We start from the raw sequence: 57,671 nt of genomic DNA on the forward strand, positions 1-57,671 counted from the left end.
TGGGTGGCGACGCCGCCGAGGCCATCGCTGACCTGGACGCTGAACATTTCGTTATGGCTCTCGCCGGCCTGCAACGATTGCACGGCACTGGCGACGCCATTGGTGCCGTTGGCCAAGGTGTAAGTCCACTGACCGCTGCCGTCGACGGCGATCGAGCCGTAGGTTCCAGTTGCCGAGCCATTGATCGACCAGGTGGCGGTGGCATTGTGATCGATGTCGGTCGAGCTGAATTGGCCACTGACGCTGAGGGTGGTGTCTTCCTGCACGGTGCCGACATCGTTGCCCGACGCGAAGCTGAGCACCGGCGCGTCGTTGCTGCCGGTGACAGTGACGGTCACTTGCTGGGTGTCGACGCCACCCAGGCCATCGCTGACCTGCACGCTGAACACTTCGTTATGGCTCTCGCCGGCCTGCAACGATTGCACCGCACTGGCAACGCCATCGGTGCCGTTGGCCAGGGTGTACGTCCACTTACCGGCGCCGTCGACGGCGATCGAGCCATAGGTGCCGGTATTGGACCCGGCAATGCTCCAAGTGGCGGTGGCATTGTGATCGATGTCGCTCGAGCTGAATTGGCCACTGACGCTGAGGGTGGTGTCCTCCTGCACGTTGCCGGCATCGCTGCCCGACGCGAAGCTCAGCACCGGTGCGTCGTTGCTGCCGGTGACGGTGACAGTCACCTGTTGGGTGTCGACGCCACCCAGGCCATCGCTGACCTGGATGGTGAACACTTCGTTATGAGTCTCGCCGACCTTCAGCGATTGCACCGCACTGGCAACGCCATCGGTGCCGTTGGCCAGGGTGTACGTCCACTTACCGGCGCCGTCGACGGCGATCGAGCCGTAGGTGCCGGTATTGGACCCGGCAATACTCCAGGTCGCCGTGGCCGCATGGTCGATGTCGGTCGAGCTGAACTGGCCGCTGACGCTGAGGCTGGTGTCTTCCTGCACCGCGCCGGCATCGTTGCCGGTGGCGAAACTGAGCACCGGCGCATCGTTGCTGCCGGTAATGGTGATGGTCACGGTCTGCATCGCCGAAGCAGCGTTAGCTGTACCGCTGTTGTCGGTGGCGATCACCTTGTACGAAAAGGTGATGGTTTCACCTGCGCCGAGGAAATCGAGGTTCTGGCTGGTGCTGTAGTCCCAACTGTTGTGATCGACCGAGAAGCCGGCGACCAGTGCCGAAGCCACGCCCGCATCGAGCGTGCCGCCGCTCCAGGCGATGTTGCCGTTGGAGGTGTGCGACACAGTTACCACGTCGATGTTGTCCACATCGGCAAAGCTCAGTGCGCCGCTGTCGCTCAGTGTGGCCGTACCGTTGCCTTCGCTCATGGCGCCGGTGGTGTCGGCAATCGCCAGCGTCGGCCGATCGTTGGTGCCGGTGATGGTAATGGTCACGGTCTGTACCGTGCCGTCACCGATCGCCACGTTATAAGTCTGGGTGAGGGTCTGGCCTTCGCCCAGGAACTGCACGGCGGCGTTGTCTACCGTGAAGTGCCAGCCCAGCGAGCCGCTGCCCGTACCGGTGCTGTCATGCAGTGGATCTGTGGTGAAGCTGCCCAGATAGCCGGAAGCGCCCGGTGTGACGGTGACGCTGTGGGTGTCGATCAGGTCGGCGTCGGTGAAGGTGATGCTGCCGTTGGCGGCGTAGTCGCCACTGTCTTCCTTGGCATCGCCTGTCTGCGCGCCGCTGGTAATGTGCACCTGGTCGTTGGTACCGGTGATGGTGATGATCACATTTTGCGTTGTCGACGAACCATGCCCATCGTTGAGGGTGACCACATAGGTTTCGGTAGCTGTCTGACCTTGGGCCAGGTACTGGGCTGCCGCATTGTTCACGGTGTAAGTCCAGTTAACGGTGCCGTTGGCCGCATTGGCCGCTTCAACCACAGAGGCCAGGCTGAAGTTGCCCAGCGCTGTGGTATTGCCTCCCGCCGCCACGAATGAGGCGGTATGCGTGTCGCTCAAATCGACATCGCTAAACGCAATCGTGCCCGTCGTGCTCAGCGAATCGGTTGTGCTCGGCGTTGTGGGCGCATCTTCGGTGACCGTGCCGGCCTGCACGCCGATGTTCATCGTCACGCTGTCATTCATGCCGGCAAATTGCACTTGTGCAGTAGCCCAGCTGAGGGTGCCATTGCCGAGACGAATCGCATACGTAAAGCTGTCTGTCAGGGACGCTCCGGCAGCAAGCGACTGAAGTTGCGTCTTGAACGCGGTCGACAATGTAGCGGCGTCGTAGCCGACCTTGCCATCAGAAGTAATCCAGATCTTTGCCCCATTGAGGCTGCTATCGCTACTCGTCGCCTCGATTCTGCTCGTGTCCTGGACCAGGAGGTCGGCCGGGGCATAAACCTTGGTGGCAGTAGAGAGACTGGTCCCATCATCAAGTGACCAGAGTGTCTTTGCGTTACCGCCCAGGTCATTGGACATGACGTCCAGGTACACGACCCCCAGCAGGTCTTCGGTGATGCTCGCGCTGCTCGTGCCAATGACACCTGTGGTGAAAATGTCGTCCTGCGCCTGCGGCGTATTGGAAAACGAAGTAACGGTGCCGCCGCTGGTCGTGGTGGTGGTAGCCATGTCTTTCTCCCGAGAATGCTTTTTTTATTGGAATCGCCAGGGACTGCTAACAGGACGAAGTCCCGTGCTTGCGCCGCTCAGAGTGTTCAGGAGCGGTACGGGGCGGCTACCGGACATCGTCGACCGTCTGGGCTAGACGGGACAGGCGCTGCCGGCAGAGGGGTGCTGGTCTCGCGGGGGTGAAGAAACTCGCCGTACTTGAGGAGCGAATCGCAGGAGCGGTCGGGCGAACGTGGGCCCAAGCCTGAGGCTGCGCTGCGCGTGGCGCGCAGTATCCTGAGAGCACCCATAGGGAAGGGACTCCTGAAGTAATGGCTGGATGAGGCCGTATTTTGGTACAGCACTGATTCAGGGATACGGCCTTTCCTGATATCAGTTTGATAGGTGTTTAGTTGTGGGGTCAGGCTTTGTAAAGGTGTTAAGCGCAGGTAACAGTACGATGTGCCAATATTCCGACAGGTGGATGTTTTGGTGTCAATATTATGTCGATTTGTTTTTGGCGAAGTGCCCGCCGGCACTCAATAGTGGTGTGCCTCAAATGAGCTGAAACCCTTATGCAGCAAGGGCTGGCTGCGTAATTCCAGTGCAAGGACACTCTAGAGTTGCAGCGTCTGCGGTTAGAAAAGCCCGTCAGAGCATTCCTCTGGCGTTTTTTTTCTTGCTCGAACCACCTGACGACTTACGTGGAAAGTCAGTCATTGCTGTGTATTACTTCTGACTCCACTCAAGGAGCCAAGCAATGCGACACAGAGGTGCACAGTTCTGGTTATGGACCGACCCCCGATTACCTCACCACATCCATGAAGAAGTGCTCGGTGACGGGACGCAAGTGGAAGTGCGGGCACGACTGAGTCGTGAGGGGATCACCCAGGTGTTCATCGGTGTTTACGATAACCACGGGATCATGCTGTGTGAGGAGTTTCACGACAGGGGTAGTGATGAGACTTTATGCGCGGCGTTGAAGTGGGGCGCGCTGCGAGCGGGGGAGATTGTAGCGGGCACGCAGGCGTTCGTTGCACCTCATCGGGTGCAACTGACGCTAGGCACGGTCATCACCGATGAGTCGGTACTGGCGCTGCGGCGGATGGAAATGAACGAACGTGAGCGTTTCAAGCTCAGCTGCGAAGATGCGTGGTCGGAATACCTGGCCGCCAAAGCGGCCATGCTCAACCTCATGCGCGCGCCCAAAGTCGATCCCAGGGTCTGGGCGGACCACAAGGAGCGACTGAAGCAGGCGATTGACCGGCGCGTCTGTGTACAACGCGCCTATTTACGCTGAGCTATTCAGAACCTGATGCCCGGTGCTGTCGCAGGGTCTCGATGGTCGCGATCAGGTCATCGTAGGACACCGGTTTTCCAATGTACTGGTCAAAGCCCGATTGACGAGCCTTTTTAATATCGCTGATAGCGCCATAGCCAGTCAGGGCAATGGCCGGCACATCCTTGATGTGCGGCAACTGACGTAATGCTTGCATCAGTTCATGGCCGTTCATGACCGGCATGCCCAAATCCGAAATGATCAGGTCGAAGTGGCTGTTGGTTGCCGCGTCCAGAGCATCCCATGGACGATCGAAGGCAACGACTTCGGCGTCCTCCATTTCCAGCAGCATTTTCAGGGTTTCCAATACCTCGGCAGAGTCGTCGACCAGCAGAATCGTCAGGCCGCTCAGTTTTCCTGATACCTCGTCGGTTGGCGTTGTGGCTTGAGTTTTACCTTCACTACTGGCCAGCGGCAAATAGACAGTGAAGGTACAGCCTTCCCCAGCCCCCGGCGAACTCACTTCAACCGTGCCATGTTGGGCCTCGGTCAATTGGCGCACCAGTGACAAACCGATGCCCAGCCCTTCGCGCTGGTGGTTGGCGTGCTGTGTTTCAGCCTGGCCAAACAGGTCGAATACGTGTTCGAGGTTCTCGACCGCGATGCCGGTGCCATTGTCCTTGACTTCCAGCCGCGCCATGTCCCCAGCCTGGCTGGCGATCAATTGCACGCGGCCGTCGGGCGGGGTGAATTTCAGTGCGTTGTTCACCAGGTTCCAGATGATCTGCTCCAGGCGCGTCGGATCGGCGCGCACCATCAGCGGCTCCGAAGGTACATGCAGCTCGACGGTGGTGCTGTGCTGGTCATTGAGGACGACGGTGTAAATATCGCGCAGCACACTGGCCAGATCCACGGCGATCGGTTTGAGCTTGAGCTTGCCGGTGCGCACACGGGCGACATCCAGCAGGTCGTCGATGATCCGCGCCTGGCTGCTGACAGCATCGCAGATGGTGTTGACGGCTTTGGCGGCCGGCGCCACCGACTTGGTCACCGGCAAGCGCCGCAACAGTTCTGCGTTGAGCTGGATCAGGTTCAGAGGATGCTTGAGTTCGTGGGACATGACCGCGAAGAACTCATCCTTGAGGTAATTGGTGTTCAGCGTCTCGGCCAGTTGTTGGCTCTGCTCTTCATGCTGGCGTTTGTGGCCGGTCAGATCCCGGGCGATTTTCACGTAGCCGTGAAGGTTGTCACCGTTGAGCTGGGTCACCTCGCCGCTGCAATAGAAACGGCTGCCATCCTTGCGTAGATGCCAGCGTTCATCTTCGGAACGGCCATGGGTGCGAGCCCCCAGCAGTTCGGTTTCAGGCACGCCGGAGGCGCGGTCTTCGGCGGAAAAAATGAAGTCGTAGTAAGCGCCTTCGGCCTCGGTCTTGCTGTAACCGAAGATCAGCTCGGCGCCTTTGTTCCAGGTGGTGATCACGCCTTGTTCATCAAGGGTGATAATCGCGTAGTCGCGGGTGCTTTCGGCCACCAGACGCATGCGTTCTTCGCCCAGGCGAAGTTCTTCTTCGGCCGCGCGGCGTTTGGTGATGTCAATGAACGTCAGCACGGTGCCGTCGATACGGTCTTCGCTGGAGCGATAGGGCAGCAGGCGGGCGATGTACCAGTGCTTGTCGGTGCTGCTGACTTCACGTTCGATCATGTTCAATGATTCGAACACCGATGCCGCGTCACTCGCCAGGTTGTCGTAGTGCAGGCGATGCGTGATGTCGAGCAGGGAGCGGCCGGTATCCACCGGCAACATGCTGAAAATGTCGGTGGCGCGCGGGGTGAACCACTTGATTCGCATGCTGCGGTCGACAAACACCGTGGCAATGTCGGTGGAGGCGATCAGGTTGGTCAGGTAGTCGTTGATCTTGTCGGTTTCTTCGACTTTGGTTTTCAGCTCGTAGTTGACCGTCAGCAGCTCTTCGTTGATCGATTGCAGCTCTTCCTTGCTGGTTTCCAGCTCTTCGGTGGCCGAGCGCAGTTCTTCGTTGATCGCCTGCATTTCTTCGTTGGAAGCTTTCAGTTCTTCACTGGAAATTTCCGATTGTTCAATGGTGTCCTGCAAGTGCAGTTTGGTGCGTTGCAGTTCACGCTCAAGATTGGACAGCACCTGGCTTTCGGTTTGCAGCAGGGGCGTGGCCGTCGCTTGCGCAGGATCGACTTCGATTTCCTCGAAAATCACCAGGATGAACTCGCCGTCCGACTCTTCATCCTTGTAAGGCTGCGCCTCCAGGTTGACCTTGTAACGCCGCTCTTCGTGCTTGACCGGCACCTCGCGGGATTTTACCGCCAGGCCACTCTGCTGGACCTGGAACAGTGTGGTGCGGATTTCCAGGCGCAGCTCCGGAAGGATCAGCGTCAGCAGGTTGCGTGACAGCTCACCGCCCACATGCCGCAGGAAACGCCCGGCACTTTCGCTCATGTGCAGGATATCGGCGTTGGTATCGACGATCATGCTCGGTGGGGCGTAGCGTTCGAGGGCGCGCTGGTGGATGTCGGCGAAAGACAGTTTGCGCTGCACGACGTTTTGCGGCGCCTGCCGGGAAATATTGGAGCGCACATAACCACCGCGCGGCACGGTCGGCGTACGTCGGCTACTGGCGGTGCCGGTTTTAGCACGGAAGATCCGGTTGCGTTTGTCCACCGGCGTAAACAGCTCATGACAAGCGTCTGCGCTTTCGGAAGACCCCAGGAACAGAAAACCGCCGGGGCGCAAGGCGAAGTGGAACATCTGCAGGATTTCGCGTTGTACTTCGCGATCCAGATAGATCAACAGGTTCCGGCACACGATCAGATCGATTTGCGAGAAGGGTGGGTCGGACAGCAGGCTGTGTTTGGCGAACAGCACCTTCTCGCGGATTTCCTTGCGAATCCGATAGTGCTCATCTTCCTTGATGAAGTAGTGCCGCAGCCGCGTCGGCGGTACATCCGTCACGATGGCTTGCGGGTACAGACCGGCCCGGCCAAAGCTGATGGCGCGCTCGTCGATGTCGGTGGCGAAAATTTGCAACGAGGCCTTGCTGTCCTCCAGTTGCAGCTGATCGTTCACCAACATCGCCAGGCTGTAGGCTTCTTCGCCGGTGGAGCAGCCAGCCGACCAGATCCGGATTTCTTCTTTCTCAGGCTGGGCCGACACCGCGGCACCGACCAGCTGCGGCACGATATCGCGCTCCAGCGCTTCGAAGGCTTCACGATCACGGAAAAAATTGGTCACGCCGATCAGCATGTCCCCCAGCAGCGCCTTGGTTTCTTCGGGATTGCTTAGCAGGTAGCGGTAATAAGCTCCCAGGTCTGGCTGGGCCGTGACCTGCATCCGGCGTTCGATCCGCCGCAATACTGTCGCGCGTTTATAGTGCTTGAAGTCATGACCGGTGCCGGTGCGCAACAGGATCAGGATGTCGTGCAGCATTTGTTCGGCGAGTGCTGCGTCACGCTCGGACACCGAGGCGAAGGATTGCAGTTCCGGATCGTTGGCGGCAGGCAAGCTGATTTCCCGGGAGTTGTGCCACAGGTCCAGCAGCTTTTGCGGCATTTCTACTACGGGCAACACCAGATCGACCATGCCGGTCTCGATGGCCGCCCGGGGCATACCGTCGAATTCGGCGTCTTCCGGCACCTGGGCCAGGGTAATGCCGCCCTGTTCCTTGATGCGTGACAGGCCGACCGCGCCGTCGGAACCGCTGCCCGAAAGCACCAGGCAGAAGGCGCGCTCGCGGTGCACCTGAGCCAGATCGCGGAAGAACAGATCGATCGAGGCGTGGCGCCCCAGTTGTGGGTCGTTTTCAACAACCTCAAGGTTATTGCCATTCATCAGCAGTCGCCGCGCCGGCGGGATGACATAGACCCGGTTTTTCTCTATCGGTACGGTTTCGGTGACCTGCAGAACCGGCATCCGGGTCGATTCCTGGATGATCTTGTCTGCGACGCTTTGGTGGTCGGGTGACAGGTGCAAAATGATCACAAATGCCATGCCGTTGTCTTGAGGCATGTTCTCGAAAAACAGCTTGATAGATTGCAGCCCGCCCGCCGACGCGCCAATACCCACCACCGGAAAGTCCAGGGTGCTGGGGGTCAGGGCCTTTCGCTCGAGAGCCATGGCCGAGTGCTTGGGGGTGGTGGTCATTTCCTGGCCTTTACCGGCGATTTAGAACGTATTGAGTTCAAGCGGACAATAATTAGCGTGCTCCAATAAATCAGGATAATCCCGTTTTTCAATAACGCCTTCAAATATTTAGCGCGTCCATGTGCAGCCGTATGATCTTTTGGCAGTAAAACGAGCGATTGCACCTCCGTTGCTTCAAGGGAACGCGACTACTTGCCGATAACGCGACAAGCCGTTGTGATTTCATCGCTGGTGGCCGGTAAAGCTCATCACGTGATTGTGCGAAATTGCTTGATAGCCAATGGCCTCTCGCTATCATCTGCGCGCCCGAAAGGCCGCGAAGCTGAACTCGCAGCCATTGCCTTTAGGTTGTTCTTCCTTAAATTGCCTGGAAATCTTCGATGCTGTCGTATCACCAAAAAAGCTTTTTGATCGTCGATGATTTCTCGGATTTCCGCAGTTCCGTCAGGTCCATGCTGCGGGAGCTGGGCGTCAAGGACGTCGACACCGCCGATACCGGTGAGCAGGCGCTGCGCATGTGCTCGCAGAAGTCCTACGACTTCATCCTGCAGGATTTCCACCTGGGCGATGGCAAGAAAAACGGTCAGCAGGTACTCGAAGATCTGATGATCGAGAAGCTGATCAGCCATGAAAGTGTGTTTGTCATGGTCACCGCCGAAACCAGCCAGGCCATGGTGCTTAGCGCACTGGAGCATGAGCCCGACGCTTACCTGACCAAACCGTTCAACCGCTCTGGCCTGGCCCAGCGCCTGGAGCGACTGGAACAGCGCAAGACCTTGCTCAAACCGATCCTGCAAGCGCTTGACCGGGGCAAACCGGTTGAAGTGCTCAATGCCTGCATCGCCCTGTGCAAACAGGACATTCGATATTCGCCGCTGTGCCTGCGTTATCGCGCCGATGCGTTGCGCGACTTGAACCAGAACGAAGCGCTGGAGCGTCTTTACGACAGCATCATTGCCGATCGGCCTTTGCCCTGGGCGTTTGCCGGATTGGGCCAATTGCTGTTCAAGCGCGGGCAGGTCAGCCAGGCCAAGGGCATTTACGAAAAAGCCTTGAAAGTCTTCCCGATGATGCCGGCCCTCTACGATGGCATGGCCGATGTGCTGGTCGCCGAAGGCGACACCAAAGCGGCGCAGAAAGTGTTGGAAGAGGCAATTCGCCTGTCGCCGCTGGCGGTGCGCCGGCAAGCGTTGCTGGGCAAGTTGGCAATGGCCAACGAAGATTTTGACACCGCCTCCAAAGCCTACCGCCAGGCCGTGAACCAAGGGGCGCAGTCACGCTTCAAGGATGCGGAAAGCAACCTCGGCCTGGCCCATGCCTTGATCAGCAAAGGTGCGGAAAAGGGCCTGGACACTCGAACCCGCCTGGAAATCAACACGACGCTGAGTGCCGTGGCGAAGGAGAATCCTTCCGACCCAGGCCTGCAGATTCGTGCGCGTCTGATGAAGGCCACCAGCCTGCTGCTCAACGATGCCGAGACCGCCGAGAAGCTCACCGAGCAAGCGATGATGCGCCTCGATGGCATGGAACAGTTCATGAGCGCCGAAGCGGCGCTGCTGGTGGCCAAGCAGTTGCAAATGCTGGGGCAGGCGAGTGCCGGTGCTTCGATGTTGAAAAACTGTGCGGAAATCTACGGCGACGATCCGACCGTGATGAAGGGTATCGCCAAGCTGACCGACGACCCGACCATCCTCAACTCGGGCAACGCCGCCGCCGACCTCAACCGTCAGGGCGTGCGGGTGTACAAGACCGGCAATCTGGTGGAAGCCCGGGAAGTGTTCCGCAAAGCCCTGGCGCTGCAACCGAAGAACATCAGTATTGCCCTGAACATGGCGCAGTCGCTGCTGCATGGCACCGACACCAGCGTGCCGTCGGCTGAGCTGGAAGAGTGCCGGGCCTGCCTGAAAACGGTCGGCCTGATGCCCGATACCGATGCGCGTTATCCGCGCTACCAGAAACTGAAAATCAAGGCGTTCGGCGAATGATCGACAGCGAACCGTCACTCGACTTCTCCACGGTGATTGCCTCCACCGTGCACGACATGAAGAACTCTCTGGCGATGCTGATGCAGGCCCACAGTCAATGGCTGGCGCGCTTGCCTGATCCCGAGCGGCAGACCCCGGAGCAGGGCGTCATCGACTTCGAGTTCGCCCACCTCAATGGCATGCTGGTGCAGTTGCTGGGGCTGTACAAGCTGGGCGTCAACCAGATGCCGTTGCAGCCGGCCTACCATGAGCTGGATGACTTCATTGAGGCGCAACTGGCGGCTCATCAAGAAGTGTTCGCCAGCCGCGGCATTATCGCGACCTATGAAGTGGACCCGTTGAGCCCGCTGGGTTTCTTCGATCGGGAGCTGATTGCCTCGGTGCTCGCCAACAGCATCAACAACGCCATCCGTTACGCCCGGCATGCCTTGTTGATCAGCGTCAGCGATGAGGCCGGGCAACTGGTGCTGACCATCAACGACGATGGCGAGGGTTATCCACCCGAGATGATCAAGCGTCAGGCCGACTATGTGCAGGGTATCAACCACAGCAGTGGCAGTACCGGCCTGGGCCTGTACTTCGCCGGGCGGATTGCCGCCTTGCACCAGCGCAATGGCGTGGGCGGACGCACCGAAATCAGTAACGGCGGCCCATTGGGTGGCGGCGTGTTCAGTCTCTATCTCCCCTGAACGACACGTTCCTCACAGGATTGCGCCTTTTTGTTTGACGCTGCTTGATATTCTGAACAGCTGGAGCCTATTTTGTACGGGTCGCCGTTCGCGGCTCGTATAACAACAAGGATTGCGTCATGACAACCGATGGCCATCGTTCACTCGCGCAGCGATTGACGGGCATTGATGAGATTGAATGTATTACGCCGGACCTGAACGGCGTACCCCGCGGCAAGGTGATGACCGCCGAAGGATTTCTTGAGGGGCGGCGTTTGCAGATGGCGCGGGGAGTGCTGCTGCAATGCATCATGGGCGGCTATCCGCCGGCGCATTTTTACGGCAGCGATGATGGTGACCTGGCGCTGGTGCCTGATCCGGCGCAGATTCACCGCTTGCCTTGGAGTTCGCACCCTCGGGCACTGGCCATATGCGATGCGCAGGAACTGACTGGCGAGAGCTCGCACCTGTCGACTCGCGGCCAACTCAAGGCGGTGATCGCTCGCTACGCCGCCCTCGGTTTGGCGCCAGTCGTGGCGACCGAGCTGGAATTCTTTGTGTTCGCACCCAACCCTGACCCGACGCAACCCTTCCAGCCGCCAGTGGGCCTGGACGGTCGTCGTGAGGACGGTCATTCGGCATTCAGCATCAGCTCCAATAACGGCTTGCGGCCGTTCTTCACTGAAGTCTACGCAGGCATGGCGGCGCTGGGCTTACCGCGCGATACCTTCATGCACGAGATGGGCGTCAGCCAGTTCGAGATCAACCTGCTGCACGGCGATCCGCTGCTGCTGGCCGACCAGACCTTGCTGTTCAAGCATCTGCTCAAGGAAGTGGCGCTCAAGCATGGCCTGACCGTGGTCTGCATGGCCAAGCCGTTGGCTCACACGCCGGGCAGTTCGATGCATATTCACCAGAGCGTCGTCGAGATCGGCACCGGGCGTAACGTGTTCAGCGACGAGGCTGGCGAGCCGACCGCGACCTTCCGTCATTTCATCGGTGGTCAGCAAGCTGGCCTTGCGGATTTCACCGCGCTGTTTGCGCCGAACGTGAACTCTTATCAGCGCCTGTGCCATCCTTTTGCATCGCCCAATAATGCCTGCTGGTCCCACGACAACCGCGCGGCCGGCCTGCGCATTCCAGCCAGTTCACCGGTCGCTCGTCGGGTCGAAAACCGCTTGCCGGGGGCTGATGCCAACCCGTATCTGGCGATCGCCGCGAGCCTGGCGTCGGGGCTGTATGGCATCGAAAACAAACTGGAACCGAGCGAAGCGGCCCGGGGCGAGTTCGTGGTGCCGGATAATCTTGCGTTGCCGTGTACCTTGCATGCCGCACTTGAACGTCTGAAACGTAGCCAATTGGCGAAGGAACTGTTCGGCAAGGAGTTCATCGAAGGCTACATCGCTTCGAAGACCCTGGAGTTGACCAGCTTCCTCGATGAAATTACTCCCTGGGAACGGCGTGTTCTAGCAGCCCAGGCCTGACGACCTGTCGCCATCGGGCTATCGTTGTCGATAGCCCGATACTCACTGCAAGGAGCCGCTCGGAACGCCAATGCGCCAAATCCTGAAATCCTTTCGAGGACTTTATTTCGCCTCGCTGATGATGTTGATCGGCTCGGGCCTGTTGAGTACTTACCTGGCCCTGCGCCTGGCGGCCGATAAGGTCGACAGCCTGTGGGTCGGCGCATTGATGGCGGCCAACTATTTCGGCCTGGTGCTGGGCGGCAAGATCGGCCATCGGCTGATTGCCCGGGTCGGGCATATTCGAGCTTATTCAGCCTGCGCCGGGATCGTCGGCGCGGCGGTGCTGGGCCATGGCCTGGTCGATTGGCTGCCCGCGTGGCTGTTCCTGCGGGTGATTGTTGGCCTGGGCATGATGTGCCAGTACATGGTGATCGAAAGCTGGCTCAATGAGCAGGCAGAAGCCAAGCAGCGTGGCGTGGTGTTCAGCGGCTACATGATCGCTTCGTACCTGGGGCTGGTGTTGGGGCAGCTGATTTTGGTCATGCACCCGGGCCTGGGCCTGGAACTGCTGATGCTGGTCGCACTGTGTTTTGCCCTGTGTCTGGTGCCGGTGGCCCTGACCCGGCGGATTCACCCGGCACCTTTGCACCCGGCGCCGATGGAGCCGCGCTTCTTCATCAAACGCGTGCCGCAGTCACTGAGCACGGTGTTGGGGGCGGGATTGATCGTCGGTTCGTTCTACGGCCTGGCGCCTCTGTATGCCTCCCAGCAAGGATTGTCCACCGAGCAGGTCGGTCTGTTCATGGGCACTTGCATTTTTGCAGGCCTGGTGGTGCAGTGGCCGTTGGGATGGCTATCGGATCGTTATGACCGGGCGGTATTGATCCGCAGTTTTGCGTTTAGCCTGGCACTGGCAGCATTGCCGCTGGCGATCATGCCGCAGGTGCAACTGGAGGTGCTGTTCATCGCCGGGTTCCTCTGCTCGTTGGTGCAGTTCTGTCTGTACCCGCTGGCGGTGGCGTTCTCCAACGACCACGTCGAGGGTGATCGCCGGGTGTCGCTGACGGCCATGTTGCTGGTGACTTACGGTGTCGGCGCGAGTGTCGGACCATTGGTGGCCGGGGTATTGATGAAGCTGTTCGGCAGCCAGATGCTTTATGCCTTTTTCAGTTTTTTTGCCTTGGTGCTGGTGTGGCGAATCCGCCCGAAAGCAGTCACCAATCTGCATCAGGTGGACGATGCTCCGCTGCATCACGTGGCCATGCCGGACAGCATGACGAGTTCGCCACTGGTGGCTTGCCTTGACCCGCGCGTCGATGAGCAGGTGGTGCAGGATCAGATGCAGAATCCGGTCAACCCGGAGGCTGATGTCAATCCGGATACCGAGCCCGAACCAGAACCAGAACCTGAACCAGTTTCGGATACAGAAGACCCGGACGCAGGTCGCGAGCAAAGTTTTACCGAAGCGCGGCCGTGATCAAGGCATAAAAAAACGGGCAGTCACCGTAAGGGACTGCCCGTTTTTTATTGGCGGGGCGTATCAGAAATCGTCTTTATCGAAGCGCCGCGCTTCACGTTGCAGCTGATAGACGAACCGCTCGACTTGCCGCTGTACCAGGCCGCTCATGTTGTGAAAACGCACGCCGGCGAAGGTAGTGTTGATCTTTTCTTCAAAGTGCAGGTAACGCAGTTCGACCGGTGCCGTCATGCTGCCAAAGGGCAGGGCGGCGATGAAGCGGTCGTAGACCTGACCCAATTGCAGCCTGGCGGTGATGTCGCCGTCGAAGCGCAATTTGCAGCCAGTGGCGGAGATGTCCAGCAGTTTGCCACCGATAGGCGACTTGAGTTTCTCACCGCCCAGCTCGACATTGACCAGTTGTGCCAGCTTCAACGCAGCGCGGAAAGCATTGCGGCGCTGGTGGTAAACCACCTCATCGGGCAGCGCGCCACGGTAGCAGCGGCCATCACCGGACTCGTCGATAGTCAGCGGGCCATTGCTTTCCCAGGCGATGCGCACGCCGTCGTGGAAGCCTTCGACCTTGAACGGTTCGCCGGCCAGCAGAAAGCGTTCGCCGTCGCGCGGGATCATTTCGTCCAGGGCGATCATCTTGCTGTCACGGTCGACGTCCACCAGATAACTCTGGAAGCGCTGGCTGCGCTCGTGAAACGTGATGATCAGCGGGTCATGGCTGTCTTGCAGCTGACGCAGGTTGCCGGAGATTTCCAGGGGCGTGGTGAGCACCTTGGGTGGCTGCGGAGCATCTTCCGCGCTTAAGGCATTGGACACGAGGTATCAATCTCCAGACAAATATGACTACTGGCCGGCATTCTGCCAGCATGTTTCGCGTCTTGATAGGGCGTGCTCATTGAAAGGCTTAAGCCTGACTGAGCGGGCGTGGCTTGGCGAGCTTGGAGGTTGATCCGCGGGCATCGTAGAGCGCTGGCGGCTCGCCGCCGGTGAGGATTTTCAGCTGGTTGGCCGTGGCGGCCTGCTGCACCAGAATCGACTGGCCATTATTGGCATTGGCGGCCTGGCACTGGGCCAGGAGGTCGGTCAGCACGTCGCTCTGTCCCAGCAACCGTTCGCCAATGCTCGACTGGCTGGCGAGTTGCTCCAGGCCCTGGCGGTTGGTTGGCAGGTTGAGGCTGGCGAGGATTTCACTGCGCTTGCGGCCATGCTGTTCGAGCAGAATGATCAATGCCTGTTTATGCGCCAGAATTTCTTCGAGCAGTGGCATGTCGCGACCGTGCAAGGCGAGGGACTCGGTTTGCAGTAGCTCCAGCAGCTGTTGCGCCGGGGCAAAGTCGTCGATGATCAGTTGCAGTAAATGAGTGTCGTGCATGGCTGGCCTTGGGTTTTAAGCGTCCAAAAGCCTGGCGCGGGCCGTGGCCTAGCGCTGGGCTTCGAAGTTGAGCAGTTTGCTGGCTACACGGTTGCTGTCGACTTTATAGCTGCCATCGGCAATCGCTGCTTTCAACTCGGCCACGCGGGCGTTGTCGACGGCAGGCTGATCGCGCAGCTTGTCAGTGACCTTCTGCAACTGTTGAGCCTCATTGCTGAGGTGTACCGATTCCCCGCTTTTGGTGGTACTGGCCTGTTCGGCCGGGGTATTCAGCGGCGTGGATTGGCCGGCTTCGGCGGTTTCCTTAGCGGTGCTGGTACGCGTACTGCCCGTAAGTGACGAGGAGCTGTTTAAACGACTGAAATCGATGACCATGACAAAAAACCTCTGGATATTTGGACGCTTGCCATGTTTTCGGCGATTCCCCGAAAAACTTTAGGCCCATTTATCAATGAGCTTGCATGCGCCAGCGCATGCCCTGCATGCGGCACAGTTTAGGCAACCGCCAGGCGGTGCGCCATCACTTCACAAACACAGAGCCCTTACATGGCCACTTCCACCTGGCCGGGCGCGGTGACTTGCGCCTTGATGACCCGCTGGGAGTTAAGGTTCTTCACGCGAATCTGTTCGCTCAGGCCGCCGTTGGACAGCGCTTCACCCGGCATGCGCACACTGAGCGTACCACTGCGGGCGGTAATCACCACCTGGTCGCCCTTGCGAACCACTTCCGCCTGTTCGAGATGCACCAGCGTAATGATCTGATCGGCGACCATTGGTCGGGTAAGTTTTTGCCCGATCGCCTGATCGACGGAAGTCAGAAACCCTTGGTTTATCAGGCTGATATCACGCTCGCGCAGGGTTACGTCCTGAGGTTCGATAATCCCTGTGCGCTTGAGCGGACGAGTGGTCGTCACAATGTCGCGAAACAGCTTCACTTGAGCGGGCACGAAGACCGTCCAGGGCGAGGCGCCATCGCAGCGAACCTTGACCGTGACCCGTCCCAGAGGCCTTGCCGGGCTCTCGAGGGTGGCTGTCAATTCCTTGTCGCACATAGGCATGCGCAGGCGCGGATCGAGCTGGTTGACCTGGATTTCGTAGCGACCTTGCGTTTGACTGGTGGCCAGATAGTCCTCTACGGTGAATTCAAGAAAGCCCTGGGTGACGCCGATAAGCATGTCAGGCAAGGTAACCGTATCAGCAAGGGCAGGGCTGCCAGCGTTGAACAGGCAAGCGGCCGACATCGCGCAGAGCAATCTGCGGCAGGTTGATGTCAGGTGTCGGAAAAATGTCGGTTCTGTGTTCATAAGAGTTAAAAAGCAAGCGCCGTGCCGTTTCGTGATGAATGTGCGTCGCAACACACTTAGCGTTGGTGTAGGAGTCTGGGCATGGCTGGTGTAATGGATTCGGTGAACCAGCGCACGCAACTGGTAGGGCAGAATCGCCTTGAGCTGTTGTTGTTCCGTCTCGACGGCCAGCAGCTGTATGGGATCAACGTGTTCAAGGTTCGCGAGGTGCTGCAATGCCCCAAGCTGACCCTGATGCCCAAGTCCAGTCCTGTCGTGTGCGGTGTGGCGAATATTCGGGGGGCAACCATTCCGATCCTGGATCTGGCGATGGCGACCGGTGCCGGTCGGTTGCTGGACCAGAGCAATCCCTTCGTGATCATCACGGAGTACAACACCAAGACCCAGGGTTTCCTGGTTCGGTCGGTGGAGCGCATCGTCAACATGAACTGGGAGGAGATTCATCCGCCACCCAAGGGCACGGGGCGCGATCACTACCTGACGGCTGTGACTCGGGTCGACAACCAGTTAGTCGAAATCATCGACGTCGAGAAGGTGCTGGCGGAAGTGGCGCCGACGCCGGAAGCGATTTCGGTGGGCGTGGTCGATGTTGAAACCCAGCACAAGGCGCTCTCTTTGCGCGTATTGACGGTCGACGACTCGTCGGTGGCGCGCAAGCAGGTGACCCGTTGCCTGCAAACGATCGGTGTCGAAGTGGTGGCGTTGAACGACGGTCGGCAAGCGCTGGATTACCTGCGCAAGCTGGTCGACGAGGGAAAGAAGCCGGAAGAAGAGTTCCTGATGATGATCTCCGACATCGAGATGCCGGAGATGGACGGGTACACCCTGACGGCCGAGATCCGCAGCGACCCGCGCATGCAAAAGCTCCATATCATCCTGCATACTTCGTTGTCGGGTGTGTTCAATCAGGCGATGGTCAAGAAGGTCGGTGCCGATGACTTCCTGGCCAAGTTCCGTCCTGATGACCTGGCATCCCGGGTAGTCGACCGGATCAAAGCAGCAGATAACAGCTAGAGGCCTTCTGCCCCTGGCGGTCAACACGATTTAAGAGGCGGTATCTTTGTCTACGGGTAATTTGGATTTCGAACAGTTCCGGGTATTCCTGGAAAAAGCCTGTGGCATTTTGCTCGGTGAAAACAAGCAATATCTGGTCTCGAGCCGTCTCAACAAACTGATGGAACAGCAGGGCATCAAATCGTTGGGTGAGCTGGTTCAGCGCATCCAGACCCAGCCGCGCAGCGGTTTGCGCGAGATGGTGGTGGATGCCATGACCACCAACGAAACCCTGTGGTTTCGTGACACCTATCCGTTTGAAGTCTTGAAGAACAAGGTATTGCCTGAAGCGATCAAGGCCAGCCCCGGTCAGCGCCTGCGGATCTGGTCGGCGGCGTGTTCGTCGGGTCAGGAACCGTATTCGCTGTCGATGTCCATCGATGAGTTCGAACGGGTCAACATGGGCCAGTTGAAGATGGGCGTGCAGATCGTTGCCACCGACCTGTCCGGCAGCATGCTGACCAACTGCAAGACCGGTGAATACGACAGCCTGGCCATCGGTCGCGGTCTGTCGCCCGAGCGCCTTCAGCGTTACTTCGACCCCAAGGGGCCGGGGCGCTGGGCCATCAAGGCACCAATCAAGAGTCGGGTGGAGTTTCGCTCGTTCAACTTGCTGGACAGCTACGCGAGCCTGGGCAAGTTCGACATCGTGTTCTGCCGCAACGTGCTGATCTACTTCTCCGCCGAGGTGAAGAAAGACATCCTGTTGCGCATTCACAGCACGCTCAAGCCGGGCGGTTATCTGTTCCTTGGCGCGTCCGAAGCGCTGAACGGTTTGCCGGACCATTACCAGATGGTCCAGTGCAGCCCGGGGATCATTTACCAGGCGAAGTGATTCGTTGACGGCATAAAAAACGGGAGTCCTGAGAGGGCCTCCCGTTTTTTTGTGCCTGCCAAATTCCTTCGGCTTCACCTCAATCCCGTGTGGTAACGAACTGTGGCGAGGGGGGCTTGTCGGAACGCCGCATCGCCCCGTTGGGCTGCGAAGCAGACCTGAAATCTCTGATGTAGCAAAAATCCTGTGAGTGCTACGCACTCAAACGGGGGCAAGCCCCCTCGCCACAGTTCGCTCCCACAGGGTCAGTTGTTGTTCTGGCGATCGGCGATAAGCGGCAGAAAAGCGGCAGGCGGCGGAAATCGGTTGCCGCTTTTCTGGCATTGCCGCCTCACCACTGCCCGCAAAGCCCCGGTTTACGGGGTTTTTTGAATTGGCACGCCGCTTGCTATGTTCACGTTACGAAAAATCAGGTCACCCGAAGGTTTCCCGACATGAGCATCAGCTTCGATAAAGCGCTCGGTATCCACGAACAAGCCCTGGGCTTCCGCGCTCAGCGTGCCGAAGTCCTGGCCAACAACATCGCCAACGCCGACACCCCGAACTACAAGGCTCGGGATCTGGACTTCTCGAAAGTGCTCGCCGAGCAGAACGAGAAAACCAAAAACGGCAAGTTCGCCTTGAGCATGACCAACAGCCGTCACATCGAAGCTGAAGGCCTGGGCAATGGCGACGAGTCGCTGATGTATCGCACGCCGATGCAACCGTCGATCGACCAGAACACCGTGGACGCCCAACTGGAACAGTCGAACTACGCGGAAAACGCGGTCAACTTCCAGGCCAGCTTCACCCTGCTCAACAGTAAATTCAAAGGGCTGGTGTCAGCCCTGCGCGGAGAGTAATTCATGTCCCTGTCCAGTGTTTTCAACATTGCCGGTAGCGGCATGAGTGCCCAGACCACTCGCCTGAACACCGTTGCCAGTAACATCGCCAACGCCGAGACCGTTTCGTCGAGCATCGACCAGACCTACCGCGCCCGTCACCCGGTGTTCGCCACCATGTTCCAGGGCGGCCAGAGCGGCGGCAGCGATTCGCTGTTTCAGAACCAGGACGCGGCCGGTCAAGGCGTGCAAGTGCTGGGTGTGGTCGAAGACCAGAGCAACCTTGAAGCGCGCTACGAGCCGAACCATCCGGCCGCTGATGCCAAGGGCTACGTCTACTACCCGAACGTCAACGTCGTCGAAGAAATGGCCGACATGATTTCCGCAAGCCGTTCGTTCCAGACCAACGCAGAAATGATGAACACCGCCAAAACCATGATGCAGAAGGTCCTGACCCTCGGTCAGTGATAAGGGGCGACTTTCGATGAGTGTTACCGATACCACTAGCGGCGTAAGCATCAAGGATGTCCTGGCCAACTCTTCGGTCAAGACCACGACCACCAGTGATGGTCTTTCCGCGGCGACCAGCAGTGCCACCGGCAGCAAGGCATTGGGCAAGGATGCGTTCCTGCAACTGCTGGTCACCCAGCTGAAAAACCAGAACCCGCTCGATCCTCAGGACAACAGCGCGTTCGTAGCCCAGTTGGCGCAGTTCAGTAGTCTGGAAGGCATCACCACGCTGAACGACACCGTCAGCGGTATTGCCGGCAACTACAACTCCTCGCAAGCCTTGCAGGCTTCTTCGCTGGTGGGCCGCTCGGTCATCGCGCAGACCGACAAAGCGGTGGTTGATACCTCCAAGAGCCTCAACGGTACCGTCGTGGTCCCGACATCGGTTTCCGCAGCCACCGTCAAGATCACCAACTCGGCAGGCACGGTCATCCGCACCCTCGACCTGGGCAGTCAAAGCGCCGGCAATGCCAGCTTCATTTGGGACGGCAAGGATAGTTCGGGAGCGGTGGCACCGGCGGGTACTTACACCTTCGGCGCCACGACCACCATCGATGGCACGAACACCTCACTGATTACTTACCTGCCGGCAACGGTCAACAGCGTGACCATCAGCCAGACCGGCGGTGAGTTGATGCTGAACCTGGCAGGCCTGGGCAGCGTTGCCCTGTCCAAAGTGCAAACCATTGGTCTATAGAGCCGACTAACACGGCACAAAGGAGTGGAATATGTCTTTCAATATCGGCCTTAGCGGTCTCTATGCAGCCAACAAACAACTGGACGTGACCGGCAACAACATCGCCAACGTCGCGACCACCGGTTTCAAATCGTCCCGTGCAGAATTCGAAGACGTGTACTCGGCCACTCGCCTGGGTACCGGCAGCAAAACCATCGGCAACGGCGTACGCCTGGCCAACGTTTCCCAGCAGTTCAGCCAGGGTGATGTGAACAACACCGGCAACGTGCTGGACATGGGTATTCAGGGCAACGGCTTCTTCATCCTCAGCGACAACGGTTCCCTGAGCTACACCCGTGCCGGTGCGTTCAAGACCGACGCTCAAAACTTTGTGGTCGATAACAACGGCAACCGACTGCAGGGTTATGGCGTCGATGCCAACGGCAAGATTGTCAACGGTGTATTGACTGACTTGAAGATCGATACGTCGAGCCTGAAGCCGAATCCGACGACCCGAATTGATCAAACCCTTAACCTCAACTCGTCGGAATTATCGCCGACCGTGGCTACGTTCAGCCCTACGGATACCAACAGCTATAACAAGACCATTTCCACCAAGGTCTATGACAGCCAGGGCAACGAACACACCATGGATCAGTACTACGTGAAGACGGGTACTAACACCTGGAAAATGTATACCTACATGGATGGCCGTACTCCATCCGATCCGGCTAACAACACACTGACTCCGCTGACTGCCGACATCGTTTTCAACTCGGACGGCACGGTCAAGACCCTGACCGGCAGTACCGGTTTTGCTAACGTCGGTGGCACGCTGACCATGACGGGATGGAAACCTGGGGCAATCACAAACGCCAATACAACACCTGTTACCTGGGGCTTGAACGGGGCTGATGCTGCGGCCGCCGGTATTGCGGTGTCCATGACTAAGGTCTCTTCCTATAACTCGCCAACCGCCCGTACAGCCCAATACCAGGACGGCTACGCCACCGGCCAGATCTCCAGCCTGACTATTGACGCCAGCGGTGTTATGACCGCCAACTTCAGCAACCAGCAAACCAAGGCTATCGGCCAGGTGGCGGTGGCCAGCTTCGCCAACGAGCAAGGCCTGCAGCCAATTGGCGGCACACGTTGGAAAGAGACCTTCGCTTCCGGCGTGGCCGGTGTCGATGCGCCGAAAACCGGTACCCTGGGCTCGGTAGTTTCCAATTCGCTGGAAGAGTCCAACGTCAACCTGACCAACGAACTGGTTGATTTGATCAAGGCGCAGAGCAACTACCAGGCGAACGCGAAGACCATCTCCACCCAGAGCACCATCATGCAGACCATCATTCAGATGACCTGATGTGATTCGATAGCTCTAAAAAACCGATGCCGCAAGGCGTCGGTTTTTTTATGCCCGATAGAAAAGCGGTCGAGCAGGTTTCTACCGTTCGTCGGGTCTGTCTGGTGCGGAACTTGCACTCTCGGCGAGCGCGGGTCGTTACGCGTCAAGTTTCTTTCGGCCTGCGTCATAAAGCCAGAACACGCGTTCGGCGACATGGAAGCCATGCAAAACCCTAGGGATGGAACACCAGTGAAAAGTCATAAAGCCGTCAGTGCGCCTGTCGTGGCGCTGCAACTGAAATCGGTATTGCGTCAGGGTTTGATCGGCGCAGCAGTGTTTTCCGGGGTGATCAATATTCTGGCGCTGATCGGCCCGGTGTTCATGCTGGAAGTCTATGACCGGGTCATTCCCAGCCAAAGCATACCGACGCTGGTCGCCCTGGGGCTGCTGGTGCTTGGTGTCTACGCGTTGTCCGGTCTGTTGGACATCGTACGTTCCCGGGTCATGGTCAGAATCGCTTCGTCCCTCGATCTGGCGTTATCGTCCAGAGTCTTCAGCGTCATTTCCGGCGCCTCGTTGAAAACGCCGATTACCGGGGATGCCTTGAAACCGGCGCAAGAGCTGGATCAGATCCGTGGCTTCATCGGTGGGCCAGGGTTAGTGGCTTTCTTCGATTTGCCGTGGATGCCGGTCTATCTGGCCGTCTGCTTCTATATCCACCCGTCGTTCGGCTGGTTGACCACTGCGCTGGTGATTGTCCTGATCGCCTTGACGATCATGACCGACCGACAAACCCGCAAGTTGATGCAGGCCTCGGCCGAAGCGTTGAACAAACGCAATCATCACGGCCAACAGTCCCACCAGAACGCCGAAGCGCTGGCAGCCATGGGCATGGTCGACAATGCGTCGACCATTTGGCAAAACCACCACAGCACGTACACGACCTTGCAGAGACGCTCGGTGGACATTGGCAGTTTTTTTGGCGGTATCTCGAAAAACCTGCGCCTGGCCGTGCAGTCGGGATCGCTGGCCCTCGGTGCTTATCTGGTGATCAAAGGTGACCTGAGTGGCGGGACGATGGTCGCCGCTTCAATCATCGTCGCCCGTACGCTGGCGCCCGCCGAGCAAGTCATCGCCACCTGGCGCAGCTTGCTGGGCGCGCACATCGCCTGGAAGAAACTGCTGGAAGTCTTCAGCCTGTTTCCCGATCAGCAGAGCAAGACTGAACTGCCGGCGGCTCATCGTAATTTGCAGGTGGAAGGGATTTTCGCCGCGCCTCCTGGTGGCCAGCGGCTGACGCTGCAAAACGTCAATTTCACCGTGGCGGCTGGCACGGCTGTCGGCGTGGTGGGGCCGAGTGCCTCGGGCAAGTCTTCATTAGCCCGCGTTCTGGTGAATGCCTGGCGCCCCGCGCGCGGACATGTGCGGCTCGATGGCGCGCCCCTCGATCTGTTGACGGACCAGGCTCGAGGCAAGTTGATTGGTTACCTTCCACAAAGCGTGGGCCTGTTCACCGGCACTGTCGCCCAGAACATCGCACGGCTGGACCCATCGGCAGCGGACAGTGCGATTGTTGCCGCCGCCCAACTGGCGGGTGTTCACGAGTTGATTCTGCAATTACCCCAGGGCTACGAAACCCAGGTCGGTGAGGGCGGCGTCAATCTGTCCGCCGGCCAGCGGCAACGCGTTGCCCTGGCACGAGCGTTGTTCGGCGACCCATTTCTGGTGGTGCTCGACGAGCCCAATTCCAACCTCGATGCCGAAGGCGAGCATGCGCTGGCCAGGGCGATCCTGGCGGTCAAGGCACGAGGCGGCATTGTTGTGGTCATCGCCCATCGCACCAACATCCTGTCAGTGATCGATCAAGTGCTGATTCTGGAAAACGGCGCCCAGGTTGCCTTCGGGCCTAAAGAATCCGTGCTGAGAAAACCCGCGCCACCGGCCTCCCGGCCCACAACCAATGTCGTGGAAATGGGAGTGTCCAACTGATGCATAACGATCAAGAAAGTACCTTGAGCCATTCGCTGTCCCGCCACTTGCGCCTGGGTGTGATCTCGCTGGTGGTATTGCTCGGCGGCGGTCTGACCTGGGCGATCTGCACCAACCTGTCCGGTGCGGTGATTGCCACCGGCACCCTCGCAGTGGAAGGCAGCGTCAAAAAGATCCAGCACCCCACCGGCGGTGTAGTCGCCGAGTTACTGGTCAAGGAAGGCCAGCAGGTAGCGGCGGGAGATGTCTTGCTGCGCCTCGATGCCACCTTGCAAGCGGCCAGTCAGGCCATCGTGAGCAAGTCGTTGAATCAAGCGTGGGCACGCCAGGCGCGCCTGGAAGCCGAACGCGACAATGTCAGTGAAGTGGCAGTGCCGAAAGAACTGCTCGCACGCATGAGTACCGATCAGGCGCGCGTGGTCATGGCCAGCGAACAGCAATTGTTCCTGGACCGGCGTGCGTCCCGCGAAGGACAGAAGAAGCAATTGCGCGAACGGGTTCAGCAACTCAACGAAACCATCGTCGGCCACGACATCCAGCAGAAAACCAAGTCCGAAGAAATCGAACTGATCGACAAGGAATATCAAGCGGTCAAAAAGCTCTTCGACAAAGGCCTGATGACTCTGGATCGGGTTAATGCCCTGGCTCGTGGCATCGCCCGACTGCGCGGTGAACGCGGACAACTGATGGCCTCCATTGCAGAAGCGCGGGGCAAGATCGCCGAAACCGAGCTGCAGCGGCTTCAAGTCGATCAGACCTTTCGCAGTGAAGTCTCAGAGGAATTGCGCGACTTACTCGCACGCCAGGGCGAGCTGATCGAGCGTGAAATCAGCGCCAATGATCAGCTCAAGCGAATCGACATCACCTCGCCCATTGCCGGGCGGGTACAGCAATTGGCCGTGCACACCGTGGGCGGGGTGATTTCCCCGGCTGAAGGCTTGATGCAGATCGTGCCGGCTGATGATGAGTTGTTGGTGGAGGCGAAGATCAATGCGCAGGACATCGATCAGGTGTCTCTCGGTCAGGACGCTACGTTGCGCCTGAGTGCTTTCAATCGCAGCACCACTCCCGAGTTGAGCGGCACCGTGGTTCGCCTCTCGGCGGATCTGATTCAGGACGAACGCACGGGTGTTGGCTTCTACCGCGCGGGCATCAGAATTCCTCAGAGCGAACTGACAAAGCTTCAAGGGCTGGCCCTGGTGCCGGGCATGCCGGTGGAGTCGATGATCAAAACCGGCTCCAGAAGCGTCATTTCTTATTTGCTCAAACCAATCAGTGATCACGCCCAGCGTGCGTTCAGAGAGGGGTAAGGCCCCCGAATTACCTGGCGTTTTTTCAGAGTAGTTTTCCAACACACACAAGGAAGATGTAATGGCGGTAATTTACGGGACCAATGCTGCAGATACGCTGTTGGGTACTGCTGGCGATGATCAAATACGCGGTTTGGCAGGCGACGATATTTTGAACGGTGGAGATGGTAACGATCTCCTCATCGGCGGTGCGGGGGCCGACCAACTGGTGGGTGGCGCGGGCATCGACACCGCCAGTTACGAAGACGACAATTCGGGGGCGGGTGTCACCGTCAACCTGAAAACCGGTGTCCATACCGGCCTGGCCATGGGCGACACATTCAATGGCATCGAAGTGATCCGTGGTACGACCTACAGCGACAACTTTGTCAGTGGCGCCGCGGCCGATACCTTTGATGGCGCCAATGGCTACGACACCGTGAGCTACGCCAGCTCTGCCCAGGCGATCAACGTGACGATGGCAAATGGCGCAGGCACCGGTACAGGCGGCGATGCCCAAGGTGACGTGTTCAGCAACATGGAGGTGATCACCGGCTCGGCCTACGATGATGTCCTTACCGTGACCGCCGGCAACATCACCTTCAATGGCGGCGCCGGCAACGACGTCTACATCATCAACAGTACCGGCTCGTTGGGAATCGTTGAGTTGGCAGGCGGTGGCGACGACGAGATTCGTACCAATCAGGCCAGCATGGGAATGAGCGCCGAAGTCGAGCGCCTGACCTACACCGGTACGGCCAGCTTCACCGGTCGTGGCAACGCCGGGGACAACATCATCACCGGTGGAGCGGGCAATGACCTGCTGATCGGTGGTGCAGGCGCTGACCAACTGATTGGTGGCGCAGGCATCGACACCGCCAGTTACGAAGATGACAACTCGGGTGTAGGTGTGACGGTCAACCTGAAAACCGGTGTCCACACCGGTCTGGCCAAGGGCGACACCTTCAACGGCATCGAAGTGATCCGTGGCACAACCTACAGCGACAACTTTGTCGGTGGCACCGCTGCCGATACCTTTGACGGTGCCAATGGCTACGACACCCTGAGCTATGCCACTTCCACTCAAGCGGTCAACCTGACTGTGGCTGGCACCGCGGGCACCGGCGTGGGCGGTGATGCTCAAGGTGATGCGTTCAGCAACATCGAAGTGATCACCGGCTCGGCCTACGATGACGTCTTCACCCTGACCACTGGTAACGTGACCTTTAACGGTGGCGCCGGCAATGACGTCTACATTATCAACGGTACCGGGTCGATGGGGGTTGGTGAGCTGGCCGGCGGCGGTGACGACGAGATTCGTACCAATCAGGCCAGCATGGGAATGAGCGCCGAAGTCGAGCGCCTGACCTACACCGGTACGGCCAACTTCACCGGTCGTGGCAACGCCGGGGACAACATCATCACCGGTGGAGCGGGCAATGACCTGCTGATCGGTGGTGCAGGTGCTGATCAACTGATTGGTGGCGCAGGTATCGACACCGTCAGTTATGAGGACATCGTCTCGGGTGTAGGTGTGACGGTCAACCTGAAAACCGGCGTTCACACCGGTATTGCCGCTGGCGATACCTTCAGTGGCATCGAAGTGATCCGTGGTTCGAGCTACAGCGATAACTTTGTCGCTGGCACCGCTGCCGATACCTTTGACGGTGCCAATGGCTACGACACCCTGAGCTATGCCACCTCCGCCCAAGCGGTCAACCTGACTGTGGCTGGCACCGCGGGCACCGGCGTGGGCGGCGATGCTCAAGGTGATGCATTCAGCAATATCGAGGGGATCACCGGCTCGGCCTACGATGATGTCTTCACCCTGACCACTGGTAGCGTGACCTTTAACGGTGGTGCCGGCAACGACGTCTACATCATCAACGGTACCGGGTCGATGGGGGTTGGTGAGCTGGCCGGCGGCGGTGACGACGAGATTCGTACCAATCAGGCCAGTATGGGAATGAGCGCCGAAGTCGAGCGCCTGACCTACACCGGCACGGCCAACTTCACCGGGCGTGGCAACGCCGGGGACAACATTATCACTGGCGGTGTGGGCAACGATTTGTTCATCGGTGGCGCGGGTGCCGACCAGTTCATAGGCGGTGCCGGGACCGACATCGTTAGTTACGAGGACAGCATTACCTCCGGTGTCACGGTCAATCTGAAAACCGGAGTGCACACTGGTGTTGCCACGGGCGATTCTTTCTCCAGCATTGAAGTTATCCGCGGCAGTCAGAATGGCGATACGTTTTTCAGCGGTGTCGAGGCTAACAGTTTCGATGGCGGGACGATCGGTGGAGGTATCGACACGGTCGATTACTCGTTGTCGGCACAGGCCGTCAACATCACCCTGACCACCACTGGCGTGGGCAGTGGGCAGGGCGGTGACGCTCAGGGTGATACTTACATCAACATAGAGAAAATCGTCGGTTCGGCCCAGGACGATGTCTTTACCACTGGTGCCGGTACGTTCACGTTGCAGGGTGGGGCGGGCAATGATCTCTATGTCATCAACGGCCCGGCCTATCAAACGGTGATCGAGACTGCCGGTGGCGGTGACGATGAGGTTCGTACCTCCCTGGCCAGTATGACGTTGAGCGCAGAGGTCGAGCGCCTGACCTACACCGGCACTGGCAACTTCACCGGTACCGGTAATGCCAGTAACAACATCATCACTGCTGGCGCCGGCAATGACCTGCTTTTGGGAGGCGCCGGAGCAGATATCTTCATCGGTGGCGCAGGGACCGACATCGTAAGCTATGACGACGCCACCGCAGGTGTCACCGTTAACCTTAAAACCGGCGTTCATACCGGCATTGCCACCGGCGATACTTTCGACGGTATCGAAGTCATTCGCGGCTCTAAATACAGCGATACCTTTGGCGCCAGTGCAGGCGTTGACAAGTTCGAGGGTGGTAATACCAGTGCCGACAACATGGACGTCGTTGACTACTCCTTGTCCTCTGCGGCCATCAATCTGACCTTGAGTTCCGGGGCGGGCACCGGGATCGGCGGCGATGCCGAGGGCGACAGTTTCTCGGGCATCGAGAAGGTCATCGGTTCGGCCTATGACGACGTGTTCAACTCCACCACCATTGGCAATTTCAACCTGCAGGGTGGGGCCGGCAACGATCTCTACATCGTCAACAACAGCGCTACGGCGGTAATCATCGAAGCGGTCGATGGTGGTGACGATGAAGTGCGCACCAATATCGCCAGCATGAGCCTGAACAATAATGTCGAGCGCCTGACCTACACCGGTACCGGCAACTTTACTGGTCGCGGTAACGCCTCGGACAACATCATCACTGCTGGTGTGGGCAACGATACCCTGCTGGGCGGTGGAGGTGCCGACCGTTTCTTCGGCGGTAGCGGCACTGACACTGTCAGCTATGACGACAGTACTGTCGGCGTGACGCTCAACTTCAAGACCGGTGTGCACAGCGGTATTGCAGCAGGTGATATCTACACCGACATCGAAGTGATTCGCGGCTCGCAGTATGGCGATACGTTCATGAGCGGTGCCGCGGCGGACAAATTCGACGGCGGCGCAGGCACTGCGATCGACGTGGCGGATTACTCGCAATCCGATCAAGGTGTGACCCTGACACTTGGTGCCTCCGGTGTCGGAACGGGCACCGGGAGCGGCGGCGATGCCGAGGGCGACAGCTTTTCGGGTATCGAGAAGGTCGTCGGTTCGTCCAACAATGACGTCTTCATTACCAATAGCAACTCGGCCGGCTTCACCGTGCAGGGCGGCTTGGGGGATGACGTCTACGTTGTCAACAACGCCAACTACGGGGCTATCGTCGAACTGGCAGGTGGCGGCAATGACGAAGTGCGCACCAACCAGGGTTACTACCTGCTCAATGCTGGAGTCGAGAATTTGACTTACACCGGCACCGGCAGTTTCCAGGCGAGGGGTAATGCACTGGACAACGTCATCACCGGCGGGGCCGGCAACGACATCCTGATGGGCGGCGATGGCGGTGACACCTTCATTGGTGGAGATGGCATTGATACTGTCAGCTACAACGACATCGGGCCGGTCGGCGTGACGGTCAACCTCAAGACTGGCGAGCATACGGCTATCGCCAAGGGCGATACATTCGACAGCATCGAGAAGATCGTCGGGTCGGGCAGGGACGATACCTTTATGGGTAACGAGCAGGCCAATAACTTCGATGGTGCTTTTGGCCGAGATACCGTCAGTTTTGCCTTTGAAAATTCGGCCATCACGCTGGACCTTACCCAGCCTTTGACCGGGGCTGCGGCAGGGGACACCTACACCAATATCGAGAACTGGGAAGGGACTGCGTTCAACGACACATTGATTGGTGGTGCCGGTGTCGAGACGTTTATCGGTGGCAAGGGTGCTGACTTTATCGATGGCGGGGCGGGGGCTTCCGACGCGGCCTGGTACATCGGCAGCACGGCGGCGGTACAAATCGACATGCTCGCAGGCACGGTGAGCGGCGGCGATGCGACCGGTGATGTGCTGGTCAACATCGAAGGCCTGCATGGTTCGGCTTTCGATGACACCTTGACCGGCAACGCCGTTCAAAACGAGCTCTATGGCGGTGAGGGCAATGACCTGGTCTATGGCGGCGACGGCAATGACTCCATTTATGGTGGCAAGTACGAGCCCTATGCCTTCAATGGCCCAGACCGCAGCGGCCCTGCTGAAGCGGATCGGTTGTTTGGCGGCAATGGCGATGACAGCATGTTCGGCGCCAACAACGATGCTGGCAGCATCCTGCACGGTGATGCCGGTAACGACACCATCACGGTTTACGCCGGCATCGCTTATGGTGACGACGGCAGTGACTCGCTGGTGGGCATGGGCCCTGAATACCAACTGCATGGTGGCGCCGGTTCGGACACCTTGATTCTGGTCGGCGGTGGCTATGCTTACGGCGGAGAGGGCAGCGATACCTACAAAGTGCAATCCTCCACCAGCGTGATGATCAAGGACGACGGCAGTTCGAGCGGTGATGTCGTCCAGCTCCAGAACATCCAGTCCTATGCGGATGTAATGATCAAGACCGACGGTACCAATGCTTACATCTTCAATGCCGTGGAGTGGAATGCCGGCAACCAGAACAACGCGGTGATTCTTGCCGACTGGTATGCAGGCTCCAATACCATTGAGTCCTTCCAGACTGCCAACGGAGATGTGTTCACTGTCCCTGTCTAAGCCTGGAAACTATCGCGGCTGCCACTGACACCTGGTGGTTGCGGGTGTAAAACGGTTGTAAAACACAAAAAACGGCAAAACCTGCGCTTCAGGTTTTGCCGTTTTTTTTTGCCGTGGCTTTTCTCCAGATCAAAAGATCGCTGCTTTTTCTGGGGGCAAAAGAAAACCCCCGACCAGCCAGAGGCTCATCGGGGGTTTCAGGTAAGCGCCCTGGAGCGCCTACCGGCTCAGCTTATTGGCAAGCTTCGCAATCCGGCTCGTCGATGGCGCAAGCCTTCGGCACTGGAGCTGGACCGGCTGGGGCTGCCAGGACCGAGTCGTCACCGTGGTTGCCGCCGCTGGAAACAGCGTTCAGCTTACCGGTGTTGATGGTCGACTTCTCGGTGCTGGTCGCGGCCAGGGCACGGAGGTAGTAAGTGGTTTTCAGACCACGGTACCAGGCCATGCGGTAGGTCACGTCCAGTTTTTTGCCCGAAGCGCCGGCGATGTACAGGTTCAGCGACTGAGCCTGGTCGATCCACTTCTGACGACGGCTGGCGGCGTCGACGATCCACTTGGTGTCCACTTCGAAGGCCGTCGCGTAGAGCTCTTTGAGTTCTTGCGGGATGCGCTCGATCTGCTGCACCGAACCGTCGTAGTACTTCAGGTCGTTGATCATGACCGAGTCCCACAGACCGCGAGCCTTCAGGTCGCGAACCAGGTACGGGTTGATCACGGTGAATTCGCCCGACAGGTTCGATTTCACATAGAGGTTCTGGTAGGTCGGTTCGATCGACTGCGACACGCCGGTGATGTTGGCGATGGTTGCGGTCGGTGCGATGGCCATGATGTTGGAGTTACGAATGCCTTTCTGCACACGGGCGCGAACCGGTGCCCAGTCCAGGGTTTCGTTCAGGTCAACGTCGATGTACTTCTGGCCGCGCTGCTCGATCAGGATCTGTTGCGAATCCAGCGGCAGGATACCTTTGGACCACAGCGAACCCTGGAACGTCTCGTAGGCGCCACGTTCGTCAGCCAGGTCGCAGGAAGCCTGGATCGCGTAGTAGCTGACCGCTTCCATCGACTTGTCGGCGAATTCGACGGCAGCGTCGGAACCGTAAGGGATGTGCTGCAGGTACAGAGCGTCCTGGAAGCCCATGATGCCCAGACCGACCGGACGGTGCTTGAAGTTGGAGTTCTTCGCTTGCGGCACCGAGTAGTAGTTGATGTCGATCACGTTATCGAGCATGCGCACGGCGGTGTTCACGGTGCGTTGCAGCTTGGCGGTGTCCAGCTTGCCGTCGACGATGTGGTTCGGCAGGTTGATCGAGCCCAGGTTGCAAACGGCGATCTCGTCCTTGTTGGTGTTCAAGGTGATCTCGGTGCACAGGTTCGAGCTGTGGACCACGCCCACGTGCTGCTGCGGGCTGCGCAGGTTGCACGGGTCTTTGAAGGTCAGCCATGGGTGGCCGGTTTCAAACAGCATGGACAGCATTTTGCGCCACAGGTCTTTGGCCTGGATGGTCTTGAACAGCTTGACCTTGCCCGGGTACTCGGTCAGGGCTTCGTAGTACTCGTAACGCTCTTCGAAGGCCTTGCCGGTCAGGTCGTGCAGATCCGGAACTTCGGACGGCGAGAACAGGGTCCACTTGCCGTCATCGAAGACACGCTTCATGAACAGGTCAGGGATCCAGTTGGCGGTGTTCATGTCGTGGGTACGACGACGGTCATCACCGGTGTTCTTACGCAGTTCGATGAACTCTTCGATGTCCATGTGCCAGGTTTCCAGGTAGGCACAGACAGCGCCTTTGCGCTTGCCACCCTGGTTAACGGCGACGGCGGTGTCGTTCACCACTTTCAGGAACGGCACGACGCCCTGGGATTTGCCGTTGGTGCCCTTGATGTACGAACCCAGCGCCCGAACCGGGGTCCAGTCGTTGCCCAGGCCGCCGGCGAATTTCGACAACATGGCGTTGTCGTGGATCGCGTGGTAGATGCCCGACAGGTCATCCGGCACGGTGGTCAGGTAGCAGCTCGACAGCTGTGGACGCAGGGTACCGGCGTTGAACAGGGTCGGCGTCGAGGACATGTAGTCGAAGGACGACAACAGGTTGTAGAACTCGATCGCACGGTCTTCTTTCTGCTTCTCTTCGATCGCCAGGCCCATGGCCACGCGCATGAAGAAAATCTGTGGCAGTTCGAAGCGGATACCGTCCTTGTGGATGAAGTAACGGTCGTACAGGGTCTGCAGGCCCAGGTAGGTGAACTGCTGATCGCGCTCGTGGTTGATCGCCTTGCCGAGTTTTTCCAGGTCGAAGGACGCCAGAACCGGGTTCAGCAATTCGAATTCGATACCTTTGGCGATGTACGCAGGCAGTGCCTTGGCATACAGGTCGACCATTTCGTGGTGGGTCGCGCTGTCGGCGACACCGAGGAAGCCCAGGCCTTCGGCACGCAGGGTGTCCATCAGCAGGCGGGCGGTCACGAACGAGTAGTTCGGCTCACGCTCGACCAGCGTACGGGCGGTCATCACCAGAGCGGTGTTGACGTCGGTCAGGGCCACGCCGTCGTACAGGTTTTTCAGGGTTTCGCGCTGGATCAGCTCGCCGTCGACTTCTTCCAGGCCTTCGCACGCTTCGGTAACGATGGTGTTCAGACGACCCATGTCCAGTGGCGCGAGGCTGCCATCGGCGCGGGTGATGCGGATCGATGGGTGAGCGTTGACGGCTTCTTCGGCAGGGGAGTGCGCTGCGCGCTCTTTGGCGCGGGAGTCACGGTAGATCACATAGTCGCGGGCGACTTTCTGCTCGCCGGCACGCATCAGGGCCAGTTCGACCTGGTCCTGGATTTCTTCGATGTGGATGGTGCCGCCCGAAGGCATGCGACGCTTGAAAGTCGCGGTGACTTGTTCGGTCAGGCGGGCAACGGTGTCGTGTATTCGCGACGAAGCGGCAGCGGTGCCGCCCTCAACTGCGAGAAACGCTTTGGTGATGGCGACGGTGATCTTGTCATCGGTGTAAGGGACGACAGTGCCGTTACGCTTGATCACGCGCAGTTGGCCAGGCGCGGTGGCGGACAGATCCGAATTCGAATCGGTGGCCTGCGGCAAGGTGCCCTGCGGGTTCTCGCGAGTTGTGTCGGTTTGCATGGGGGGGTATCTCCACATTCTCTATGTTTGTTTGGGCACCATCACGGTGCCCACCGTTCTGTCCTGAAGCACTACAACCGGCGGGGGCCGGGCATACCAACTTCGGGACAGATCAGGAAGGGGCTATCGGGCGCCGCTTCCATGCCGAAGTCTTTGGTGTCACGCCTTGGGCCTGAAACCGAATTCCGTTTTGGGCGGCAGTAAATGACTGCAACACCCGTACCGTTATCGCCGTTTCGGGCTTAAAAACAGTAGCCATCCGCACGCGCGGTTTGGTCTTTCGAAAATACGTTTGGTTCAACCGGAAAGAGGCAATAAAAGCGCTTGAAATCGGTGTCCGGTTTGTGTTTGGTTTTTGGCGTAAAACCCTACATGTAGGGTTTTTTTTGCGCCGAGGTACAAGATAATGCGTTTTGGAGGGTGTTGCAACGTACTACCTGTGGATAAACCTGTGCGTAAATTGTGTGTGAAAGAGGGAACAGGCGTGTAGGCCGCGACCTAGCTGGAGCCGACCATTTTTCACTGATTTTCAGCGACAGAAAACAGTCATCCGGATTTTTAAGGGCGCGAACCCTATCACAAAAAACCGTTGTGTCCGAACGCATTTACCGGCTTGTGTTCCAGACGTGTGGCGTTTATACAATCGGCCCATGCAGATGCATTCTTATCCTCCCCAATCATTACAAAAAGACGGGTGGATCCTTCCTTATTGATGGTGTTGGCAAGAGAGGTCATCGTGGAGCAAGAAGCCTGGCAGGTATTGATTGTCGAGGACGACCAGCGTCTGGCCGAACTGACCCGCGATTACCTGGAAGCCAATGGCCTGCGCGTATCGATCGAGGGTAATGGCGCCCTGGCCGCAGCACGCATCATCAAGGAGAAGCCAGACCTGGTGATTCTCGACCTGATGCTCCCCGGCGAAGACGGCTTGAGCATTTGCCGGAAGATTCGCGACCGCTATGACGGGCCGATCCTGATGCTCACCGCGCGCACCGATGACACCGATCAGATTCTTGGCCTGGACTTGGGCGCCGACGACTACGTCTGCAAACCGGTGCGTCCACGTTTATTGCTCGCGCGTATTCAAGCCCTGCTGCGCCGCAGCGAAGCCCCGGAGGTGGCCCCGGAAAAACTCCGGCGCCTGCAGTTCGGCCCGCTAGTGGTGGACAACGCATTGCGCGAAGCCTGGCTGCATGACAAAGGCATCGAATTGACCAGCGCCGAGTTCGATCTGCTCTGGCTGCTGGTGGCCAACGCCGGGCGAATCCTGTCCCGCGAAGAAATATTCACCGCGCTGCGCGGTATCGGTTATGACGGCCAGGACCGCTCCATCGACGTGCGCATCTCGCGCATCCGCCCCAAGATCGGCGATGACCCGGAGCATCCGCGGCTGATCAAGACCGTCCGCAGCAAAGGCTATTTGTTCGTGCCGGAAGCCTGCACCCTGTGAACTCGATCTTCCTGCGTATTTATGGCGGCATGTGCGCGGCGCTGATTCTGGTGGCGGTGCTCGGTGTGCTGGCCTTGCACCTGCTTAATCAGGTACGCAGCGAGCAGTACCGCGAGCGCCTGGCCCACGGCACGTTCTCACTGATGGCCGATAACCTGCAACCGATGAACGAAACCGAGCGCCATCGGGCGTTGCTGTTGTGGGAGCGCTTGCTCGGGATTCCACTGGCGCTGAAGACGTTCCCCCAGACTGACCTCGACCTGACCCAGCGTACCCGTGTACTGCGCGGTCAGGCACTGGTGGAGCAGACCGGCCCGCACGCGGCGAAGGTTTATCGTCTGGTCAGCGACAAGGAACAACTGGTGCTCACCGGTGAAGTCCAGCAGATCAGCGAGCAACTGGCGCGGGCGACCATTTACCTGCTGGCCGATGAACTGGTGCGCTACCCGGTGGCCGAGCAGCCCAAGCGTCTGGAGCAGTTAAAGGAAGATAAGGGCTTCGGCTTCGATCTGCGGCTGGTGACGGTCGATGAAGCCGACATGGACGAAGACCAGAGCCGCCGCGTGTCAGAAGGCGACACGGTGATGGCGTTGGGCAAGGGCGGCGATTCGATCCGGGTGTTTGCCGGTATGGTCGGTACACCGTGGGTGCTGGAAATCGGTCCGCTGTATCAGATGAATCCTTACCCGCCCGAGTGGCTGGTGCTGATCGCGGCGCTTGGCTTGAGCCTGATTGGTTTGATTGTCTATCTGTTGGTGCGGCAACTGGAGCGTCGTTTGCGCGGTCTGGAAGCCGCCGCCACACGCATTGCCAAGGGCAGCCTGGAAACCCGCGTACCAGCACGCGGCGCCGACTCGGTGGGGCGGCTGGCCTCGGCGTTCAACGGCATGGCCGAGCACTTGCAGCAATTGTTGGCGATTCAGCGAGAACTGGTGCGTGCCGTGTCCCATGAATTGCGCACACCGGTGGCGCGCCTGCGTTTTGGCCTGGAGATGATCGGCTCGGCCACCACGCCTGAGGCGCTGGAGAAATACCGCGAAGGGATGGATCACGACATCGAAGACCTCGATCGACTGGTCGACGAGATGCTCACTTATGCGCGGCTGGAACAGGGCTCGCCGGCGCTGAATTTCCAGCGGATCGATCTGGATGCGTTGGTCAATCAGGTGATCGAGGAGTTGGCACCGTTGCGCGCCGAGGTCACGGTACAGCGCGGCTTGTGCCTGTCGGCCGCCGATTGCGACGGCGCCTGGGTTGAGGCCGAGCCGCGTTACCTGCACCGGGCGTTGCAGAATCTGGTGAGCAACGCCATGCGCCATGCCCATTCACGGGTGACCGTCAGCTATCAGGTGGGTCAGCAGCGCTGTCGGGTGGATGTCGAGGATGACGGGCCGGGCGTGCCGGAAACGGCATGGGAGAAAATCTTCACCCCGTTCCTGCGCCTCGACGACAGCCGCACCCGCGCCTCGGGTGGGCATGGGCTGGGGTTGTCGATTGTGCGGCGGATCATCCATTGGCACGACGGGCGAGCGCTGATCAGCAAGAGCAAAAGCCTGGGCGGGGCGTGTTTCAGTTTGAGCTGGCCGAGGAATCAGGAGCGGCGTTGAGGTTGGGCACATGACAGGGGGCTTCAGGCCTTGATACTGACCAGACTCAACAACTGCCCATCCATCACCGCAAACTGCGCGTCCAGTTCGGTGCCGCTGCACCACTCACTGGACAGGTCGGTTAGCAACCGCAACCGCACTTCACCGCCCTCGCTCCACTCCAGCACTTCGGCGTGTTCGAAATAGAAGCGCTTTTGGACGATCGGGTAGAGCGCCTTGAACAGGCTTTCCTTCACCGAAAACGTCAGCGTCACCACCATCGCCAACTGATCGCGAGCCCCGGCGGCCATGCGCCGCAACTCAGGCCCGGTGAGAATCTCTCCGGCCAGGCGTTCGGCCCGTTCTGCGTCGAGCAGATTTTCCAGGTCCATTCCCAAGCCGCGCCAATGGGCCTTGTTCGCGACAATCGCCGCGGCCCGGCCGGTGCTGTGGGTGATCGAACCGGTGATATGCGCTGGCCACACCGGTGCGCGGTCTTCACCAATGGCCGGAATGAAGCTCAGCCCTTCCAGCTGTTGCAACGCGGCCCGAGCGCAAATCCGCCCGGCGAGAAACTCGGCCTGACGCTTGGCCACCGAACGCTGGATGCTCGCGGGCGGCTCGATGGCGCTGCGCTGGAAATCATCGCTGGCCAATTGCTTGGTATCGAAGTGAGTGCCCAGCAGGACCGTATCGGGCAGCACAAACGGCAGCGGCCAATGGGCGTCGAGCGGGGTGCAGCAGGCGGGTAGGGCGGGGACGGGATTCATGACGGGCATTTTGCCGTTTAGCTCAATGGCTGGGTAGTGGCAGCAGGGCTTTTGTGGCGAGGGGGCTTGCCCCCGTTCGGCTGCGAAGCAGTCGTAAACCCGGTCAACGTGGTGTGTCTGTCGACATGCGATTGCAGGTTTTGGGGCTGCTTCGCAGCCCAACGGGGGCAAGCCCCCTCGCCACAGAGGTCTATCTGATCAGCCAAAGATCTTCTTGAAAAACGCCTGCATGTCCGCCCACGATTTCTCATCGGCGGCCTTGTTGTAACCAATGTCCGGCCCGCCATGATCGCCGTGGCTCAGACGATCCGCATCAGGGTTGCTGAAGCCATGCTTGGCGCCTTCGAGGCTGACAAATTTATAATCGGCACCGGCCTTGTCCATTTCCGCCTTGAACGCCGCCACATTATCCGCCGTGACCATGCTGTCCTGCGCGCCATGCTCCACCAGGATTTTCGCTTTCACACTGCCAGGCGCCGCCGGCGTATTGGTCGCCAGTGCACCGTGGAAACTCACCACGCCCGCCAGCGGCAAACCCTGCCGCGCGGCATCCAGCACCACCTTGCCGCCGAAGCAATAACCGATACCCGCCAGTTTGGCCGGATCGGTCTGTGGCTGTTTCTTCAGCAAATCGAGCCCGGCCTGAAACCGCGCGCTGGCTGCTGCGCTGTCCTTCGTCGCGGCTTGCATGAACGCCATGGCGTCCTTGGGGTGTTCGGTGTTCTTGCCGTCGCCATACATGTCGATCGCCAGCGCGCTGTAGCCCAGACCGGCCAGATCGCGGGCGCGACGCTTGGCGTAGTCGTTGAGCCCCCACCATTCATGTACCACCACCACACCCGGGCGCGGGCCTTTGATAGCGTCATCGTAGGCGTAATAACCGATCAGTTTTGTGCCATCGGCACTTTGATAGGGAATTTCCTGGGTCTTGATGGCGGCCTGGCTGAGCCCGCTCACGGCCAGCAATACAAGGGCGAGCAACACACGCATGGCTGAATCTCCTTATAAACAAACGTCAAGATAGCGTAGTCGATTTGATTCAGCTCAGGTTCAGAGTGCGTTCAGGGGCTGTACAGGGTGAGGTCAGTAACCTTGCCCCGTACCCAAAAAGCACATAGCGCATGAGGAAGTTCCCCAATGACTACTTTGAAAAAACTGCTCCTGGCTTTCACCGTGATGGGCGCCAGTGTTGCCGCCCACGCCGACACCACCAATTTTGCCGGCCTGACCTTTGGCCAGACCAGCGACAAGGTTAAAAAATCCAGTGCCCTGAACGACAACCTCAACCACCCGAACGCCGACGGTGTGATCGGCAAGGACAACACCTGGGGTTTGCGTGTGGGCCAGCAAGACAGCCAGGGTCGCTACTACGCCACTTACGACAACGTGTCGGGCTCGCATAATGGCATTAAACTGCGTCAGGAAAACCTGCTGGGCAGCTACGATCTGTTTTACCCAGTGGGTGGCAGCACCAAACTGTTCGGCGGTGCCACGGCCGGTTTGACCAAAATGACCCAGGAATCGCCAGGCTTCAGCCGCGACAGCGACATCGGTTACGCCATTGGCGGCCAGGTCGGCGTGTTGCAGCAAGTTACGCAAAACACCTCGGTCGAGCTGGGTTACCGTTACCTGCGTAGCAACGCCAGCACCGAGATGAGCGAGCGCGGCGGCAGCAAACAGGGTTCGCTGGACTTGACCAGCAGCGCCCAGACGTACTTGTCCGCCAACTACGCTTTCTAAACAGCGTTTGGTTGCCAGTCAGTTAAGCCTCGCAACCTATGGGAGCAGGCTTAACTGACCTTTGGAGATGTTGATTTGCCCCGGAGAGCCTTATGAAATTGCTGGTCGTCGAAGATGAAGCGCTGTTGCGCCATCACCTGCAAACCCGTTTGACGGACAGCGGCCACGTGGTCGAGTCCGTGGCCAACGCCATCGATGCGTTGCATCAGGCCGAGCAGTTCAACCATGACCTGGCGGTGATTGACCTCGGTCTGCCGGGCATGGGCGGGCTCGACTTGATTCGTCAGCTGCGCTCCCAAGGCAAGACGTTTCCGATCCTGATCCTCACCGCGCGCGGCAACTGGCAAGACAAGGTCGAAGGCCTCGCCGCCGGTGCCGACGACTACGTGGTCAAGCCGTTCCAGTTCGAAGAGCTGGACGCCCGGCTCAATGCCTTGCTGCGTCGCTCCAGCGGTTTCACCCAGTCGACCATCGTCGCCGGTCCCTTGCTGCTGGACCTCAATCGCAAACAGGCGTCCCTCGATGATCAGCCGCTGGCGCTGACCGCCTACGAATATCGGATCCTCGAATACCTGATGCGTCATCACCAGCAAGTGGTGGCCAAGGACCGCTTGATGGAGCAGCTCTACCCGGATGACGACGAACGCGATCCGAATGTGATCGAAGTGCTGGTCGGCCGCTTGCGTCGCAAACTCGAAGGCCCGGCCGGGTTCAAGCCGATCGATACCGTGCGTGGTCTCGGTTACCTGTTCAATGAGCGCTGCACTTGATTCGTTCCCTTCGTGTCCGCTTGATGCTCGCCGCCACCACCCTGGCGGTATTGTTCATGCTGGCGTTACTGCCGGCGATGCAGGGCGCGTTCAGCCTGGCGTTGCAGGACTCCATCGAGCAGCGCCTGGCGTCGGACGTCACCACGCTGATCTCCGCCGCTCGGGTGGATAACAACCGCTTGCAGATGCCGGCGCAGTTGCCCGATGAGCGTTTCAACCTCGCCGACAGCCGATTGCTCGGCTACATCTATGACCGCGAAGGTCACCTGGTCTGGCGCTCGAAGGCCACCCAGGAAGAGAACATCAACTACAAGCCGCGTTACGACGGACGCGGCAACGAGTTCGCGAGGATTCGCGAGGCCAATGGTGAAGAGTTTTTCGTCTATGACGTCGAGGTCAAGCTGCTCGGCGGCAAAAGCGCGGCGTTCAGCATCGTCGCGCTGCAACCGGTGCGCGAATACGAAGCCACCCTCGAAGGCCTGCGGGAAAACCTCTATCTGGGCTTCGGTGCCGCATTGCTGGTGTTGCTCGTTTTGCTCTGGGTTGGCCTGACCTGGGGCTTGCAGGCGTTGAGCCGCCTGAGCCAGGAGCTGGACCAGATCGAAAGCGGCACCCGCGAAAGCCTCAGCGAACAACACCCGCGCGAACTGCTGCGCCTGACCGGCTCGCTCAACCGTTTGCTGCACAGCGAGCGTGAACAGCGCAGCCGTTATCGCGACTCTCTCGACGACCTGGCCCACAGCCTGAAAACTCCGCTGGCGGTGTTGCAAGGGGTCAGCGAAGACATGGCGCAAAAGCCGCAAGAGCGCGATCAGGCTTGGGTGCTGCAAACCCAGATCGAGCGCATGAGCCAGCAGATCAGCTATCAACTGCAACGGGCCAGCCTGCGCAAAAGCGGTCTGGTGCGCCATCAGGTGCGCCTGCGCCCGGTGCTGCAAAGCCTCTGCGACACCCTGGACAAGGTCTACCGCGACAAACGCGTGCGGGTCGTCTTCGATCTGCCGGAGCAGTGCTACGTGCCGATCGAGCAGGGCGCCTTGCTGGAAATGATGGGCAACCTGCTGGAAAACGCCTATCGCCTGTGCTTGAACGAAGTACGCATCAGCGTGCGCGAAACCCTCAGTGGCATTGAGCTTTGCATTGAAGACGATGGCCCCGGTGTACCACCGGACCAACGCGCGCGAATTCTCGAGCGCGGCGAGCGGCTGGACCGCCAGCATCCGGGGCAGGGGATTGGCTTGGCGGTGGTCAAGGACATCATCGAAAGCTACAGCGCCAAGCTGACGCTGGGGGATTCGCCGATGGGCGGGGCGGCGTTCCGGATTCATTTTCCGGTGGTTTGATGTGGGTGCCTGGCCGAAAATCTTAAACGGCGATGTTTAAACGACACTTCCAGAAACTCACCCAACCTACACATCCTTGCGCCGCTGCCTACGACTACGCCAGAATCCGCCGGCTAGTGCGCCTGGGGCGTGGGCTATATCGTTTCCCTGTCGTTGACGAATCAGCGATCGGGTCTCGCAGCCCGTGTATCTCTAGACGCACAACATCCTCCGTTCATGTTATGGCGGCTGTACGTGGGAGACCTTCGGGTCTGCCGGTTCTAGAGTCCCGGTCTGCGACCCGCGTATAGCTGCCACCTTCTTTCGTCTCGCAGCGAACAGTGGCGGCTCCATGACTCTAGGAGGCTTTATCCATGTTCAAACCAACACCTAATCCACCAGCACCCGACGACGTCTCCCCCTACGAATCCCTCGATTCCAAAAAACTCCACGAAGCCGCCGACCGCGCCCTCGACCACTACCTCAAACCACCCACTCCCAAAGACACCAAGCGCAAACCCAGCACCATTTACCATGTGGGTGCGAAGGTCGATAACGAAACCCTGCTGGTCAACGCCTGCGAATCCCTGGCATCAGCCAGCGTGATGCTCAGTGAGTTCGCCGGGTTGATGGACATGCCACATCGCAACATGATGTTGGGGATTCAATCGGTGGTCATGCTCGGCGAGCTGGCCGTCAACCGAGTGCTGGATAACCTTGATCCGCAGGGCTAGCGAGGATCTGTGGCAAAGGGGCTTGTTGTGGCGAGGGGGCTTGCCCCCGTTCGGCTGCGCAGCAGTCGCAAAACCGGTGTATGCGGTGTACCTGAATACCTGCGGTTGCAGATTTTGGGGTCGCTTCGCAACCCAACGGGGGCAAGCCCCCTCGCCACAACAGCCTGTCTAGCTGCATAGTTATGCGGTGAGTACACCATCAATTCTCCTGAGCCCGATAAGCCCCCGGCGTCAACCCTGTCCACTTCTTGAACGCCCGATGAAACGCCGAAGGCTCTGAAAACCCCAACTGCTCGGCAATCTGTTGCAGCGACAGGTCCGCCCGCCCCAGGTGATAAATCGCGATGTCCCGGCGTAACTGATCCTTCAATTCCTGAAAACTCGTGCCTTCCTCACGCAAATGCCGACGCAAGGTTTGCGGGCTGATGTGCAGGTGCGCCGCCACTGCTTCCAGGTCCGGCCAGCGTGCGCTGTCGCGGCTGAGCAAGCGCCGCAATTGGCTGCTCAGGCTGTCGCCTTCGTCGGGGCGTGACAGCAGGTCGGCGGGGGAGCGCTCGAGAAAGTGCTTGAGGGTTCGTTCGTCCTGCAACAGCGGCATGTTCAGGTAGCGGCTGTGGAACAGCAGGCTACTCTGAGTAGTATCGAATGTTAGCGGGCAGGAAAACAGCAAGTCGTATTCGGCCCCGTGCTCGGGCCTCGGGTAGCTGAATGTGGCGTGCTCCAGACGAATGCGCTGGCCGATCAGCCAACTGCCGAACCGATGCCAGATCACCAGCAGGCTTTCGCTGAGGAAGTGGTCCGGGTCCCACAGCGGCGAATCGTCGAGGCTCAGGCGAATCATCTCGCCTTCGCGGCTCAGGGTCAGGCGCGGCGCCCCGGGAAACAGGCTGTAAAACAACAGGCCGCGATTGAGTGCTTTCTCCAGCGTGCGGCAGTGGATCACCGCGTGGCACATCATCGCGAAGCTGCCGGGTTTGCTCGGGGCCTGCCCGAAGCCCAGATATTCGTCGTCCAGGGCCAGCCACAATCCCTGGATCAACCGGGTGAACTGTTCAGGCGCGATTCGGGCGCGTGGTTCTTCAAGCAACTCGGGGCTGATCCCCAGTTGCTGCAGCAGGCTCGAATAGTCGTAGCCACGTCGGCGCGCGCCGCCGAGGGCGGCACGGGCGAAATGGCTGGCGATGGTGCGTTCACGCATGGGGCAGGTCCGTCCACTGAGCAATGGATGGTAGCGGTGCCCATCGACGATGAACAAGGCGGATATCCGCCAAATTACAGGACGAGGTCAGACGGGTTGGCGGAAATCCGCCACATAGTTGTAACTGGTTGGTGACCAAAAAAAACCTGTAACCCTTGATGTCAAAAGGCTCGCAGGCTTTTTGGCGAATGTGGCACGGGCCTTGCGATACAACCAGCAGATGCCTGCCGTTGCGCAGCTCGACAAAACAAATCCCTCCAGTGCAGGAGGGTTCGCAATTGAAGTGTCTTGGGCAACAGATGGATGTTGTCACCGGGCGCTCTTGAGGAACTTTGCAATGACGACTCGTCAGCCACTGTACAAATCCCTGTATTTCCAGGTGATCGTTGCCATCGCCATCGGCATCCTGCTCGGTCACTTCTACCCGCAGACCGGTGTAGCCCTCAAGCCGTTGGGTGACGGGTTCATCAAACTGATCAAAATGATCATCGCTCCCATCATTTTCTGCACCGTCGTCAGCGGTATCGCGGGCATGCAGAACATGAAGTCGGTTGGCAAGACCGGCGGTTACGCGCTGCTCTACTTCGAAATCGTTTCGACCATTGCACTGCTGGTCGGTCTGGTGGTGGTCAACATTGTGCAGCCGGGTAACGGCATGCACATCGATGTCACCACGCTGGATGCCTCCAAAATCGCAACCTACGTGGCTGCCGGTGCGGATCAAAGCGTCGTTGGCTTCCTGCTGAACGTGATCCCGACCACCATCATTGGTGCGTTCGCCACGGGCGATATCCTGCAAGTGCTGATGTTCTCGGTTATCTTCGGTTTCGCCCTGCATCGCCTGGGTGCCTACGGCAAGCCGATCCTGGACTTCATCGATCGCTTCGCCCACGTGATGTTCAACATCATCAACATGATCATGAAGCTCGCGCCACTCGGTGCCTTCGGTGCCATGGCGTTCACCATCGGTGCTTATGGTGTTGGCTCGCTGGTGCAGCTGGGGCAACTGATGGCCTGCTTCTACATCACCTGCCTGCTGTTCATTCTGATCGTGCTGGGTGGTATTGCTCGCGCTCACGGTTTCAGTGTGCTGAAAGTGATCCGTTATATCCGCGAAGAGTTGCTGATCGTGCTGGGTACTTCCTCTTCGGAGTCGGTACTGCCACGCATGCTGATCAAAATGGAGCGTCTGGGTGCGCAGAAATCCGTGGTAGGTCTGGTGATCCCGACTGGCTACTCGTTCAACCTCGACGGTACTGCGATCTACCTGACCATGGCGGCAGTGTTCATTGCTCAGGCAACCGACACCCACATGGACATCACTCACCAGATCACTCTGCTGGTGGTGTTGCTGCTGTCCTCCAAAGGCGCTGCTGGCGTGACCGGTAGTGGCTTCATCGTACTGGCCGCTACCTTGTCCGCTGTTGGCCACCTGCCGGTTGCCGGCCTGGCGCTGATCCTGGGTATCGACCGTTTCATGTCCGAAGCCCGCGCGTTGACCAACCTGATCGGTAACGCGGTTGCCACTATTGTTGTGGCCAAGTGGGTCAAGGAACTGGACACCGACGTGCTGCAATCCGAGCTGGCCTCGGGCGGTCGCGGCATTGCCGACGAGCCTAAAGATGATGTTTTGGGCCACGTCGAAGGGGCAACCCCGACGAACGCCAAGTAAGCCTTGTTGTAATGAAAAACCCGCTTCGGCGGGTTTTTTGTTGCCTGCGATTTGAGCGTAACGGTCAGCGTCACTGGCACATAAGGTGATTGCTGCAATGTCCCGGGCTGCCTAGGCTTGGGGGACTGCACTGGAGAACGCTCATGCTCGGTCCACTGGCATCACTCAAGGTTCTGGATTTCTCGACATTGTTGCCGGGGCCGTTCGCCTCGTTGCTGTTGGCGGACATGGGTGCCGAGGTGCTACGCATCGAATCGCCGACCCGCATGGATTTGCTGCGGGTGCTGCCGCCCCATGATCAGGGCGTGTCGGCCAGCCACGCGTACCTCAATCGTAACAAGCGCAGCCTGGCGCTGGACCTCAAGCAGCCCGAGGCGCTGGAGGTGATCACGCAATTGCTTGCGGACTACGACATTGTGCTGGAGCAGTTCCGCCCTGGCGTGATGGAACGGCTGGGCCTGGGGTATGAAGCCTTGAAGGCGATCAATCCACGGTTGATTTATGTGTCGATCACCGGCTACGGCCAGACCGGCCCTTACAAGGACCGCGCCGGCCACGACATCAACTACCTGGCGCTGGCGGGCCTTTCGAGCTACACCGGCCGTGCCGACAGCGGCCCGTTGCCGTTGGGCATGCAGGTGGCGGATGTCGCGGGCGGTTCGTTGCATGGGGTGATCGGGCTGCTGGCAGCGGTGATCGCGCGGCAACAGACCGGGCAGGGGCAGCATCTGGATGTGAGCATGACTGACTGCGCCTTCAGCCTGAACGCCATGGCTGGTGCCGGCTACCTGGCCTGCGGCGTTGAGCCGGGCAGGGAAGACCAGATGCTCAACGGCGGCAGCTTCTACGATTACTACCGGTCGCGCGATGGCCGCTGGTTGTCGGTGGGCAGTCTGGAACCGGGGTTCATGCAGCAACTGTGCACGGTGCTCGGCCGTCCGGAACTGGCGGCCGAGGGACTGTCGTCCGACCCCGCCCGGCAACGGGCGCTCAAGGATGCGCTGAACATTGAATTCGAAAAACACGACTTTGCCTGGCTGTGTGAGCTGTTTGCCGGGGCCGATGCGTGTGTCGAGCCGGTGTTGAGCCTGGGCGAAGCGGTCGGGCATCCGCAGTTGCAGGCGCGGGAATTGGTGGCTGAGGTGCCGCGGGGCGATGGCTCGACTCAGGCGCAGATGGCCTGTCCGTTGAAGTTTTCAGCGGGGTTGCCTGAGCCGCGGCACATTGGCGCCTGGCTGGGGCAGCATACGGATCAGGTGTTGGGTGAACTGGGGTTTAGTGTTGAGCGGATTGAAGCGCTGCGGCGGGCCAAGGTAGTTATCTAGCGTCTGTCCCGGCCGAAACTCAACTCATTCGACCCGCATTTCCCCGCTGAACACCAACGTACTGCGACAACGCCGGCACAAATACCGCCGCCCCTGGCGCACCAGGCTATGACGCTGGGCCGAAAACGGGAAATCGCTGTCGGCGCAGGGGCATTTGTAGATGTAGCGGGTCACGCTGCGGCGTTTGACGTCATAGGTGTGGCAGCGGTTGGGCGGCAGTTCGTAAACGCCACGCATGATCAGTTGCCATTCTTCGCCATGGGGCTGGATGCGGTCGCCGAACAGTTGATGGGCGATCAGGTGCGCGACTTCATGCGCCACGGTCTGCTTGAGGAAGTCTTCGGTGTTTTCCCGGTACAGCTGCGGGTTGAAGCGCAGCAGGTTCTCGTGCAAATGCGCGACACCGGCTTTTTGCCCGCGCAGCTTGAGGCTCACCACGGGGCGTTTGAAAGGTCGTTTGAAAAAGGATTCGGCTTGCAGGAAACAGTCTTCGACGCGGGTATTGAGTTGCTCGGGCATGCTTGATGGATCTCCAAGGATGTCGAGTATGCCGCAACCCCGAGGGCTTGCGAATCGCTCAGGCGCCGAATGGTCGTTGCTCGCATTAGAAGGCCGCCTTGCGGCGGCCTGTAGTGGCGGAACGTGTTTTTTATGTCGGCGCTTGTTTGTCAGTTGGTATAGACCGGTCCCACGCCAAGGCCCCAGACAATCACGGTAAACGCCATGATGGCTACCAGCACCACCAGTCCTACGGCGAGCACCGAGCTCGAAAACAGGAAGCCCTCGTCCGATGGAATGTTCATGAACGTTGGTAGCCCTACATACAGCAGGTACACCGTGTAGCAGACAGCCGCGGTGCCGACGATCATCCCCAGCCACAAGTGCGGGTACAGCGCCGCCAGGCCGCCGATGAACAGCGGGGTGGCGGTGTATGTGGCGAATGCGATACAGCGCGCCAGGCTCGGGTTGGCGTCATAGGTACGGGCCATCCAGTGAATGAAGGCGCCCATCACCGCGACACCGCCGAGCATCGCCAGGTACGACATGATGGTCATCCATAGCGCGCTTTCCATGGTCAGCATGACCGGCGCTCGATTACCAATGACCCAGCCGACTTGCGTAGTGCCGATAAACGCCGATATGGCAGGAATCGCCGCCAGAATCAGGGTGTGCGTCAGGTACATGTGGCTGATGCTTTCTTCCTCGTCGCCACGGATTTCTTTCCATTCCTGGTCAGGGTGGGTGAAGAGTCCCACTACGTGATGGATCATGCCAGTCACTCCTCTTGTTGTTGCCATCGCCCCCCAGCGGAGCGCTTACGGGCCAAAGTGGCCAAGTAAGAACAGGTCTGAATACGTGTGCGACCTTATGTCGCAGTATAGAAAGGAGTTACTTGCAATAGTGCGAGGGCTTTAGAGCAAATCGCGCTGTAAATGTGATGGGTAATCGCCGATAGGTCTGTGCCTGTTGAACCCTGTGGCGAGGGGGCTTGCCCCCGTTGGGTCACGAAGTGGCCCCAAATCGGTCGACCACATTTTCCGGAGGATACCGCAGTGTTAGATTTACGACTGCTGCGCAGCCGAACGGGGCGATGCGGCGTTCCGACAAGCCCCCTCGCCACAAGTGACGGGTTTTTGCGTAAAATGCCGGCCTTTCGTCACACCTCACGGATTTCGCGTCATGGGCACTCTTACGGTCAACCAGAACAAACTGCAAAAGCGCCTTCGCCGCCAGGCCGGTGAGGCTGTTGCCGATTTCAATATGATTGAAGACGGCGACAAGGTCATGGTCTGCCTGTCCGGTGGCAAGGACAGCTACACCATGCTCGACGTGCTGATGCATTTGCAGAAAGTCGCCCCGATCAAGTTCGAGATCGTCGCCGTGAACATGGACCAGAAGCAGCCAGGCTTCCCCGAGCATGTGCTGCCGGCTTACCTCAAAGAACTGGGCATCGAGTACCACATCGTCGAGAAAGACACCTACTCGGTAGTCAAGGAGCTGATCCCGGAAGGCAAGACCACTTGCTCGCTGTGCTCGCGCCTGCGTCGCGGCACGCTGTACACCTTTGCCGACGAAATCGGCGCGACCAAAATGGCCCTCGGTCACCACCGTGACGACATCGTCGAGACGTTCTTCCTGAACATGTTCTTCAACGGTTCGCTCAAGGCCATGCCGCCCAAGCTGCGCGCCGACGACGGGCGCAACGTGGTGATTCGCCCGCTGGCCTACTGCAACGAAAAAGACATCCAGGCCTACTCGGACCTCAAGCAATTCCCGATCATCCCGTGCAACCTCTGCGGCTCCCAGGAAAACCTGCAACGCCAGGTGGTTAAAGAGATGCTGCAGGAGTGGGAACGCAAGACACCGGGCCGCACCGAGAGCATTTTCCGCAGCCTGCAGAACGTGATCCCGTCGCAACTGGCGGACCGCAACCTGTTCGACTTCACCAACCTGCGTATCGACGAAAGCGCCGCATCGCGCTTCGTCAACGTAGTGAACCTCTGAACAAATTGTGTGGGAGCGAGCCTGTGGTGAGGGGGCTTGTCGGACCGCCGCATCGCCCCGTTGGGCTGCGAAGCGGCCCCAAAATCGCTGATGCACCAAAGATTTTGTGAGTGCTACGCACTCAAACGGGGGCAAGCCCCCTCGCCACAGGGCTCCCATAGATCCGTTTCATCCCATAGGAGAGGGCATGCGCGATTACAAGTGGCTGCACGAATACTGTCTGAACCGCTTCGGTTCGGCGGCTGAACTGGAAGCCCATCTGCCGGTTCCCAAGACCCCGGCGCAATTGCGCAAGATCAGCGACGACCGCTACCTCTCGACCATGGCGTTGCGGGTATTCCGTGCCGGGCTCAAGCACAGCCTGGTGGATGCCAAGTGGCCGGCGTTCGAAGAAGTGTTCTTCAAGTTCGACCCGGAAAAAGTCGTGCTGATGAGCGCCGAACATCTGGAGCGCTTGATGCAGGACGCGCGAATCATCCGCCACTTGGGCAAGCTCAAGAGTGTGCCGCGCAATGCGCAGTTCATTCTGGACGTGGCCCATGAGAAGGGTAGTTTCGGTGCGTTGATCGCCGACTGGCCTGTAACCGATATCGTCGGCTTGTGGACCTACCTGAAAAAACACGGCCATCAGTTGGGCGGGTTATCCGCGCCGCGATTCTTGCGGATGGTCGGCAAGGACACCTTCGTGCCGAGCTACGACGTGGTGGCGGCGCTGAATGCACAGCAGATCATCGACAAGGTGCCGAGCAGTTTGCGCGACCTGGCCACGGTGCAGAATGCGTTCAACCAATGGCACGAAGAGAGTGGTGGACGGCCGATGAGCCAGATTTCGATGATGCTGGCCTACACAGTCAATCATTGACGAAGATGATGTTCCCACGCAGAGCGTAGGAACGATCACTGCGGGGCTATCAGGCGGGGGAAATCTCGCCTTCCCCCGCCAACTTGCGGTTCAACTGATACCGCCACCGCACATACAGCATCGCCGAGCAGAACACTGCCAGGCTCGCGCCCATCTCCAGCAAACCGAACAGCTGCCGGTTCGGGTCATAGGCGGCCAATGCGCCCTTGATGAAATACAGATTCACCACAAAACACATCCACGAATGTCCACGGGCACTGCCGACGATCATTCCCGGTGCCAGCAACAGCAGCGGCACCAGTTCGATCAGCAGAATCACCCACGGCCGCGCACCATGCAGGTCGGCGAACACCAGGTAGTAGGCGCAAAGCAGCCCCGCCAGACCGAAAAAGCACAGCAGGCTGATGACGCGCATCGCCCGTACACGTGGTTCGAGCCATTCGATGGCAGGCAACACCTTAGGCTTCTTAGCCACGATGGCTCTCCAGTTTCTGCGCAGTCTTCGCCAGGCGCAGGCCCAAGGCTCGGCATAGCGCGACTTCATGTTCGTTCAAACCGCTTTTGCCGTCGGCCCCGGCGTGATGACTGGCACCGTATGGCGTGCCGCCGCCACGGGTTTCCAGCAGCGCCGATTCACTGTAAGGCAGGCCGGTGATCAACATGCCGTGGTGCAGCAACGGCAGCATCATCGACAGCAGTGTGGTTTCCTGGCCGCCGTGCAGGCTGGCGGTCGAGGTGAAGACCCCGGCCGGTTTGCCCACCAGGGCGCCGGTCAGCCACAGGTTGCTGGTGCCGTCGAGGAAGTATTTCAACGGTGCGGCCATGTTGCCGAAGCGGGTCGGGCTGCCCAGGGCCAGGCCGGCGCAGTTCTTCAAATCGTCGAGGCTGGCGTACAGCGCGCCTTCATCGGGAATGTCCGGCGCCACGGCTTCGCATTCAGTGGAGATCGCCGGCACCGTGCGCAACCTGGCTTCAAGGCCGGCCTGCTCGACGCCACGGGCAATCTGCCGGGCCATTTCATTGGTCGAGCCGCTACGGCTGTAATACAGCACCAGAATGTATGGCGCGCTCACGGCAACAACTCCAGCACATTCTCCGGCGGACGGCCGATGATGGCTTTGTCGCCGACTTCGAGAATCGGCCGCTCCATGAGTTTCGGGTGCGCGGCGATGGCGGCGATCAATTGCGCTTCGCTCAAACTGCTGTCGGCCAGGTTGAGGGTTTTGTACTCGTCCTCGCCGGTGCGCAGCAATTGCCGGGCGCTGATGCCGAGTTTGCTCAGCAGGCTCTGGATTTGCACGGCGTCCAGCGGCGTTTCCAGGTAGCGGACGACCGTTGGCGTCAGGCCACGGGCTTCGATGAGTTCGAGCGCACCGCGGGATTTCGAGCAGCGCGGGTTGTGATAAAGCGTCAGATCGGTCATATGCGGGTCGCTTCTTGCGTAAAGTGGCGGCTATTCTAACTGTGCGGCGCGTAATCCAGAACCTTGGGAGGCGATGGGTCGCAGGTGCATTCTATTTTTGACAAGGATTGAGACATGACAAGGCGACTGGCAGCGGCATTGGCGATCATGGGGGCGTTATTGCTTGGGGGCTGTGGCAACGACTATGGCATCGACCAGAATGGTCACAAGGTCGCCGCCGAGCGTCTGGACAAACAATGGCTGGTGCTCAATTACTGGGCCGAGTGGTGCAGCCCGTGCCGGACCGAAATCCCACAGCTGAATGTGTTGGCCGAGCAGCTCCAGGGCAAGAATATCGGCGTGTTCGGGGTCAACTTCGACAATGTACAGGGCGAAGAGCTGAAAGGCGCCAGCGAGAAACTGGGGATCAAGTTCACCGTGCTGGCCCAGGATCCGGCCGACCTTTTCGAATTGCCGCGCAGTGAAGCGCTGCCAGTGACTTACATCATTGATAACAAGGGCAAGGTGCGGGAACAGTTGATGGGCGAGCAGACGGCGGCGGGGGTGATGGCGAAGCTTGAGGCGTTGCAGGCGACCAACTGACCGAGCACCGCCTGTGGCAAGGGAGCTTTGTGGCGAGAGGGCTTGCCCCCGCTGGGCTGCGAAGCAGCCCTAAACCCTGAAACCTCGTTTCATCACAACATTGCGCGTGTACGTTTTGCGACTGCTGCGCAGCCGAACGGGGGCAAGCCCCCTCGCCACAAGTCACTTGGCTACAACTGAGGGGCATCAACCCTCTTCAAGCCACCAACGCAATGGCTTGCCTTCGGCCGGCCAGAAACGCATCTGATCAATCGGTGAGACGTCCCAGCGCTGGACGTTTTCCAGCGCCTGCAGGAAGCGCTTTTCCTGCTCCATCAACGCCGGCGCGCAGAGTTTGCGGGTACTGCCGATCTTGCCGAAGCTGAGCTTTTCACCTTCCAGGGAATACGGCGCGAACCAGTGGTTGCAGCCGCCGTTACCGTAGGCCCGGCCGTCGTCACCGAGCGTGATGGTCAGGTGGCTGTAGTCCATCAGCGGACGTTCACCGATCCACTCCAGAATGTAACTGCGGTTCTGTTGCAACTTTACCGGCTCGGCGGCGCAGCCCAGCAGGCTGGCACCAACCATCGTGGTCAGAGCAAGGCGTTTCATCACGCAGGCTCCTGGCACTTCGGGCACAGGTGTTTTTCGCCGGCTGCGGTCCAGCCCAGTTCGGCAATCCGTGCGGTGGCGGCCGGTTTTTCAGCCTTGTTGCCCAGCTTGGCGTCGACCGCGAACTCGAAGCTCAGCTCTTTGGCGCAGCTGTCGCAGTTGACTTTCCAGGTGTGGATCGCCAGTTCGCCGAACACCGGACCACTGGCCACCGCGACCCATTGGCCGGGCGGGTTGATCAGGTGGCGAACCGTTTCGACGGTCAGGCGCATGGACAAGTCCTTGCTGCCTTTGAGGGTCACTACCAGCACGTCGTTATTGCGAATCGAACCGCCGTTGCCGGTGACTTGATAACGCCCCGGCACCAGGGCGCGGCATTCAGTGAGGGTGTGTTGTGGGTTCATCAGGCTGTAGCGGAAATCGTGTTCGACCATGGGTCCTCCAAATATGCGCGATATGCTAGCACGGGCATCAACGCAGCATGGCGCGGGCATGTGACCTTCGATCAGGTTCAAATTGACTGCTGAACCATGGCAAACTGCCACTTTTGCATCTCTAAGGAACAGAAATGGCGTTGATCGAATGTTACGAGTGTAAGCAACGCATCAGTTCCGTGGCGCCTGCTTGCATTCATTGCGGTGCGCCTGCGGCAACGGTGCACGCGGCCACTTCGACGGCAGCGCCTGTGGAAGCACCGTTTTCTTTCGGGCGTTTGCCGAGCAATGAGAGTGTGCCTCGGGTGACCCCGGCCGCCTTCGGGCGTAAACGAAAAACCGAAATCGAGGCTGAGGTTCCGGCACCGGTGCTCAATGGGCCGCGTCCGGTGGAACTCTGGCTGAAACTGATGATTTTCTTTCTGCCGCCGTTTTTTGTCTGGTTCCTGCTGCGTCGCGGGCATTCAACGGGGCAACGCTTGTTGGGCTTCGGCTGGCTGGGCCTGATGTTCGTCTTGTCCAAGGCCTGAGCCGTTCAGCGCTCGACCTGATTCTGTGGCGAGCCGGTCGTCCAGGCCGCGATGTTCTGCAAAGTTGTCGCGGCAATCGCGCCCAGGGCTTCGCGAGTGAGGAAGGCCTGGTGTGCGGTGATGATCACGTTCGGAAAGGTCAGCAGGCGCGCCAGCACATCGTCTTGCAGTGGCAGGTCGGAGCGGTCCTCGAAGAACAACTGCGCCTCTTCTTCATAGACATCCAGCCCCAGATAGCCCAATTGGCCGTTTTTCAATGCGTCGATCAACGCCGGCGTGTCCACCAGACCGCCACGCCCGGTGTTGATCAACATCGCGCCGGGCTGCATGTGCGCCAGTGACTCGCGGTTGATCAAATGTTTGCTCTGCTCGTTGAGCGGGCAATGCAGGCTGATGATCTGAGACTCGGCCAGCAATTGCTGCAAGCTCAGGTAGCGCGCGCCGAGGGCTTCGACCTGCGGGTTCGGATAGGGGTCATAGGCCAGCAATTGGCAGCCGAAGCCGTGCATGATTTTCGCGAAGGTCGCGCCGATCTGCCCGGTGCCGACCACGCCGACGGTCTTGTTCACCAGATCGAAACCGGTCAACCCGTGCAGGCTGAAATCGCCCTCGCGGGTACGGTTGTAGGCGCGGTGCAGACGGCGGTTGAGCGCCAGGATCAACGCCACCGCGTGTTCGGCCACGGCGTGGGGCGAGTACGCCGGGACCCGCACAACCGTCAGCCCCAGGTGCTTCGCCGCCGGGAGGTCGACATGGTTGTAACCGGCCGAGCGCAGGGCGATCAGGCGTGTGCCGCCCGCTGCCAGGCGTTCAAGCACCGGGGCGCTGAGGTCATCGTTGATGAAGGCGCAGACCACTTCGTGATGCTCGGCCAGCGCCGCCGTGTCGAGGCTCAGTCGTGCCGGCTGGAAATGCAGTTCGATGCCGGCGGGCAGGACGGCGGCGAGAAAACTCTCGCGGTCGTAGGTCTGGCTGCTGAAAAGAATCGTGCGCATGCTGTCCTCCTGGAAGTCTCAAACCCCGTAGCAGCTGGCGAAGCCTGCGTTCGGCAGCTGCTACAAGGTTTAAGTTTAGCGTTCAGGCCCTCCTGCGTTATTGCGCTGCATCAGGCATTGATGCGCGCATGGGCCGCGAGGCGATTGATGGCGCGTTCGAGTTCTTCCAGCGCGACGGGGGCTTTCGGGTCCTGTTGCTTGAGCAGGGTTTCGCTGCGCTGGCAGGCGGCGCGCAGTTGCGGGACGCCGCAATAACGGGTTGCCCCGTGCAGGCGATGGACCCGCTCGATCAGGGCGTTCTGGTCGTTGGCTTCACGGGCCACGCGGATGGCCTCGCGGTCGGCTTCCAGGGAGGCCAGCAGCATGGCCAGCATGTCCGCCGCCAGATCGGCCTTGCCGGCCGCCAGGCGCAGGCCTTCTTCGTGGTCGAGCACCTGCAATTCATGACTGTTGTTGTTATCGCTATTACGCTCCGGACCCTGATTGCGCAGCGCCAGGCCCGTCCATTTCAACACCACTTGCGCCAGTTGCCGTTCGCTGATGGGTTTGGTCAGGTAGTCGTCCATGCCGCTTTGCAGCAATGCGCGTTTTTCATTGGCCATTGCATGGGCGGTGAGGGCCACGACCGGCAGTGGCGTGCAATGCCGCTCGCTTTCCCATTGGCGAATGGCTTCAGTGCTTTGGCGCCCATCCATGCCGGGCATTTGCACGTCCATCAACACCAGATCGAAAGTCTCGTTCTGTACGGCCTTGACCGCGGCGTAACCGCTTTCTACCGCGAGCACCTTGGCGCCCATGTCTTCGAGCAGGGTTTGCACCAGCAGCAGGTTGGCCGGGTTGTCGTCCACGCAAAGGACCTTCGGCGCGCGGCTGGAAACCGGTTCGGCAGGGTCGCTGCGCTGCTGGCGCGGGTTGACCAGATCAGACAGGGCCCGACGCAGCTTGCGGGTGCAGGCGGGTTTGGACTGGAGCTGGCTGTGGGGGTTGGGCACCGAGAGATGGAACAGCGTCAGTTCGGTGGTCGGGCACAGCACCAACACTCTGCAGCCCAGGTGTTCAAGGTCCCAGATGTGCTGGTTGAGGCGCTCCGGCGGCATGTCGTTGCTGGTGATGCCGAGCACCGCCAGACCGATTGCCTGATCGGTCTGGTGGGCGCCGGTCACGCCATTGGCCAGGCTTTCCAGGGTATTGAACGGCGTGACGCTCAGGCCGCAGTCTTCCAGTTGATGCTGCAATGCCTGACGGGCCAGTTCATGGTTTTCCAGGACAGCCACCCGCTGCCCGAGCAACGGTGGGCCGGGCAGGTCTTCGGCGTCGTCGCGGGTTTTGGGCAGGCTCAGGCTGATCCAGAACTCCGAGCCTTCGCCCGGCGTGCTGTCGACGCCGATCTCGCCGCCCATTTGTTCGATCAGCCGTTTGGAAATCACCAATCCGAGGCCGGTGCCGCCGGGTTGTCGGGACAACGAGTTATCGGCTTGGCTGAAGGCTTGGAACAGGGCGCGCACGTCCTGGTTCGACAGACCGATGCCGGTGTCCTGAATGCTGATGCGCAGTTGCACGCTGTCTTCATGCTCTTCTTCGAGCATCGCCCGGGCTACGATGGTGCCTTCGCGGGTGAACTTGATCGCATTGCTCACAAGGTTGGTGAGGATCTGCTTGAGTCGCAACGGATCGCCCACCAGCGACAGTGGCGTATCGCGATAAACCAGGCTCACCAGCTCAAGCTCTTTGGCGTGGGCGGCCGGGGCGAGGATGTTCAGGGTGTCTTGCAGCAGGTCGCGCAGGTTGAACGGAATATGGTCGAGCACCAGTTTGCCGGCCTCGATTTTCGAGAAATCGAGAATCTCGTTGATGATCCCCAACAGGCTGTCGGCAGACTTTTCGATGGTGCCCAGGTAATCGAGCTGGCGCGGCGTCAGTTCGCTTTTTTGCAGCAGGTGCGTGAAGCCGAGAATGCCGTTGAGCGGCGTGCGGATTTCATGGCTCATGTTGGCCAGGAACTCGGACTTGATCCGGCTCGCCTCCAGGGCTTCCTTGCGCGCCAGGTCCAGCTCGATGTTCTGGATTTCGATGGTTTCCAGATTCTGACGCACGTCTTCGGTGGCCTGGTCGACGCTGTTTTGCAATTCTTCCTGAGCGTTCTGCAGCGTCCCGGCCATGCGGTTGATGCCGGACGCCAGTTCATCCAGTTCCTGGCTGCCGAGGGGCGGCAGGCGGGTTTCCAGATGGCCGTCCTTGAGTTGCGCCACGGCTTGTTTGATCTGGCTCAGTGGTCGGTTGATGGTTCGGCCCATGCGCAACGCCAGCAGCGCCGCACCGGCCAGGCCTCCGCCGATCAGCAGCAGGCTGGCGAACAGGCTGCGGTAACCGCGCAGCAGCATGCCGTTGTGGGACAGTTCGAGTTCGACCCAGCCCAGCAGGCGGTCGGCTTCATCGGGGATCAGGTCGCCGGCCAGGTTGCGGTGCTTGCCGAACACCGGCAGCAGGTAACGCGTGGCGTCATTGCCACTGCGGCGCAGCAACTGTGAACCGTTGCCCAGGGGCGCCTGATTGAGCATGGTCGGGCCGGCATGGGCCAGCGGCGTGCGGTCGGGGGCGAGGAAGGTCACCGCGCGCACGTCGGTCTGTTCCAGGGACTGGGTGGCGATGCGCTCCAGCAGCTCGTTGTCTTTGCGACCCATGGCCGGGGCCACCAACGGTGCCAGCTGTTCGGCGATCATTTCGCCGCGTTGCATGAGCTGGGCTTGCAGGTCCGATTGCTGCATCCAGGTGAAATAGCCGCCCAGGACCAACGCCATCAGGGTGGTCGGCAACAGGGTCAGTAACAGCACGCGGCCTTTAATTCCCAGTTTCTTGAGCACGCATCTCTCCTGCATCCAGCTGTTTATTGACCTGCACATGCGTCCGGCACGCGCCACCTGCGCAGTGTAGCGATTTGCATGCGGGCAATCTTCGTAAAATTGATGTCGTCATTCGTCGGTCAGTTCAATGCTTTGGCCCAGGGAGACAAACCTTGGGTTGCCCCTGGAGAGGCAATCTTGAATAATTAGCAATTGAGAATTATTTGCAGATGCTCATGACTCCCATCGCGATTGGCCATCCTCGCATCCTCTCTATCGAAGACGATCCAGTGCTCGGTGCTTATGTTTATGAGCATCTGGGGCGCTGCGGTTTTCAGGTGACCTGGTGCCAGAACGGGCAGGAAGGCCTGGCGATTGCGCGCCAGCAGGCCTTCGATGTGGTGTTGATGGATATTCTGTTGCCGGGGCTCGATGGCCTGGCGGTGTTGACCCAATTGCGCCAGAGCCATTCCACGCCAGTGGTGCTGATGTCGGCGCTGGGTGCCGAGGCGGATCGCATCAGTGGTTTTCGCCTCGGGGCCGACGATTACCTACCCAAGCCTTTCAGCATGGCCGAGTTGCGGGTGCGCATCGAAGCGATCCTGCGGCGGGTGGCGTTCGACCGTCGACCAGTGCCGATACCGACGCCCCCTGCGACGGACTGCCTGCGTTTTGACGATGAACTGGGCGAGGTCTTTTGGGGCGAGTACGCGGCCGGCCTGACCCGCAGCGAGTACCGTTTACTGGACACGCTGAACCGCAACGACGATGAAGTGTTGAGCAAGGCGTTCCTTTATCAGCAGGTATTGCAGCGCGGTTATGCGTCCCATGACCGCAGCCTCGACATGCACATCAGCCAGATTCGCCGCAAGCTCAAGGCCATCGGTTACACCGAGCGTGAAGTGCGCACGGTTTGGGGCAAAGGGTACGTATTGAGTGCGGTCGATGAAGTGGTCTGACGCGCCGGGCCGCACGGTGGCCCGGCAACAGCAACTGCTGCGCGATCTGTCCCACGAATTGCGCACGCCGCTCAGCCGGTTACGGGTGGCCTGCGAAAGCGAGCAGGACCTGGAGCAATTACGCGAGCGCATTAGCCGGGAAGTCGACGGCATGCAGCGCCTGGTCGAGGATGCGCTGCAACTGGCCTGGCTCGACACCGAGCGCACGTCTTTGCCCGATGAAGCGATCCAGGTCCAGGCCTTGTGGGCAATGCT

Annotated in this window: 46 protein-coding genes and 1 pseudogene (1 of these 47 running past the window's edge); 28 read left to right on the forward strand and 19 right to left on the reverse strand. The window is 59.6% G+C overall.

Annotation, left to right across the window (positions count from 1 at the left end):
* The coding region (locus tag AF70_RS26285) for a VCBS domain-containing protein (protein ID WP_218585025.1) at positions 1 to 2,582 on the reverse strand (2,582 nt) is incomplete at its 3' end.
* Between the two features lie 739 nt (positions 2,583 to 3,321).
* Here AF70_RS26285 and AF70_RS26290 point away from each other — a divergent pair.
* Positions 3,322 to 3,861 carry a hypothetical protein gene (locus AF70_RS26290; protein ID WP_028938889.1) on the forward strand — a complete coding sequence of 180 codons (540 nt, stop codon included), beginning with the start codon at positions 3,322 to 3,324 and terminating at the stop codon, positions 3,859 to 3,861.
* Position 3,862: 1 nt separating this feature from the next.
* Here the strand turns inward: AF70_RS26290 and AF70_RS26295 are convergent, their stop codons facing one another.
* Positions 3,863 to 8,011, reverse strand: a complete 4,149-nt coding sequence (locus AF70_RS26295; RefSeq protein ID WP_019582898.1) for a CheR family methyltransferase — start codon at positions 8,009 to 8,011, stop codon at positions 3,863 to 3,865.
* A 380-nt stretch (positions 8,012 to 8,391) separates the two neighbouring features.
* On the opposite strand from AF70_RS26295, the gene AF70_RS26300 reads away from it, so the two are divergent.
* The 4 genes from AF70_RS26300 (at position 8,392) to AF70_RS26315 (ending at position 13,607) form a co-directional block, all read left to right on the forward strand.
* On the forward strand, positions 8,392 to 9,996 hold the full coding sequence (locus tag AF70_RS26300; RefSeq protein WP_019582899.1) for a tetratricopeptide repeat-containing response regulator: 1,605 nt from the start codon (positions 8,392 to 8,394) through the stop codon (positions 9,994 to 9,996).
* Positions 9,993 to 10,685: a sensor histidine kinase KdpD gene (locus AF70_RS26305; RefSeq protein WP_028938890.1), complete on the forward strand. Its 693-nt coding sequence runs from the start codon at positions 9,993 to 9,995 to the stop codon at positions 10,683 to 10,685. Before AF70_RS26300 ends, AF70_RS26305 begins: the two co-directional genes overlap by 4 nt.
* Positions 10,686 to 10,906: 221 nt before the next feature.
* Complete coding sequence (locus AF70_RS26310) at positions 10,907 to 12,148, forward strand: glutamine synthetase family protein (RefSeq protein ID WP_178119836.1); 1,242 nt, start codon at positions 10,907 to 10,909, stop codon at positions 12,146 to 12,148.
* 70 nt (positions 12,149 to 12,218) lie between these two features.
* Positions 12,219 to 13,607, forward strand: coding sequence for an MFS transporter (locus tag AF70_RS26315; RefSeq protein ID WP_019582902.1), 1,389 nt, complete (start codon positions 12,219 to 12,221; stop codon positions 13,605 to 13,607).
* A 63-nt stretch (positions 13,608 to 13,670) separates the two neighbouring features.
* On the opposite strand, the gene AF70_RS26320 is transcribed toward AF70_RS26315, so the two are convergent.
* The 4 genes from AF70_RS26320 to flgA all read right to left on the reverse strand — a co-directional run bounded on the left by AF70_RS26320 (position 13,671) and on the right by flgA (position 16,277).
* Positions 13,671 to 14,417, reverse strand: a complete 747-nt coding sequence (locus AF70_RS26320) for a flagellar brake protein (protein ID WP_028938892.1) — start codon at positions 14,415 to 14,417, stop codon at positions 13,671 to 13,673.
* Positions 14,418 to 14,505: 88 nt separating this feature from the next.
* Positions 14,506 to 14,973, reverse strand: a complete 468-nt coding sequence (locus tag AF70_RS26325) for a flagella synthesis protein FlgN (protein ID WP_018926324.1) — start codon at positions 14,971 to 14,973, stop codon at positions 14,506 to 14,508.
* Between the two features lie 48 nt (positions 14,974 to 15,021).
* Positions 15,022 to 15,348 (reverse strand): flagellar biosynthesis anti-sigma factor FlgM, encoded by a 327-nt coding sequence (gene flgM, locus AF70_RS26330; RefSeq protein ID WP_018926323.1) that lies wholly within the window; start codon positions 15,346 to 15,348, stop codon positions 15,022 to 15,024.
* Between the two features lie 167 nt (positions 15,349 to 15,515).
* Positions 15,516 to 16,277: a flagellar basal body P-ring formation chaperone FlgA gene (gene flgA, locus AF70_RS26335; RefSeq protein WP_019582904.1), complete on the reverse strand. Its 762-nt coding sequence runs from the start codon at positions 16,275 to 16,277 to the stop codon at positions 15,516 to 15,518.
* A gap of 81 nt (positions 16,278 to 16,358) precedes the next feature.
* On the opposite strand from flgA, the gene AF70_RS26340 reads away from it, so the two are divergent.
* The 9 genes from AF70_RS26340 (at position 16,359) to AF70_RS26380 (ending at position 30,001) form a co-directional block, all read left to right on the forward strand.
* Entirely contained in the window at positions 16,359 to 17,291 is a 933-nt protein-coding gene (locus AF70_RS26340) for a chemotaxis protein CheV (RefSeq protein WP_019582905.1), read from the forward strand.
* A gap of 46 nt (positions 17,292 to 17,337) precedes the next feature.
* Positions 17,338 to 18,165, forward strand: a complete 828-nt coding sequence (gene cheR / locus AF70_RS26345; protein ID WP_026286437.1) for a protein-glutamate O-methyltransferase CheR — start codon at positions 17,338 to 17,340, stop codon at positions 18,163 to 18,165.
* A gap of 434 nt (positions 18,166 to 18,599) precedes the next feature.
* Positions 18,600 to 19,007, forward strand: coding sequence for a flagellar basal body rod protein FlgB (flgB, locus tag AF70_RS26350; RefSeq protein WP_007937506.1), 408 nt, complete (start codon positions 18,600 to 18,602; stop codon positions 19,005 to 19,007).
* A gap of 3 nt (positions 19,008 to 19,010) precedes the next feature.
* Positions 19,011 to 19,454 (forward strand): flagellar basal body rod protein FlgC, encoded by a 444-nt coding sequence (flgC, locus tag AF70_RS26355; RefSeq protein WP_007937507.1) that lies wholly within the window; start codon positions 19,011 to 19,013, stop codon positions 19,452 to 19,454.
* Positions 19,455 to 19,470: 16 nt separating this feature from the next.
* Positions 19,471 to 20,193 carry a flagellar hook assembly protein FlgD gene (gene flgD, locus AF70_RS26360; RefSeq protein WP_019582907.1) on the forward strand — a complete coding sequence of 241 codons (723 nt, stop codon included), beginning with the start codon at positions 19,471 to 19,473 and terminating at the stop codon, positions 20,191 to 20,193.
* A 31-nt stretch (positions 20,194 to 20,224) separates the two neighbouring features.
* Positions 20,225 to 21,538 (forward strand): flagellar hook protein FlgE, encoded by a 1,314-nt coding sequence (gene flgE, locus AF70_RS26365; protein WP_028938893.1) that lies wholly within the window; start codon positions 20,225 to 20,227, stop codon positions 21,536 to 21,538.
* Between the two features lie 231 nt (positions 21,539 to 21,769).
* The gene (locus AF70_RS26370) at positions 21,770 to 23,509 is read left to right on the forward strand and encodes a type I secretion system permease/ATPase (protein ID WP_028938894.1); all 1,740 of its coding nucleotides are present in this window, start codon (positions 21,770 to 21,772) and stop codon (positions 23,507 to 23,509) included.
* On the forward strand, positions 23,509 to 24,819 hold the full coding sequence (locus tag AF70_RS26375; RefSeq protein ID WP_028938895.1) for an HlyD family type I secretion periplasmic adaptor subunit: 1,311 nt from the start codon (positions 23,509 to 23,511) through the stop codon (positions 24,817 to 24,819). Before AF70_RS26370 ends, AF70_RS26375 begins: the two co-directional genes overlap by 1 nt.
* A gap of 61 nt (positions 24,820 to 24,880) precedes the next feature.
* Positions 24,881 to 30,001, forward strand: a complete 5,121-nt coding sequence (locus AF70_RS26380; protein ID WP_169342504.1) for a calcium-binding protein — start codon at positions 24,881 to 24,883, stop codon at positions 29,999 to 30,001.
* 232 nt (positions 30,002 to 30,233) lie between these two features.
* Here AF70_RS26380 and AF70_RS26385 read toward each other — a convergent pair whose 3' ends face one another.
* Positions 30,234 to 33,128, reverse strand: coding sequence for a ribonucleoside-diphosphate reductase subunit alpha (locus tag AF70_RS26385; protein WP_028938897.1), 2,895 nt, complete (start codon positions 33,126 to 33,128; stop codon positions 30,234 to 30,236).
* A gap of 736 nt (positions 33,129 to 33,864) precedes the next feature.
* On the opposite strand from AF70_RS26385, the gene AF70_RS26390 reads away from it, so the two are divergent.
* Together AF70_RS26390 and AF70_RS26395 are read left to right on the forward strand one after the other, a co-directional pair.
* Entirely contained in the window at positions 33,865 to 34,578 is a 714-nt protein-coding gene (locus AF70_RS26390; protein ID WP_019650367.1) for a response regulator, read from the forward strand.
* Positions 34,575 to 36,185 (forward strand): ATP-binding protein, encoded by a 1,611-nt coding sequence (locus AF70_RS26395; RefSeq protein ID WP_019581241.1) that lies wholly within the window; start codon positions 34,575 to 34,577, stop codon positions 36,183 to 36,185. Before AF70_RS26390 ends, AF70_RS26395 begins: the two co-directional genes overlap by 4 nt.
* Before the next feature lie 23 nt (positions 36,186 to 36,208).
* Here the strand turns inward: AF70_RS26395 and AF70_RS26400 are convergent, their stop codons facing one another.
* Entirely contained in the window at positions 36,209 to 36,934 is a 726-nt protein-coding gene (locus AF70_RS26400; protein WP_197032266.1) for a 4'-phosphopantetheinyl transferase, read from the reverse strand.
* Positions 36,935 to 37,132: 198 nt separating this feature from the next.
* The gene (locus AF70_RS26405; RefSeq protein ID WP_028938899.1) at positions 37,133 to 37,924 is read right to left on the reverse strand and encodes a dienelactone hydrolase family protein; all 792 of its coding nucleotides are present in this window, start codon (positions 37,922 to 37,924) and stop codon (positions 37,133 to 37,135) included.
* Between the two features lie 147 nt (positions 37,925 to 38,071).
* Here AF70_RS26405 and AF70_RS26410 point away from each other — a divergent pair, with 147 nt between their 5' ends.
* From AF70_RS26410 to AF70_RS26425, 4 genes are all read left to right on the forward strand, one after another.
* A complete protein-coding gene (locus AF70_RS26410) occupies positions 38,072 to 38,674 on the forward strand; it encodes a membrane protein (protein WP_019581238.1) in 603 nt (200 codons plus the stop codon).
* A gap of 92 nt (positions 38,675 to 38,766) precedes the next feature.
* Positions 38,767 to 39,444: a response regulator transcription factor gene (locus AF70_RS26415; protein ID WP_028938900.1), complete on the forward strand. Its 678-nt coding sequence runs from the start codon at positions 38,767 to 38,769 to the stop codon at positions 39,442 to 39,444.
* Positions 39,441 to 40,787 (forward strand): ATP-binding protein, encoded by a 1,347-nt coding sequence (locus AF70_RS26420; protein ID WP_028938901.1) that lies wholly within the window; start codon positions 39,441 to 39,443, stop codon positions 40,785 to 40,787. The genes AF70_RS26415 and AF70_RS26420 overlap by 4 nt, the downstream gene beginning before the upstream one ends.
* Before the next feature lie 353 nt (positions 40,788 to 41,140).
* Entirely contained in the window at positions 41,141 to 41,500 is a 360-nt protein-coding gene (locus AF70_RS26425) for a DUF6124 family protein (RefSeq protein WP_019581235.1), read from the forward strand.
* A gap of 199 nt (positions 41,501 to 41,699) precedes the next feature.
* On the opposite strand, the gene AF70_RS26430 is transcribed toward AF70_RS26425, so the two are convergent.
* Complete coding sequence (locus AF70_RS26430) at positions 41,700 to 42,698, reverse strand: AraC family transcriptional regulator (protein WP_018926307.1); 999 nt, start codon at positions 42,696 to 42,698, stop codon at positions 41,700 to 41,702.
* Positions 42,699 to 43,035: 337 nt separating this feature from the next.
* Between AF70_RS26430 and AF70_RS26435 the strand changes: the two genes are divergently transcribed.
* Positions 43,036 to 44,370, forward strand: a complete 1,335-nt coding sequence (locus AF70_RS26435) for a dicarboxylate/amino acid:cation symporter (RefSeq protein WP_019581233.1) — start codon at positions 43,036 to 43,038, stop codon at positions 44,368 to 44,370.
* 143 nt (positions 44,371 to 44,513) lie between these two features.
* On the forward strand, positions 44,514 to 45,695 hold the full coding sequence (locus tag AF70_RS26440) for a CaiB/BaiF CoA-transferase family protein (protein ID WP_028938902.1): 1,182 nt from the start codon (positions 44,514 to 44,516) through the stop codon (positions 45,693 to 45,695).
* A gap of 24 nt (positions 45,696 to 45,719) precedes the next feature.
* On the opposite strand, the gene AF70_RS26445 is transcribed toward AF70_RS26440, so the two are convergent.
* Together AF70_RS26445 and AF70_RS26450 are read right to left on the reverse strand one after the other, a co-directional pair.
* Positions 45,720 to 46,214, reverse strand: coding sequence for a SprT family zinc-dependent metalloprotease (locus AF70_RS26445; RefSeq protein ID WP_007937535.1), 495 nt, complete (start codon positions 46,212 to 46,214; stop codon positions 45,720 to 45,722).
* Between the two features lie 149 nt (positions 46,215 to 46,363).
* Positions 46,364 to 46,966 carry a Yip1 family protein gene (locus AF70_RS26450; protein ID WP_019581231.1) on the reverse strand — a complete coding sequence of 201 codons (603 nt, stop codon included), beginning with the start codon at positions 46,964 to 46,966 and terminating at the stop codon, positions 46,364 to 46,366.
* Between the two features lie 409 nt (positions 46,967 to 47,375).
* On the opposite strand from AF70_RS26450, the gene ttcA reads away from it, so the two are divergent.
* Both ttcA and AF70_RS26460 read left to right on the forward strand, forming a co-directional pair.
* Complete coding sequence (ttcA, locus tag AF70_RS26455; RefSeq protein WP_007937538.1) at positions 47,376 to 48,200, forward strand: tRNA 2-thiocytidine(32) synthetase TtcA; 825 nt, start codon at positions 47,376 to 47,378, stop codon at positions 48,198 to 48,200.
* Between the two features lie 187 nt (positions 48,201 to 48,387).
* Positions 48,388 to 49,062, forward strand: a complete 675-nt coding sequence (locus AF70_RS26460; protein WP_007937540.1) for a DNA-3-methyladenine glycosylase I — start codon at positions 48,388 to 48,390, stop codon at positions 49,060 to 49,062.
* Positions 49,063 to 49,111: 49 nt separating this feature from the next.
* On the opposite strand, the gene AF70_RS26465 is transcribed toward AF70_RS26460, so the two are convergent.
* From AF70_RS26465 to arsC, 3 genes are read right to left on the reverse strand one after another with little or no spacing between them, the layout of a single operon-like run.
* The gene (locus tag AF70_RS26465; RefSeq protein ID WP_019581230.1) at positions 49,112 to 49,537 is read right to left on the reverse strand and encodes a DUF2069 domain-containing protein; all 426 of its coding nucleotides are present in this window, start codon (positions 49,535 to 49,537) and stop codon (positions 49,112 to 49,114) included.
* Positions 49,530 to 50,135 (reverse strand): NAD(P)H:quinone oxidoreductase, encoded by a 606-nt coding sequence (wrbA, locus tag AF70_RS26470; protein ID WP_018926302.1) that lies wholly within the window; start codon positions 50,133 to 50,135, stop codon positions 49,530 to 49,532. The genes AF70_RS26465 and wrbA overlap by 8 nt, the downstream gene beginning before the upstream one ends.
* Positions 50,132 to 50,485 carry an arsenate reductase (glutaredoxin) gene (arsC, locus tag AF70_RS26475; RefSeq protein WP_019581229.1) on the reverse strand — a complete coding sequence of 118 codons (354 nt, stop codon included), beginning with the start codon at positions 50,483 to 50,485 and terminating at the stop codon, positions 50,132 to 50,134. The genes wrbA and arsC overlap by 4 nt, the downstream gene beginning before the upstream one ends.
* A gap of 114 nt (positions 50,486 to 50,599) precedes the next feature.
* Between arsC and AF70_RS26480 the strand changes: the two genes are divergently transcribed.
* Positions 50,600 to 51,067: a TlpA disulfide reductase family protein gene (locus AF70_RS26480; RefSeq protein WP_028938903.1), complete on the forward strand. Its 468-nt coding sequence runs from the start codon at positions 50,600 to 50,602 to the stop codon at positions 51,065 to 51,067.
* Between the two features lie 186 nt (positions 51,068 to 51,253).
* On the opposite strand, the gene AF70_RS26485 is transcribed toward AF70_RS26480, so the two are convergent.
* The gene (locus AF70_RS26485; protein ID WP_007937547.1) at positions 51,254 to 51,658 is read right to left on the reverse strand and encodes an META domain-containing protein; all 405 of its coding nucleotides are present in this window, start codon (positions 51,656 to 51,658) and stop codon (positions 51,254 to 51,256) included.
* Positions 51,658 to 52,092: a hypothetical protein gene (locus tag AF70_RS26490; RefSeq protein WP_018926299.1), complete on the reverse strand. Its 435-nt coding sequence runs from the start codon at positions 52,090 to 52,092 to the stop codon at positions 51,658 to 51,660. The genes AF70_RS26485 and AF70_RS26490 overlap by 1 nt, the downstream gene beginning before the upstream one ends.
* Positions 52,093 to 52,226: 134 nt before the next feature.
* On the opposite strand from AF70_RS26490, the gene AF70_RS26495 reads away from it, so the two are divergent.
* Positions 52,227 to 52,622: a hypothetical protein gene (locus AF70_RS26495; RefSeq protein WP_028938904.1), complete on the forward strand. Its 396-nt coding sequence runs from the start codon at positions 52,227 to 52,229 to the stop codon at positions 52,620 to 52,622.
* 5 nt (positions 52,623 to 52,627) lie between these two features.
* Here AF70_RS26495 and AF70_RS26500 read toward each other — a convergent pair whose 3' ends face one another.
* Both AF70_RS26500 and AF70_RS26505 read right to left on the reverse strand, forming a co-directional pair.
* Positions 52,628 to 53,617 carry a 2-hydroxyacid dehydrogenase gene (locus AF70_RS26500; RefSeq protein ID WP_028938905.1) on the reverse strand — a complete coding sequence of 330 codons (990 nt, stop codon included), beginning with the start codon at positions 53,615 to 53,617 and terminating at the stop codon, positions 52,628 to 52,630.
* A gap of 110 nt (positions 53,618 to 53,727) precedes the next feature.
* Positions 53,728 to 56,478: a response regulator gene (locus AF70_RS26505; RefSeq protein WP_019581226.1), complete on the reverse strand. Its 2,751-nt coding sequence runs from the start codon at positions 56,476 to 56,478 to the stop codon at positions 53,728 to 53,730.
* A 215-nt stretch (positions 56,479 to 56,693) separates the two neighbouring features.
* Here AF70_RS26505 and AF70_RS26510 point away from each other — a divergent pair, with 215 nt between their 5' ends.
* Together AF70_RS26510 and AF70_RS26515 are read left to right on the forward strand one after the other, a co-directional pair.
* Positions 56,694 to 57,416: a response regulator transcription factor gene (locus tag AF70_RS26510; RefSeq protein ID WP_028938906.1), complete on the forward strand. Its 723-nt coding sequence runs from the start codon at positions 56,694 to 56,696 to the stop codon at positions 57,414 to 57,416.
* A gap of 13 nt (positions 57,417 to 57,429) precedes the next feature.
* Positions 57,430 to 57,671, forward strand: a pseudogene (locus AF70_RS26515) (sensor histidine kinase); its annotated part runs 475 nt beyond the window's last position; the annotation flags it as partial.

It is taken from the genome of Pseudomonas sp. KD5, assembly GCF_012932895.1.
Lineage (GTDB): Bacteria > Pseudomonadota > Gammaproteobacteria > Pseudomonadales > Pseudomonadaceae > Aquipseudomonas.

Excerpts from the sequence above, each read along its gene's own strand:
- AF70_RS26290 (WP_028938889.1), top strand. The coding sequence starts at position 3,322 with ATGCGACACAGAGGTGCACAGTTCTGGTTATGGACCGACCCCCGATTA.
- AF70_RS26295 (WP_019582898.1), bottom strand. The coding sequence starts at position 8,011 with ATGACCACCACCCCCAAGCACTCGGCCATGGCTCTCGAGCGAAAGGCC.
- AF70_RS26300 (WP_019582899.1), top strand. The coding sequence starts at position 8,392 with ATGCTGTCGTATCACCAAAAAAGCTTTTTGATCGTCGATGATTTCTCG.
- AF70_RS26305 (WP_028938890.1), top strand. The coding sequence starts at position 9,993 with ATGATCGACAGCGAACCGTCACTCGACTTCTCCACGGTGATTGCCTCC.
- AF70_RS26310 (WP_178119836.1), top strand. The coding sequence starts at position 10,907 with ATGACCGCCGAAGGATTTCTTGAGGGGCGGCGTTTGCAGATGGCGCGG.
- AF70_RS26315 (WP_019582902.1), top strand. The coding sequence starts at position 12,219 with ATGCGCCAAATCCTGAAATCCTTTCGAGGACTTTATTTCGCCTCGCTG.
- AF70_RS26325 (WP_018926324.1), bottom strand. The coding sequence starts at position 14,973 with ATGCACGACACTCATTTACTGCAACTGATCATCGACGACTTTGCCCCG.
- flgM (WP_018926323.1), bottom strand. The coding sequence starts at position 15,348 with ATGGTCATCGATTTCAGTCGTTTAAACAGCTCCTCGTCACTTACGGGC.
- flgA (WP_019582904.1), bottom strand. The coding sequence starts at position 16,277 with ATGAACACAGAACCGACATTTTTCCGACACCTGACATCAACCTGCCGC.
- AF70_RS26340 (WP_019582905.1), top strand. The coding sequence starts at position 16,359 with ATGGCTGGTGTAATGGATTCGGTGAACCAGCGCACGCAACTGGTAGGG.
- flgB (WP_007937506.1), top strand. The coding sequence starts at position 18,600 with ATGAGCATCAGCTTCGATAAAGCGCTCGGTATCCACGAACAAGCCCTG.
- flgC (WP_007937507.1), top strand. The coding sequence starts at position 19,011 with ATGTCCCTGTCCAGTGTTTTCAACATTGCCGGTAGCGGCATGAGTGCC.
- flgD (WP_019582907.1), top strand. The coding sequence starts at position 19,471 with ATGAGTGTTACCGATACCACTAGCGGCGTAAGCATCAAGGATGTCCTG.
- flgE (WP_028938893.1), top strand. The coding sequence starts at position 20,225 with ATGTCTTTCAATATCGGCCTTAGCGGTCTCTATGCAGCCAACAAACAA.
- AF70_RS26375 (WP_028938895.1), top strand. The coding sequence starts at position 23,509 with ATGCATAACGATCAAGAAAGTACCTTGAGCCATTCGCTGTCCCGCCAC.
- AF70_RS26380 (WP_169342504.1), top strand. The coding sequence starts at position 24,881 with ATGGCGGTAATTTACGGGACCAATGCTGCAGATACGCTGTTGGGTACT.
- AF70_RS26385 (WP_028938897.1), bottom strand. The coding sequence starts at position 33,128 with ATGCAAACCGACACAACTCGCGAGAACCCGCAGGGCACCTTGCCGCAG.
- AF70_RS26400 (WP_197032266.1), bottom strand. The coding sequence starts at position 36,934 with ATGAATCCCGTCCCCGCCCTACCCGCCTGCTGCACCCCGCTCGACGCC.
- AF70_RS26405 (WP_028938899.1), bottom strand. The coding sequence starts at position 37,924 with ATGCGTGTGTTGCTCGCCCTTGTATTGCTGGCCGTGAGCGGGCTCAGC.
- AF70_RS26410 (WP_019581238.1), top strand. The coding sequence starts at position 38,072 with ATGACTACTTTGAAAAAACTGCTCCTGGCTTTCACCGTGATGGGCGCC.
- AF70_RS26415 (WP_028938900.1), top strand. The coding sequence starts at position 38,767 with ATGAAATTGCTGGTCGTCGAAGATGAAGCGCTGTTGCGCCATCACCTG.
- AF70_RS26425 (WP_019581235.1), top strand. The coding sequence starts at position 41,141 with ATGTTCAAACCAACACCTAATCCACCAGCACCCGACGACGTCTCCCCC.
- AF70_RS26430 (WP_018926307.1), bottom strand. The coding sequence starts at position 42,698 with ATGCGTGAACGCACCATCGCCAGCCATTTCGCCCGTGCCGCCCTCGGC.
- AF70_RS26435 (WP_019581233.1), top strand. The coding sequence starts at position 43,036 with ATGACGACTCGTCAGCCACTGTACAAATCCCTGTATTTCCAGGTGATC.
- AF70_RS26440 (WP_028938902.1), top strand. The coding sequence starts at position 44,514 with ATGCTCGGTCCACTGGCATCACTCAAGGTTCTGGATTTCTCGACATTG.
- AF70_RS26445 (WP_007937535.1), bottom strand. The coding sequence starts at position 46,214 with ATGCCCGAGCAACTCAATACCCGCGTCGAAGACTGTTTCCTGCAAGCC.
- AF70_RS26450 (WP_019581231.1), bottom strand. The coding sequence starts at position 46,966 with ATGATCCATCACGTAGTGGGACTCTTCACCCACCCTGACCAGGAATGG.
- ttcA (WP_007937538.1), top strand. The coding sequence starts at position 47,376 with ATGGGCACTCTTACGGTCAACCAGAACAAACTGCAAAAGCGCCTTCGC.
- AF70_RS26460 (WP_007937540.1), top strand. The coding sequence starts at position 48,388 with ATGCGCGATTACAAGTGGCTGCACGAATACTGTCTGAACCGCTTCGGT.
- arsC (WP_019581229.1), bottom strand. The coding sequence starts at position 50,485 with ATGACCGATCTGACGCTTTATCACAACCCGCGCTGCTCGAAATCCCGC.
- AF70_RS26480 (WP_028938903.1), top strand. The coding sequence starts at position 50,600 with ATGACAAGGCGACTGGCAGCGGCATTGGCGATCATGGGGGCGTTATTG.
- AF70_RS26485 (WP_007937547.1), bottom strand. The coding sequence starts at position 51,658 with ATGAAACGCCTTGCTCTGACCACGATGGTTGGTGCCAGCCTGCTGGGC.
- AF70_RS26490 (WP_018926299.1), bottom strand. The coding sequence starts at position 52,092 with ATGGTCGAACACGATTTCCGCTACAGCCTGATGAACCCACAACACACC.
- AF70_RS26495 (WP_028938904.1), top strand. The coding sequence starts at position 52,227 with ATGGCGTTGATCGAATGTTACGAGTGTAAGCAACGCATCAGTTCCGTG.
- AF70_RS26500 (WP_028938905.1), bottom strand. The coding sequence starts at position 53,617 with ATGCGCACGATTCTTTTCAGCAGCCAGACCTACGACCGCGAGAGTTTT.
- AF70_RS26510 (WP_028938906.1), top strand. The coding sequence starts at position 56,694 with ATGACTCCCATCGCGATTGGCCATCCTCGCATCCTCTCTATCGAAGAC.